Source organism: Salana multivorans (genome assembly GCF_003751805.1).
GTDB lineage: Bacteria > Actinomycetota > Actinomycetes > Actinomycetales > Beutenbergiaceae > Salana > Salana multivorans.
Map to the genome: position 1 here is coordinate 1,030,085 of NZ_RKHQ01000002.1, position 56,544 is coordinate 1,086,628.

At 73.2% G+C, this 56,544-nt stretch carries 48 protein-coding genes and 1 tRNA gene (1 of these 49 running past the window's edge); 22 read left to right on the forward strand and 27 right to left on the reverse strand.

Translation table 11 applies throughout. The annotated features are described in order from the left end of the window. Together EDD28_RS16790 and EDD28_RS16795 are read left to right on the forward strand one after the other, a co-directional pair. Positions 1-764: the 3' portion of a carbohydrate ABC transporter permease gene (locus EDD28_RS16790; protein ID WP_123740842.1), read on the forward strand. Its footprint begins 124 nt before the window's first position; only the last 764 of its 888 coding nucleotides appear in the window; its start codon lies beyond the left edge, outside the window; it ends in the stop codon at positions 762-764. A gap of 70 nt (positions 765-834) precedes the next feature. Continuing rightward, positions 835-1,761 (forward strand): ketose-bisphosphate aldolase, encoded by a 927-nt coding sequence (locus EDD28_RS16795; protein ID WP_123740843.1) that lies wholly within the window; start codon positions 835-837, stop codon positions 1,759-1,761. A gap of 185 nt (positions 1,762-1,946) precedes the next feature. Here EDD28_RS16795 and EDD28_RS16800 read toward each other — a convergent pair whose 3' ends face one another. Further along, a complete protein-coding gene (locus EDD28_RS16800; RefSeq protein WP_123740844.1) occupies positions 1,947-5,948 on the reverse strand; it encodes an SdrD B-like domain-containing protein in 4,002 nt (1,333 codons plus the stop codon). Positions 5,949-6,530: 582 nt separating this feature from the next. Here EDD28_RS16800 and EDD28_RS16805 point away from each other — a divergent pair. Next, positions 6,531-7,847 carry an MFS transporter gene (locus EDD28_RS16805; RefSeq protein ID WP_245968139.1) on the forward strand — a complete coding sequence of 439 codons (1,317 nt, stop codon included), beginning with the start codon at positions 6,531-6,533 and terminating at the stop codon, positions 7,845-7,847. Positions 7,848-7,869: 22 nt separating this feature from the next. Here the strand turns inward: EDD28_RS16805 and EDD28_RS16810 are convergent, their stop codons facing one another. Then, a complete protein-coding gene (locus EDD28_RS16810) occupies positions 7,870-9,354 on the reverse strand; it encodes a bifunctional folylpolyglutamate synthase/dihydrofolate synthase (protein ID WP_123740845.1) in 1,485 nt (494 codons plus the stop codon). Then, complete coding sequence (gene ileS, locus EDD28_RS16815; RefSeq protein ID WP_123740846.1) at positions 9,351-12,764, reverse strand: isoleucine--tRNA ligase; 3,414 nt, start codon at positions 12,762-12,764, stop codon at positions 9,351-9,353. The genes EDD28_RS16810 and ileS overlap by 4 nt, the downstream gene beginning before the upstream one ends. Positions 12,765-13,118: 354 nt before the next feature. Here ileS and EDD28_RS16820 point away from each other — a divergent pair, with 354 nt between their 5' ends. The 7 genes from EDD28_RS16820 to EDD28_RS16850 all read left to right on the forward strand — a co-directional run bounded on the left by EDD28_RS16820 (position 13,119) and on the right by EDD28_RS16850 (position 20,456). Further along, on the forward strand, positions 13,119-13,682 hold the full coding sequence (locus EDD28_RS16820) for a hypothetical protein (protein ID WP_148059655.1): 564 nt from the start codon (positions 13,119-13,121) through the stop codon (positions 13,680-13,682). Between the two features lie 3 nt (positions 13,683-13,685). After that, positions 13,686-14,363: an HAD hydrolase-like protein gene (locus tag EDD28_RS16825; RefSeq protein WP_123740848.1), complete on the forward strand. Its 678-nt coding sequence runs from the start codon at positions 13,686-13,688 to the stop codon at positions 14,361-14,363. Positions 14,364-14,435: 72 nt separating this feature from the next. After that, a complete protein-coding gene (locus EDD28_RS16830) occupies positions 14,436-16,409 on the forward strand; it encodes an ABC transporter ATP-binding protein (RefSeq protein WP_245968140.1) in 1,974 nt (657 codons plus the stop codon). Further along, a complete protein-coding gene (locus EDD28_RS16835; RefSeq protein WP_123740850.1) occupies positions 16,406-18,163 on the forward strand; it encodes an ABC transporter ATP-binding protein in 1,758 nt (585 codons plus the stop codon). The genes EDD28_RS16830 and EDD28_RS16835 overlap by 4 nt, the downstream gene beginning before the upstream one ends. 51 nt (positions 18,164-18,214) lie before the next feature. Further along, positions 18,215-18,769 carry a hypothetical protein gene (locus EDD28_RS16840; RefSeq protein ID WP_123740851.1) on the forward strand — a complete coding sequence of 185 codons (555 nt, stop codon included), beginning with the start codon at positions 18,215-18,217 and terminating at the stop codon, positions 18,767-18,769. Positions 18,770-18,822: 53 nt separating this feature from the next. After that, positions 18,823-19,461 (forward strand): RNA polymerase sigma factor, encoded by a 639-nt coding sequence (locus EDD28_RS16845; protein ID WP_123740852.1) that lies wholly within the window; start codon positions 18,823-18,825, stop codon positions 19,459-19,461. A 2-nt stretch (positions 19,462-19,463) separates the two neighbouring features. Then, positions 19,464-20,456, forward strand: coding sequence for a hypothetical protein (locus tag EDD28_RS16850; protein WP_123740853.1), 993 nt, complete (start codon positions 19,464-19,466; stop codon positions 20,454-20,456). Positions 20,457-20,516: 60 nt separating this feature from the next. On the opposite strand, the gene EDD28_RS16855 is transcribed toward EDD28_RS16850, so the two are convergent. From EDD28_RS16855 to pdxS, 4 genes are all read right to left on the reverse strand, one after another. After that, entirely contained in the window at positions 20,517-22,499 is a 1,983-nt protein-coding gene (locus EDD28_RS16855; protein ID WP_123740854.1) for a YhgE/Pip domain-containing protein, read from the reverse strand. Then, positions 22,496-23,353: an ABC transporter ATP-binding protein gene (locus tag EDD28_RS16860; protein ID WP_170169536.1), complete on the reverse strand. Its 858-nt coding sequence runs from the start codon at positions 23,351-23,353 to the stop codon at positions 22,496-22,498. Before EDD28_RS16860 ends, EDD28_RS16855 begins: the two co-directional genes overlap by 4 nt. 190 nt (positions 23,354-23,543) lie before the next feature. Then, positions 23,544-24,143: a pyridoxal 5'-phosphate synthase glutaminase subunit PdxT gene (gene pdxT, locus EDD28_RS16865; RefSeq protein WP_123740856.1), complete on the reverse strand. Its 600-nt coding sequence runs from the start codon at positions 24,141-24,143 to the stop codon at positions 23,544-23,546. Continuing rightward, complete coding sequence (pdxS, locus tag EDD28_RS16870) at positions 24,140-25,036, reverse strand: pyridoxal 5'-phosphate synthase lyase subunit PdxS (RefSeq protein WP_123740857.1); 897 nt, start codon at positions 25,034-25,036, stop codon at positions 24,140-24,142. Before pdxS ends, pdxT begins: the two co-directional genes overlap by 4 nt. Positions 25,037-25,117: 81 nt before the next feature. Between pdxS and pdxR the strand changes: the two genes are divergently transcribed. Then, a complete protein-coding gene (gene pdxR, locus EDD28_RS16875) occupies positions 25,118-26,521 on the forward strand; it encodes a MocR-like pyridoxine biosynthesis transcription factor PdxR (protein WP_211339259.1) in 1,404 nt (467 codons plus the stop codon). Between the two features lie 84 nt (positions 26,522-26,605). On the opposite strand, the gene EDD28_RS16880 is transcribed toward pdxR, so the two are convergent. Together EDD28_RS16880 and EDD28_RS16885 are read right to left on the reverse strand one after the other, a co-directional pair. Further along, on the reverse strand, positions 26,606-27,370 hold the full coding sequence (locus EDD28_RS16880) for an SDR family NAD(P)-dependent oxidoreductase (RefSeq protein ID WP_123740858.1): 765 nt from the start codon (positions 27,368-27,370) through the stop codon (positions 26,606-26,608). Next, positions 27,367-28,710, reverse strand: coding sequence for an aspartate aminotransferase family protein (locus EDD28_RS16885; RefSeq protein WP_123740859.1), 1,344 nt, complete (start codon positions 28,708-28,710; stop codon positions 27,367-27,369). Before EDD28_RS16885 ends, EDD28_RS16880 begins: the two co-directional genes overlap by 4 nt. A gap of 216 nt (positions 28,711-28,926) precedes the next feature. Between EDD28_RS16885 and EDD28_RS16890 the strand changes: the two genes are divergently transcribed. The 3 genes from EDD28_RS16890 to EDD28_RS16900 are packed head-to-tail and all read left to right on the forward strand — an operon-like array spanning position 28,927 to position 31,984. Next, a complete protein-coding gene (locus tag EDD28_RS16890; protein WP_123740860.1) occupies positions 28,927-30,093 on the forward strand; it encodes an ABC transporter substrate-binding protein in 1,167 nt (388 codons plus the stop codon). Further along, positions 30,090-31,196, forward strand: coding sequence for a putative F420-0 ABC transporter permease subunit (locus EDD28_RS16895; protein WP_123740861.1), 1,107 nt, complete (start codon positions 30,090-30,092; stop codon positions 31,194-31,196). The genes EDD28_RS16890 and EDD28_RS16895 overlap by 4 nt, the downstream gene beginning before the upstream one ends. Beyond that, complete coding sequence (locus EDD28_RS16900; protein ID WP_123740862.1) at positions 31,193-31,984, forward strand: ABC transporter ATP-binding protein; 792 nt, start codon at positions 31,193-31,195, stop codon at positions 31,982-31,984. Before EDD28_RS16895 ends, EDD28_RS16900 begins: the two co-directional genes overlap by 4 nt. 40 nt (positions 31,985-32,024) lie before the next feature. Here the strand turns inward: EDD28_RS16900 and EDD28_RS16905 are convergent, their stop codons facing one another. From EDD28_RS16905 to EDD28_RS16915, 3 genes are read right to left on the reverse strand one after another with little or no spacing between them, the layout of a single operon-like run. Beyond that, on the reverse strand, positions 32,025-32,885 hold the full coding sequence (locus EDD28_RS16905) for a metal ABC transporter permease (protein WP_123740863.1): 861 nt from the start codon (positions 32,883-32,885) through the stop codon (positions 32,025-32,027). After that, positions 32,885-33,697, reverse strand: coding sequence for a metal ABC transporter ATP-binding protein (locus EDD28_RS16910; RefSeq protein ID WP_211339260.1), 813 nt, complete (start codon positions 33,695-33,697; stop codon positions 32,885-32,887). Before EDD28_RS16910 ends, EDD28_RS16905 begins: the two co-directional genes overlap by 1 nt. Further along, complete coding sequence (locus EDD28_RS16915) at positions 33,694-34,680, reverse strand: metal ABC transporter solute-binding protein, Zn/Mn family (RefSeq protein ID WP_123740864.1); 987 nt, start codon at positions 34,678-34,680, stop codon at positions 33,694-33,696. The genes EDD28_RS16910 and EDD28_RS16915 overlap by 4 nt, the downstream gene beginning before the upstream one ends. Before the next feature lie 123 nt (positions 34,681-34,803). Between EDD28_RS16915 and EDD28_RS16920 the strand changes: the two genes are divergently transcribed. Both EDD28_RS16920 and EDD28_RS16925 read left to right on the forward strand, forming a co-directional pair. Then, on the forward strand, positions 34,804-36,144 hold the full coding sequence (locus tag EDD28_RS16920; protein ID WP_123740865.1) for a hypothetical protein: 1,341 nt from the start codon (positions 34,804-34,806) through the stop codon (positions 36,142-36,144). Beyond that, the gene (locus EDD28_RS16925; protein ID WP_123740866.1) at positions 36,141-36,560 is read left to right on the forward strand and encodes a hypothetical protein; all 420 of its coding nucleotides are present in this window, start codon (positions 36,141-36,143) and stop codon (positions 36,558-36,560) included. The genes EDD28_RS16920 and EDD28_RS16925 overlap by 4 nt, the downstream gene beginning before the upstream one ends. 86 nt (positions 36,561-36,646) lie before the next feature. On the opposite strand, the gene EDD28_RS16930 is transcribed toward EDD28_RS16925, so the two are convergent. Genes EDD28_RS16930 through EDD28_RS17555 form a run of 4 tightly spaced genes read right to left on the reverse strand, consistent with a single transcriptional unit; the run spans position 36,647 to position 39,311 of the window. Next, complete coding sequence (locus EDD28_RS16930) at positions 36,647-37,210, reverse strand: SMI1/KNR4 family protein (protein ID WP_123740867.1); 564 nt, start codon at positions 37,208-37,210, stop codon at positions 36,647-36,649. 59 nt (positions 37,211-37,269) lie between these two features. Then, entirely contained in the window at positions 37,270-38,079 is an 810-nt protein-coding gene (gene cofE / locus EDD28_RS16935; protein WP_123740868.1) for a coenzyme F420-0:L-glutamate ligase, read from the reverse strand. After that, on the reverse strand, positions 38,076-39,077 hold the full coding sequence (locus EDD28_RS16940) for a TIGR03557 family F420-dependent LLM class oxidoreductase (protein WP_123740869.1): 1,002 nt from the start codon (positions 39,075-39,077) through the stop codon (positions 38,076-38,078). The genes cofE and EDD28_RS16940 overlap by 4 nt, the downstream gene beginning before the upstream one ends. Positions 39,078-39,122: 45 nt before the next feature. Beyond that, the gene (locus EDD28_RS17555; RefSeq protein WP_170169538.1) at positions 39,123-39,311 is read right to left on the reverse strand and encodes a hypothetical protein; all 189 of its coding nucleotides are present in this window, start codon (positions 39,309-39,311) and stop codon (positions 39,123-39,125) included. Between the two features lie 307 nt (positions 39,312-39,618). Here EDD28_RS17555 and EDD28_RS17560 point away from each other — a divergent pair, with 307 nt between their 5' ends. From EDD28_RS17560 to EDD28_RS16960, 4 genes are all read left to right on the forward strand, one after another. Further along, positions 39,619-40,062, forward strand: coding sequence for a T6SS immunity protein Tdi1 domain-containing protein (locus EDD28_RS17560; protein WP_170169539.1), 444 nt, complete (start codon positions 39,619-39,621; stop codon positions 40,060-40,062). A 64-nt stretch (positions 40,063-40,126) separates the two neighbouring features. Next, positions 40,127-42,913 (forward strand): valine--tRNA ligase, encoded by a 2,787-nt coding sequence (valS, locus tag EDD28_RS16950; RefSeq protein ID WP_123740871.1) that lies wholly within the window; start codon positions 40,127-40,129, stop codon positions 42,911-42,913. 79 nt (positions 42,914-42,992) lie between these two features. Continuing rightward, a complete protein-coding gene (locus EDD28_RS16955) occupies positions 42,993-44,816 on the forward strand; it encodes an AMP-dependent synthetase/ligase (RefSeq protein ID WP_123740872.1) in 1,824 nt (607 codons plus the stop codon). A gap of 46 nt (positions 44,817-44,862) precedes the next feature. Continuing rightward, positions 44,863-45,273 carry a VOC family protein gene (locus tag EDD28_RS16960; RefSeq protein ID WP_211339262.1) on the forward strand — a complete coding sequence of 137 codons (411 nt, stop codon included), beginning with the start codon at positions 44,863-44,865 and terminating at the stop codon, positions 45,271-45,273. Between the two features lie 56 nt (positions 45,274-45,329). Here EDD28_RS16960 and EDD28_RS16965 read toward each other — a convergent pair whose 3' ends face one another. The 5 genes from EDD28_RS16965 to tig all read right to left on the reverse strand — a co-directional run bounded on the left by EDD28_RS16965 (position 45,330) and on the right by tig (position 50,164). Then, positions 45,330-45,626 (reverse strand): chorismate mutase, encoded by a 297-nt coding sequence (locus EDD28_RS16965; RefSeq protein WP_123740873.1) that lies wholly within the window; start codon positions 45,624-45,626, stop codon positions 45,330-45,332. Then, on the reverse strand, positions 45,623-46,933 hold the full coding sequence (clpX, locus tag EDD28_RS16970) for an ATP-dependent Clp protease ATP-binding subunit ClpX (protein WP_123740874.1): 1,311 nt from the start codon (positions 46,931-46,933) through the stop codon (positions 45,623-45,625). The genes EDD28_RS16965 and clpX overlap by 4 nt, the downstream gene beginning before the upstream one ends. Before the next feature lie 147 nt (positions 46,934-47,080). Beyond that, positions 47,081-47,773, reverse strand: coding sequence for an ATP-dependent Clp protease proteolytic subunit (locus EDD28_RS16975; protein WP_123740875.1), 693 nt, complete (start codon positions 47,771-47,773; stop codon positions 47,081-47,083). Between the two features lie 25 nt (positions 47,774-47,798). Beyond that, entirely contained in the window at positions 47,799-48,404 is a 606-nt protein-coding gene (locus EDD28_RS16980; protein ID WP_281272589.1) for an ATP-dependent Clp protease proteolytic subunit, read from the reverse strand. A 248-nt stretch (positions 48,405-48,652) separates the two neighbouring features. Continuing rightward, entirely contained in the window at positions 48,653-50,164 is a 1,512-nt protein-coding gene (gene tig / locus EDD28_RS16985) for a trigger factor (protein WP_123740876.1), read from the reverse strand. Between the two features lie 155 nt (positions 50,165-50,319). Here tig and EDD28_RS16990 point away from each other — a divergent pair, with 155 nt between their 5' ends. Beyond that, positions 50,320-50,931, forward strand: coding sequence for an HAD family hydrolase (locus tag EDD28_RS16990; RefSeq protein WP_123740877.1), 612 nt, complete (start codon positions 50,320-50,322; stop codon positions 50,929-50,931). On the opposite strand, the gene EDD28_RS16995 is transcribed toward EDD28_RS16990, so the two are convergent. From EDD28_RS16995 to EDD28_RS17565, 3 genes are all read right to left on the reverse strand, one after another. Then, the gene (locus tag EDD28_RS16995; protein ID WP_123740878.1) at positions 50,928-52,082 is read right to left on the reverse strand and encodes an FAD-dependent oxidoreductase; all 1,155 of its coding nucleotides are present in this window, start codon (positions 52,080-52,082) and stop codon (positions 50,928-50,930) included. The genes EDD28_RS16990 and EDD28_RS16995 overlap by 4 nt on opposite strands. Positions 52,083-52,251: 169 nt before the next feature. Then, entirely contained in the window at positions 52,252-52,953 is a 702-nt protein-coding gene (locus tag EDD28_RS17000; RefSeq protein WP_123740879.1) for a YdeI/OmpD-associated family protein, read from the reverse strand. 162 nt (positions 52,954-53,115) lie between these two features. Further along, positions 53,116-53,206: transfer RNA gene (locus EDD28_RS17565), tRNA-Gly, on the reverse strand. A 90-nt stretch (positions 53,207-53,296) separates the two neighbouring features. Here EDD28_RS17565 and EDD28_RS17005 point away from each other — a divergent pair. Then, on the forward strand, positions 53,297-54,625 hold the full coding sequence (locus EDD28_RS17005; protein ID WP_170169462.1) for a tyrosine-type recombinase/integrase: 1,329 nt from the start codon (positions 53,297-53,299) through the stop codon (positions 54,623-54,625). On the opposite strand, the gene EDD28_RS17010 is transcribed toward EDD28_RS17005, so the two are convergent. The 3 genes from EDD28_RS17010 to EDD28_RS17020 all read right to left on the reverse strand — a co-directional run bounded on the left by EDD28_RS17010 (position 54,608) and on the right by EDD28_RS17020 (position 56,450). Further along, positions 54,608-54,850: a DUF3263 domain-containing protein gene (locus EDD28_RS17010; RefSeq protein ID WP_123739826.1), complete on the reverse strand. Its 243-nt coding sequence runs from the start codon at positions 54,848-54,850 to the stop codon at positions 54,608-54,610. The genes EDD28_RS17005 and EDD28_RS17010 overlap by 18 nt on opposite strands. 53 nt (positions 54,851-54,903) lie before the next feature. Beyond that, the gene (locus EDD28_RS17015) at positions 54,904-55,218 is read right to left on the reverse strand and encodes an N-acetyltransferase (protein ID WP_123739825.1); all 315 of its coding nucleotides are present in this window, start codon (positions 55,216-55,218) and stop codon (positions 54,904-54,906) included. A 512-nt stretch (positions 55,219-55,730) separates the two neighbouring features. Continuing rightward, positions 55,731-56,450, reverse strand: coding sequence for an Ltp family lipoprotein (locus EDD28_RS17020; protein WP_123739824.1), 720 nt, complete (start codon positions 56,448-56,450; stop codon positions 55,731-55,733). Positions 56,451-56,544: the final 94 nt, after the last annotated feature.

Here is a 56,544-nt window from a genome sequence, read left to right on the forward strand (position 1 = left end):
GCGGCCCCGTCCTGTGGATGCTCACCAGCTCGGTCAAGCCGAACACGGAGATCTTCGCCTACCCGCCGACGTTCATCCCCGAGCGCTTCACCCTCGCCGCGTACGCCGAGATCCTCGGCAACCCGGAGAAGGTCCGGTTCTTCCTCAACAGCTACACGGTCGCCGCCGGCGTCGTGCTGCTCACGCTGTTCGCCGGCATCATGGCCGGCTACGCGCTCAGCCGGTTCGACTTCCGATTCAAGGGGCCGCTCGGCGCGATCATCATCTCGATCCAGGCGGTCCCGCCGATCACGCTGCTCATCCCGTACTTCGGGCTCGTCGTCTGGCTGCGGCTCTACGACACCCTGTGGGCGCTCATCCTCACCTACATGGTGGCGACGATCCCGTACGCGATCCTCATGATGACGGGGTACTTCAACACCATCCCCAAGGACCTCGACGAGGCCGTGAAGATCGACGGCGGCGGCACCTTCCGCACGCTGTGGCGGTTCCTCGTGCCGATCGCGCGGCCGGGCATCGTCTCGGTCGGCGCGTACACGTTCATGGTCGCCTGGAACGAGTACCTGTTCGCCCTGACGCTGACGCAGAACCGCTCCAACCGCACCGTCCCCGTCGGGATCCAGCTCCTCATGGGCGAGCACTCGTTCCAGTGGAGCGAGATGATGGCGATGAGCGTGCTCGGCTGCCTGCCGGTGCTCATCCTCTTCCTGTTCTTCCAGCGGCAGTTCGTCGGGGGAATGACCGCGGGGGCCGTCAAGACGTAGACCGCCCCGACCGCCCAGCGTCAGCCACCCAGCCCCACCCCCACCGCCTCACCAGAAGGACGACACCACCATGCTGCTCTCCGGCACCGACATCCTCGCTCCCGCGGCGGCGAACGGCTTCGCCGTCCCCGCCTACAACATCTCCGACTACGGGATGATGGTCGCCGCCATCGCCGCGTGCGAGGAGGTCGGCTCCCCGATGTTCATCGCGATCCACCCGTCGGAGTGGGAGCTGGTCGGCGACCCGTTCGTCGCCTCCGCGCTCGAGGTCGCTCGCACGTCGTCGGTCCCGGTGGCGATCCACCTCGACCACGGGGCGACGTTCGAGCAGGCCATGGCCGCCGTCCGGCTGGGCTTCACGTCCGTCATGATCGACGGCTCGCTCCTGCCGTACGAGCAGAACGTGGAGCTGACGCGGCGCGTCGTGGAGTCGGCGCACGCGGCCGGCGTCTCCGTCGAGGGCGAGATCGGCACGATCGGGCCGCGCGACCCGCGCAGCGCGGAGGAGATGAAGCGCTTCTCCTACACGACGCCGGAGGAGGCGAGCCAGTTCGTCGCCGACACCGGCGTGGACTCCCTCGCCGTCGCGATCGGGACGGCGCACGGCGTGTACCCGCCGGGCGTCAAGCCGGAGATCAACGTCGAGCTGGTCTCGCGGATCGCCGCGACGGTCGGGGTCCCGCTCGTCCTGCACGGCGGCTCGGGCGCCGTCGACGCGGAGGTCACCGAGGCGGTCTCCCGCGGCATCGCCAAGGTCAACGTGTCCGCCGACATGAAGCTCGCCTACTTCGCCCGGCTGCGCGAGGTGCTGAGCGACCCGGCCGTCCGTGAGCCGCACGACGCCTACCCGCCCGCGCTCGACGCGCTCAAGGCGGCCGTCCGGCACAAGGCGGAGGTGTTCGCGTCGGTCGGGGCCGCGCGGCACTACGACTACCGCCCGGTCGGTCTGCGCGCGCCCATCTGGACGGCGTCCGCCGCCCCCGTCCTGGAGCACTGACCACCTCCCGAGGGAACGACCCGCGTCCCGGCCGCCGATGTGGCCGGGACGCGGGTCGTTCTCCGTTCCGGGGTGGTCGGCGTCCCCGAGGCACTCGAGGCCCCGACGAGGGCAAGGGTGGGCCCCCGTTCCGAGGGGGAGTGGAACGGGGGCCCGTGCGGTGGCGTCCTAGAGGGAGTGGACGATCACCGCGTCGTGGCGCGGCGGCGCAGGAGCATCGTGGTGCCCCCTGCGAGCAGCAGTAGTCCTGCCGCCGCGACGAGTCCGAGGATCCCGGCACCGGTCGAGCCCAGCTCGGGTCCGGGTGTGGGCGAGGCGACCGGCGTCGAGGGAGACTCCGACGGCGAGTCGGGCGGCGTCGGGGTCGGCGTCGGGCCCGGGATCACCGGCGCGGGAGCGCAGGCCTCGGCCGTGCTGGAGTCCTCACCGGTGGTGAGGGTGGCCTCGTTGAGGAACCCGGTCCCCTCCTCGCCCTCGGTCAGCTCGCAGTCGGCCTGCTCCTGGGTGAGGCCGACGGGGACCCGGACGTCGACCTCGACGACGTACCGGTGCACCTCGCCCCCGGCGATCGGCACCTGGGTGGCGATGACGGGCTGGCCCGCGCCGTCGAAGCCCGGGGTGAGCTGGATCTCCTCGAGCTCGGGCGGGACCGTGACCCGGACCCCCTCCACGACGATGCCCTCACCCGGCCGCAGGGTGTCCGACAGGTCGTAGGTGCCCGACGCCGTGCCCTCGCTGGTGACGACCACGTCGTAGGTCAGGGTCGTGGTGTGCTCACCGGTCAGGGGCGTCTGCTTCGTGAGCTCCTTCGTGATCGCGATCGCGACGTTCCGGTCGATCACGATCCCGGCGTTGCGCGTGAGGTCACCGGTGTCCGCGGCGAGCGTGAACTCGGGCGTGAGACCCGTGGCGACGTCGACATCGGAGTAGACACCCTCGCTCGAGGCGTGCTGCTGGGTGAACGTGTGGTTCACGGGCAGCCCCTCCGGAGCGACCTGCACCTGGTAGGTGCCCGAGGCCAGCTCGGGGAAGGAGTACTCGCCGTTCCCGTCCGTCGTGGTCTCCAGCGAGACCGGGTTGCCGTCCTTGTCCGTCCCGGTCAGCACGACCCGGATCCCGGGCACGCCCGGCTCCCCCGCGTCCCACAGCCCGTTCTTGTCCAGGTCCTCCCAGACCAGGTGCCCGATGCTCGAGGCGACGACCTTGACGTCGCGCCGGGCCGGCCCGACGCCCTGCGTCACGCCGTCGGCGCGGCCGGAGGTGATGTTCCGGTAGACGTCACCCGAGTGGTTGCCGACCGGGGTCATGAGGATGTCGACCTGGAAGTCGTCGTCCGGGTCGAACTCCCCCGGACGCAGGAAGCGCAGCCCCGTGACCTCCTCGTTCGAGGCCGGGCAGTCCGCGGCCGGATCGGCCGGATCACTCGACTCGCCGCTGACCACGGCGCCGCCCGTCGGGGCGTCGCACCACACGGTCGAGCCGTCGGCGAGGTTGCTGGCGGCGGACGGGTTGGACTCCAGCTCGCCGGAGGGCCGCTTCGTGTACAGGATCGTCACGTCGGTCGTGCCGGCCGCCGGCGCGGCGGAGTCGAACCGCAGGCTGCCCTGGAAGTCGTTGCCCGCCAGACCGTTCGCCGGCAGCACGTCGATCACGTCGACGTTGCCCACGTTCGGCGGACCGTCGATGTTCGCGAAGAACACGCTCCACCTCAGCGTCCGCGGCGTCGCGACACCCTCCGGGTTCACCTCGATCACCCCGGGGTCGGCCGTCTTGGAGATCTTCAGCCCCGTCGGCACGACGAGCTGCATCTGGACGTCGTCCGACCGCACCCCCACCGGCGAGGTGTCGGCGGGCGACGCGATCACCGTCTCGTTGGTGAACGTGCCGTTGCGGGCCACGTCCAGGATCTCCACCGTCACCACGATCGGCTCGATCGGCGCCCCCACCGCCAGCTCACCCAGGTCCCACCTCAGGTACTGCTGGTTCGCCGGGCACGCGATCTCCGCCTCCGCGGGCGCGCCCATCTGCACGACGACCGGGTTCAGCGCCGCTGCGCCCTGGGCCGCGGAGTCGAAGACCTGGAACCGCGGCAGGCAGTCCTCGATCGTCACCTGCTGCTTCTGTCCGTCGACGGTGACGTCACCCGTCAGGGACGGGTCGAGCCGGTACCGGATCGTCGAGCCCGACGTGTACTGCGGCACGGCCGCGTCCGTGAACTCCCCCGACCCGGGAACCCGCTCCACCAGCTTGCGGATGCGTGCGCGCGCGTCGCCCTGCCAGAGCCGGTCGCCCTGGTTCTTGGTGTGGGTGACCGGGTCGTACGTCGGCATCTGCTCGCGGTGGGTGCCGGAGAACACCTCGTCCGTCGTCCTGGTGCCGTCCGCGAGGACCTGCGAGGCCCAGTTGCCGATCGGGGCGGCGTGGTCGCCGTCCAGCACGACCATCCCGACGGCGAGCCGGAAGATGGTCTCGCCGAACGTGGTGCCGGCCGGGAAGGTCGCGACCCAGGTGACGCGCACCCGGTTGATGCCGTCCCAGACCGTCCGACCCTGTGCGTCGACGGTCGGCGCCACGACATCGTCCGGGTTCTCCGACCACGTGCCGGTCGAGCAGTCGGCGTCAGCTCCCGGACCCGCGGGGCCGGAGCTGTACTCGACCTTGTAGCTGCCGATGCCGCTCTGGTCCTGCCCGATCGTCGAGGCCGGGAGGTTGTAGTACGGGTGTCGGACCAGCACCGGGAAGACCGGCCGGCCGTTGCCGGGGTAGGCCGACGCGCTGCTCCCGTTCCAGTCCGGGTGCGACGCGAGCGCGAGCCGGTCCCCGTCCCAGACGTCACAGGTGACGAGCGTCTGCGACGTGTTGGTGCCCGCGGCGCCCTGCGCCGAGGTCATCAGGAGGGAGTAGACCCCCTGCCCCTGCATGACCACCGTGTTGCCGTCCTTGATCCGGCCCGACCCGGGCGGGCCCGGCAGGTTGGTGGCGTCTCCCTGCATGAAGGTCCCGCTCGGGGTGTTGTCCTCGACGCCGGGGATGCCGGTGAAGGCCTTGTCGATCGTCCCGTTGAGCTGGATCCGGATCGTCTGGTTCCGCGCGTCGTTGTCCGGGTTGGCGTCAGTGATCGGCTGTCCGTCGATCGTCCTCGCCGTGAGGTCCGTGAACTCGTTGCGGGTGGCCAGCGTCATGGCGCCGCCCTCCGGCGTCGTGCCGAACTCGACGATGGCCGCCATCGGGACCGCGACCGAGAGCTCGAACGACGCGACGTACGCCTTGTTCGCCGGGAGCGCGTTGCCGCTGCCCGTCGTCGTCGGGACGGTGAACGCCGACGTGTCCGCGTCGGTGATGGTGATGGTCGACGGCTCTCCGCGCGGCGCCGTCGGGCAGGAGATCGTGCCCGAGTTGCGCGTGGCGTTGGCCTCCGTCGCATAGCTCGCCGACAGGTAGGAGTACGGCAGGCTCGACCGGAAGCCGGAGCCCTGGCCGATGCTGCCGCAGCTGCTGACCTGCGGCCCGTACGCCGCCTTCGCGTCCGCCTCGGATCCGGCCGACGCGACCATGGCCGCCCAGGTGCTCGCGCCGTAGAAGGCCTCGGGGTCGACGTCGTCGACGAACGTGATCGGGCTCTGCAGCGGCGTCGTCCCGCGACCGCCGGCCGGCACCGTGATCGTCACCGGGTAGGCGATCCGGAAGCATGCCTCCGTCTCGTGCGGAGGCGGACAGGCGGCCTGGCTCTGGAACAGCGGACCGGCGTTCGCGCTGGACGCGTCGTTGTTCTTCGACAGGTCGAACGTCGCCGCGGCCGACACGGTCACCGGGTCGGGGCCGATCGTGGCGGGCTCGGTCACCTGGTCCGAGGTCACCTCGAAGGTGAGCTGGTCCATGACGGTGCCGTTCGGCACCTCCGAGCGCACCTGCGCCAGGAACGAGTAGTTCAGGGCCGTGCCCATGGCCTCGTTCCTGAGCACGCACGTCACGCTCTGACGCGGCAGCGACTCCCACGACGTCGCCGTCAGCGGCGACGCCGGAGCCGGCAGCTCGACCGGATCGACGGAGCTGCCCGCGAGGCAGAACGGCGGGAGCTGCACGAGCTCCTGTCCCCGCGGCAGCTCGAACCGAATCGTCGGCGCCGTCTGGTCGTCGCCCTCGTACCGGATGCCGATGGAGTAGGTCAGGGTGTCGTTGGTCCGCACGACGTCGTTGTCGGGACCGGAGTCGTTCCCCGGGTCGTCGTTGTCCTGGAACGGTGCCGTGCCGCTCGTCTGGACGAAGGTGAGCGAGAGGCTCGCTAGATCATCGGCGAACGCAGGAGAGGCAAGGAATACCCCCCCCCCCAGCGCCAGGGCTGTCAGCCCGGCTACCAGCCGAGCACGAGCAGGTGAAGAACTACGCATGTGATGCCCCCATACATGTGAAACCGACCAGGCGCGCATCCTCGCCGGCGCAAGTCCCTGGCCCGGTGACCATAGCAGGCAACCCGACCCATCGCACCTCAACCCGATCCCACTCCGCCAGACCAGGCTCTAGTCGATCCCGTCCGATCCCGTCCGACCCGGCTCGACCCCGTTCGACCGGAGCCGCCCCAGGTTGAGCTGGACGGATCGGGACGGATGCGGACGCATCGTCTCGCTCCCGGACGGGTCACCAACATGCCGGACCGAGTCCGACCGGCGCCGCCTTCCTCGCCTTCCAGCGGCCGCCTCGGCCACCGCGCCCACCGCGGTGTCGACCCGTGCCGTCGGGCCAGCGCGCGCCCGCGGTGGCAGAGTTGTCCGGTGCCCGTGACCGACCCCTTCGGCTCCCCCGAGCCCGCCGGCTCCCCCGCCACCCTCGATCGCTCCCGCGTCGACGCGCTCCGCCGGCGCACGATCGTCCTGCTCTCCGTCGCCCAGGTGTTCAGCGGCCTCGCGGCCGGCTCGGTCGTGTCGATCGGTTCGCTGCTGGCCGTCGAGATCACCGGGAACGACGCGTTCGCGGGGTCGGTCACCACCGCGGCGACGCTCGGCGCCGCCTTCTCCGCGCTCTGGCTCGCCCGCCTCGCGCTGGCCCGCGGCCGCCGCGCGTCACTCAGCTCGGGCCTGCTGCTGGCCTCCGTCGGGGCCGTCGCGTTCGTCCTCGCGTCGGTGTGGCAGAGCTTCCCGCTGCTCCTGGCCGGCGGCGCACTCATGGGCGTCGGTTCGGCCGTCAACCTTCAGGCGCGGTTCGCGGCGACCGACCTGTCGACACCGGGCAGCCGCGCCCGCGACCTCTCGCTCGTCGTGTGGATGAGCACCGTCGGCGCCGTCACCGGCCCCAACCTGGTCGGGCTCGGCGGCCCGCTCGGCCGCCTCACCGGGCTGCCCGAGCTCGGGGCGGCGTTCCTCTTCTCGCTCGCCGGCATGCTCGCGGCGATGCTCGTGCTGTGGATCGGCCTGCGGCCGGACCCGCTCGCCGTCGCGCGCGAGGGCGAGCACGGGCACAGCGTCGTCACGGGGGTCCGCACCCGCGTGCCGATCACCGAGGCGCTGGCGACGCTGGCGCGCTTCCCCAGGGCCGTCGGGGCGCTGCTCGGGATCCTGGTGGCGCACGCCGTCATGGTCGCCGTCATGTCGATGACGCCGGTCCACATGGCGGGGCACGGTGCCAGCATCAGCCTGGTCGGTCTCACCGTGAGCCTGCACATCGCCGGGATGTACGCGCTCTCCCCCGTGATGGGCTGGCTCAGCGACCGGATCGGCGCCCCCGTCGTGCTCGTCCTCGGCCTGCTGACGCAGGTCGCCGCGGTCGCCGTCGCCGGCACGTCGGGGGCCAGCGCGGGCGCGACGACGATCGGTCTCGTCCTGCTCGGCGTCGGCTGGTCGGCGGCGACGGTCGCCGGGTCGAGCAGCATCGCCGGCGCCGTTCCCGGTGACGGCCGCGTGGCCATCCAGGGCCTCTCGGACTCCCTCATGTCGTTCGCCGGCGCCGGCGGCGGCGCGCTGGCCGGGGTCGCCCTGGCCCGCATCGGGTACGACGGCCTCAACCTGGCCGCCGGGGTGCTCGCCGCGGCCGGCGCCGTCGCCGCGTTCCTGGTCCAGCGGCGCGCGGCGACGCGGGACGCCCCCGTCGTCTGACCCCGCCGATGGCCGGGGCTCGTCAGCCGCGGCCGACGAGCGTGCGCACCTCCGCCGCGAGCACGACGGACCCGAGCGCGACGACCCCGGCACCGGCGCCAACGCCGTACGCCTCGGACTCGGCCAGCTCGACCGCGAGCGTCAGGGCCTCGTCGAGCCGCTCGGCGACGTGGACGCGGTCCTCCCCGAACACCTCGCGGGCCAGCTCGGCCAGGTCGTCGACCTCCATCGAGCGCATCGACGTCGAGCGGGAGACCACGAGCTCCGCGAGCACGGGCTCCAGCTCGACGAGCATCCCCTCGACGTCCTTGTCCGCCATCGCGCCGAACACGCCGACCAGCCGCTCGAACGCGAACGCCTCCTCGAGCGTGTCGATGGCCGCGCGGACCCCGGCGACGTTGTGCGCCGCGTCGACGAGGATGGTCGGCGAGCTGCGGACGATCTCCATCCGTCCCGGCGAGCTGACCGACGCGAACGCGGCCTCGACCACGTCGGCGGGCAGCGCGACACCACCGAGGAACGCCTCGACGGCCGCGAGCGCGACGAGCGCGTTATGGGCCTGGTGGCGCCCGTGCAGCGGCAGGAAGACGTCCTCGTAGACGGCGCCGATCCCGCGCATCGACACGAGCTGGCCGCCGACGGCGACGGCGCGGGACAGCAGCGCGATCGGGGTCGTGCCGTCCGGGAGCGCGGCGAGCACGGCCTCCGCGTCGAGCTCGGCGACACCCCCGTCGGCGTCGGCGTCGGCGTCGAACGTCTCGATCTCCACGACGAGCCGGGCGCCGACGGCGACGCACCGCGCGGCGATGACCTCGAGCACCTCGCTCTCCTGGTTCCCGACGACGGCGGTGGCCCCCGGCTTGATGATCCCCGACTTCACGGCGGCGATCTCCGGCAGCGTGTGGCCGAGCCAGCGCTCGTGGTCGTGGCTGATCGGCGTCAGCACGGCGACCTCCGCGTCCACGACGTTGGTCGAGTCCCACTCGCCGCCCATGCCGACCTCGAGGACCGCGACGTCGACCGGGGCGTCGGCGAAGGCGGCCAGCGCCATCGCCGTCAGCACCTCGAAGAACGACAGCTCGCCGCCCGCGCCGTACTTGCCGGACGCGACCAGCTCGGCGTCGATCATCTCGATGTAGGGCGCGACGTCGTCCCACGCGCGCACCCACTCCTGCGCGGTGAGCGGCTCGCCGTCGATCGCGATCCGCTCCCGGACGGTCGACAGGTGCGGGGAGGTGAACCGGCCCGTCCTGGTGCCCAGCTCGCGCAGCAGCGCGTCGATCATCCGGGCCGTCGACGTCTTGCCGTTCGTCCCCGTGAGGTGGATCGCGCGGAACATCTGCTGCGGCGACCCGAGCACGTCGACCACGCGGGCGACGCGCTCGATCGTCGGATCGAAGTCGTGCTCCGGCGTGCGGCGCAGGATCTCGCGGTAGATCTCCCGCGCGCGCTGCTCGGACTCGCCCGCCTCGCTCGCGCGCCGCGCGTCGGCCCCGTCCCGGCTCATGCCAGCTCCTCGCTCGTGCTCGCGTCCCGGCGCAGGTCGACGACCGCGACCGCTCCCCTGGCCAGCTCCCCCGCGTCGACCGGCCCGATCGCGAGCGACGTCGCGAGCGTCTCCCGCGCGATGTGGTCGCGCCAGGTCTCTGCGTCCGCGACGCGTTCGTCCGGGACCCCGAGACGCAGGTCGATCCGGTCGCTCACGTGCAGGTCGGCGGCCTTGCGCGCGTCCTGCACCTGGCGCACGACGTCGCGCGCGAAGCCCTCGGCCCGCAGGGCGTCGTCGAGCGCGAGATCGAGGACGACGAAGCCGCCGCCCGGGAGGACCTGGACGGCGAGCTGCCGCTCGTCGCCCTCGTCGGCGGCGCTCGCCTGGGTGACGAGCTCGTACTCCCCGTCGAGCAGCACGACGCCGCCGGCGACGACCGCGCCGTCCGGCCCCTGGGTCCAGTCGCCCTCGCGGGCGGCTCGGATGACGGTCTGGACGTCCTTGCCGAGGCGCGGTCCCGCGGCGCGCGCGTTGACCGAGAGCCGGGTCTCCACGCCGTAGCGGGCGGCGGCGTCGGAGGCGAGGTCCTCGAGCGCCACGGCCTTGAGGTTGACCTCGCTCGCGACCAGGTCGGCGAACGGCGCGAGCGCGGCCGCCTCGTCGGCGTCGCTCAGCACGACGACGAGCGAGCGCAGCGGCTGGCGCACGCGGACCTTGTTCGCCTTGCGCAGCGCGTGCGCCGTCGAGACGACCTCGCGGACGCGGTCCATCGCCGCGACGAGCCCGGGGTCGGCGACGAGCGCGGGCTCGACGTCGTAGGTCACGGTCCCCCCGTGCTCGCCGTCCTCGGTCTCCCGCGTCGTCACCGGCCAGTCCGTCAGGTGCACGGACTCCCCGCCGGTGAGCCCGCGCCAGATCTCCTCCGTGAGCAGCGGCGCGAACGGCGCCATGATCCGGGTGAGCGCCTCCAGCGCCGTGCAGAGCGTGTCGAAGGCCCGGGTGTCCTCCGCCCAGAACCGCTCCCGCTGGGTGCGGACGTACCAGTTCGTCAGGAGGTCGATGTGCTCGCGGATGAGCCCGCAGGCCGCGGCGACGTCGAACGCGTCGGCCGCGCGCGTCACCTGGACCGCGAGGTCGTGCGTGCGCGCGAGGAGGTAGCGGTCCATCACTGGCAGGTCCGCCACGGCCTCCGGCGCGACCGGCTGCGCGAGGTAGCCGGCGCCGCCGTTCAGCGTCCCGGCGTAGAGCGCGAAGAAGTAGTACGCGTTCCACAGCGGCAGCAGGACGCCGCGCACCTCGGCCCGGATGCCCTCCTCGGTCACGACGAGGTTGCCGCCGCGCAGGATCGGCGAGGACATGAGGAACCAGCGCATCGCGTCGGACCCGTCGCGGTCGAACACCTCGTTGACGTCCGGGTAGTTGCGCAGGCTCTTGGACATCTTGCGCCCGTCCGAGCCGAGCACGATCCCGTGGCTCACGCACGAGCGGAAGGCCGGCCGGTCGAACAGCGCCGTCGCGAGGACGTGCAGCGTGTAGAACCAGCCGCGCGTCTGCCCGATGTACTCGACGATGAAGTCGCCCGGGTAGTGATGCTCGAACCAGTCGGCGTTCTCGAACGGGTAGTGCACCTGGGCGAACGGCATCGAGCCGGAGTCGAACCACACGTCGAGCACGTCGGGGATGCGGCGCATCGTGCTCCGACCCGTCGGATCGTCGGGGTTCGGCCGGGTGAGCCGGTCGATCCACGGCCGGTGCAGGTCGGGCTGGCCGGCGTCGTTGCGCGGGACGTCGCCGAAGTCGCGGGCCAGCTCCTCGAAGGAGCCGTAGACGTCGATCCGCGGGTACGCCGGGTCGTCGCTCACCCACACCGGGATCGGCGTGCCCCAGTAGCGGTTGCGGCTGATCGACCAGTCCCGCGCGCCGGCGAGCCACTTGCCGAACTGCCCGTCCTTGATGTGCTCCGGCGTCCAGGAGATCTCCTGGTTCAGCTCCCCCATCCGGTCCCGGAAGTCGGTGACGCGGACGAACCAGCTCGACACGGCCTTGTAGATGAGCGGGTTCCGGCAGCGCCAGCAGTGCGGGTAGGAGTGGTCGTAGGTCTCGTGGCGCACGACGAGCGGCCGACGCTCGGCCGGCACCGCGGCCAGCGGACCCGAGCCGGCCTTGAGGTCGGCGATGATCCGCGGGTTCGCGTCGAAGACCTGCAGCCCCGCGTAGTCGGGGACGAGCGAGGTGAACTCCCCCGCGTCGCCCACCGTGACGATCGGCGTGATGCCGAGCGCGTCGCAGGCGAGCATGTCGTCCTCGCCGAACGCGGGCGCCATGTGGACGAGCCCCGTGCCGTCGTCGGTCGTGACGAAGTCCCCGGCGAGGATCTGGAAGCACGCGGGGTTGTCGGCCTCGGCGCGGCCCGCGTCGTCGGTGAAGTACGGGAACGGCGGGAAGTAGCGGCGGCCGACGAGGTCGGCCCCCGCGATCTCGGCGACGACGCGCGGCTCCTCGCCGAGCTCGCGGGCGTAGGCGGACAGGCGGGCGGCGGCGAGCAGCACCCGGGTGCCGGGAGCGGCGAGCGCCACCGGCGTCCCCTCCTCCGGCTCGACGACGACGTAGGTCACCCGCGGGTTGACGGCGACCGCCTGGTGGCTCGGCAGCGTCCAGGGCGTCGTGGTCCAGACCAGGAGGTCGGTGCCAGCCAGGACGGCGTCGAGCTGGTCGTGGTCGTTGGCGGGGGCGAGCGCCGGCGCGAACGGGAGCCCGACGGTGAGCGCCGGGTCCTGGCGCATCTGGTAGACGTCGTCGTCCATCCGCAGCTCGTGGTTGGACAGCGGCGTCTGGTCGCGCCAGCAGTAGGGAAGGACGCGGAAGCCCTCGTACGCGAGGCCCTTGTCGTAGAGCTGCTTGAACGCCCACAGGACCGACTCCATGAAGCCCGGGTCGAGCGTCTTGTAGTCGTTCTCGAAGTCGACCCAGCGCGCCTGGCGCGTGACGTACTCCTCCCACTCCTTGGTGTAGGCGAGCACCGACTCGCGGCACGCGGCGTTGAACGCCTCGATGCCCATCTCCTCGATCTGGGACTTGTCCGTGATCCCGAGGATGCGCTCGGCCTCGAGCTCGGCGGGCAGGCCGTGCGTGTCCCAGCCGAACCGCCGGTCGACGTGCCGCCCGCGCATCGTCTGGTAGCGCGGCACGACGTCCTTGACGTAGCCCGTCAGCAGGTGGCCGTAGTGGGGCAGGCCGTTGGCGAACGGGGGGCCGTCGTAGAAGACGAACTCGTTCTCGCCGTTCTCCCCCGTCGGACGCGCGGCGACGGACTTGCGGAACGTGTCGCCGATCAGCCAGGAGGCGAGCACCCGCTGCTCGATCGCGGGGAAGGAGGGGGAGGCCACGAGGCCGGCGTCGGTGTGGCGGGGGTAGCTGTCGCTCGTCAACTTCTGCTCCGGTGGTGCTGGCGATTCGCTGGTCGGTCCTGCGTCGTGCGTGCTGCGTCGCGAGGACGACCCGCCGGCTCGCGCCGGTGGACCGCGGTACCACCCCGTTTGCCGCGGGCCCCGGTCGAGGCGGGCCGCGCGGCCACTCGTTGACGGCTGTGACGGGCCTGCCCGTCCGGTTCTACTGAGCCCGCGCGCGACCCCGTCGAGGGGGTCGGGGCGGAGGGCCGTTCTTCCGGAGGCTCACCGGTGATGGCCGGGTCGACGCCTGTGCGTCCGATCCTACGCCCCCGTCCGGCCCGGCCGCACGGGCGCCGCCCCGCGCGGTCCGACGCGCCTGCGAGACTGGTCGGCATGTCCGACACCCCCTGGTCCCCTCCCCCCGGCACGACAGACGGCGGCGGTCGCGAGCGCATGCTCGCGTGTCTCGAGCGCGCGGTCGAGGGCACGCCCTACCGCCTCGACCCGGACGACCGCGGCGTCGTCCTCTCCCTCGACATCGCGGACGCAAGCTGGTGGGGAACCCTCTCGGCCGCGGGCGTGACGGCGCAGCAGCGCGAGATCGTCCGGTTCCCGTCCGAGACGACGGTCGCGATCACCGACGAGATCCGCGAGCTGCGGTGGAGCGCCGGCCGGCCCAGCCTCGTGACGGGGTCGCTCGTCCGGGGCCGGATCAGGACGCGGCGGCGCGAGGTCGTGTGGGGCTGGCGGGCCGACGGCTCGTTCGGCCGGGTCCTCGACCTGCGCCTCGACTCCGCCGAGGCGCGCGAGCTCGTCGAGGCGGCCGCGGCCGCCGCCGGGCTGACGGTCGTTCGCGGCGGCGCCGAGCGCGGCGCGATCATCGCCGCGTGGGTCGGCGGGGCCGTCGCCCTGCTGGGGATCGTCGTCGCCCTCGTGGTGACGCTGGCGGTCGCGTAGCCGATGGGGACGACGACGGCTGCTCCCCTCGTCCTGCTCGACCTCGACGGCACGCTGACCGATTCCGCACCCGGGATCATGGCATCGGCGGCCGCGGCGTTCGACGCCCTCGGTCTCGCACGACCCACGCCGGACGAGCTGCGCTCGTTCGTCGGTCCGCCCCTGCCGGTCTCGATGCGAGCGCTCGGCGTGCCGCCCGAGCGCCTCAGCGAAGCCGTGCGGGCATACCGCGCCTCGTTCGCCGCGGGCAACATGTGGGACAACCGGGTCTACGACGGCATCCCGGAGCAGCTCGGGCTCCTGCGCGCAGCAGGCTGCACGCTCGCCGTCGCCACGTCGAAGCCTGAGGTCTACGCCCGTCCGATCTGCGAGCGGTTCGGGCTGACCGCACGTGTCGACAGGGTCTACGGCGCGCCGCTCGACGACGTCCCGTCCTCGAAGGCGAGCGTCATCGCGCACTCGCTCGCAGACCTGCGCAGGCGCGAGCTCGTCCCCGACGCGGAGCGCATCCTCATGGTGGGCGACCGCCACCACGACGTCGAGGGTGCGCGCGAGCACGACATCGACTGCCTCGGCGTCGGCTGGGGCTATGCCGTCCTGGGCGAGCTCGCCGACGCGGTCGGCATCGTCCCGCGCGTCGACGACCTCGCGGCCGCCGTGCTCGCTCGCCTCACCGGCTGACCCGGCGCGGGTCGCCCTCGCGCCGCGAGCGGGTCGGACGCGCCGTCCGGGGGCGGGAGTAGAATCGATTCGATGCCTGTGTCACCCGGCCCCAAGAGACCAGCAGCCCCCCGCTCGACCCCAGCAACGATGCTTCGCCTGCTCGACTGGGTTCGTCCCGTGCTGCCCCGAATCGTCATGGGCGGCATCACCGCCCTCCTCGCCAGCCTCATGGCGCTCGCCATCCCCCAGGTCCTCCGCGTCGTCATCGAGGGCCCGCTGCTGAGCTCCGGGTCGGTCACCGGCCTGGTCTGGGCGACGGCGCTCGTGCTCGCCCTCGGTCTCATCGAGGCCTTCCTCGTGTGGTGCCGCCGCGTCTTCATCGCGACGGCGGCGACGGGCGCCGAGCACGACATGCGCGTCGAGCTCTACCACCGCCTGCTCGACCTGCCGATCGCGTTCCACAACCGGACCTCCGGCGGCCAGCTCATCCAGCGCTCGATGGGCGACCTGTCCGCCGTCCGGCGCTGGGTCGCGTTCGGCTTCGTCATGATGGTCGTCTCCAGCGCGACCATCGTCGTCGGCGTCGTCCTCATGATCGTCAACGCCTGGCAGCTCGGCCTGCTCTACCTCGTCGGCGCGATCGTCATGGTCGTGCTCACGTTCCGCCTGCGCCGCTCCTACGGAGCCGCGGCCCGGCGCGCCCGCGACCAGGCGGGCGACCTCGCGACCAACGTCGAGGAGTCCGTCCAGGGCATCCGCGTGCTCAAGGCGTTCGGCCGCGGCGAGGACGCGCACGAGGACTTCTTCTCCCAGGCCGACGAGCTGCGGCGAACGGAGCTGGTCAAGGCGGGCGCCCAGGCACGCATCACGGCCGTCCTGACGATCCTGCCGGAGTCGCTGCTGGCCGTCTCGCTCGGGCTGGGCGCCTACCTCGTGGTGCACGACCAGCTCACGATCGGCGCGCTCTCCGCGTTCTTCGTCACCGCGGCCGTCGTCAACCGCCCCGTCGAGATGCTCGGCAACCTGCTCGCGATGACGCTCGACGCGCGGGCGGCCCTCGACCGCTACCTCGACGTCATCGACCTGCCCAACCCGCTGACGGACCCAGCCGACCCTGCGCGCCTCCCGGCCCCGGCCACGCCCGAGGGCTCGACGGTCGAGCTGCGCGACGTGGTGGTCCAGTTCTCCCCCGACGAGGCGCCCGTGCTCGACGGCGTCGACCTCGTCCTCCCGCCGGGCCGGACGACGGCGCTGGTCGGGCTCACCGGCAGCGGGAAGTCGACGCTGCTGGCCCTGCTCCCGCGCCTGCTCGACACCACCTCCGGCTCGGTCCTGCTCGACGGCGTCGACGTCCGCGACCTGTCCCGGCGCGACGTCCGCTCGATCGTGGCGCCGGCGTTCGAGGACTCCGTCCTCTTCTCCACCAGCGTCCGCGACAACGTGCTCATGGGCGCCGCCGCGACCGCCCGGGCCGAGAGTACCGAGGGGACCGACGCCGACGGTGCGGCCGTGCTCACCCCGCAGGAGGAGGACACGCGGCTGGCCGAGGCGCTCGAGGCGGCGCAGGCGGACTTCGTCGCCGACCTCGAGGACGGCACCGACACGATCATCGGCGAGGAGGGGCTCAGCCTGTCCGGTGGACAGCGTCAACGTCTCTCCCTCGCCCGGGCCATCGCGGCCCGCCCGCGCGTGCTCGTGCTGGACGATCCGCTGTCCGCCGTCGACGTCGCGACCGAGACCGCCGCGACCGACGCGCTGCGGCGGCTGCTGCCCGGGACGACGACGCTGGTCGTCGCCCACCGGCCGTCGACGGTGGCCCTCGCCGACCACGTCGTGGTGCTGGAGGGCGGGCGCATCACCGGGGCCGGGACGCACACCGAGCTGCTCGCCGGCCACCCGCACTACCGGTACGTGCTCACGGCGATGGAGCAGGAGCACCCCGCCGACGAGGACGTCGCGGACGCCGAGCAGGCCGTCGACGAGGTCGAGCACGAGATCATCGACGAGGCCGAGCAGGAGGCCGAGCTGGACGCCCGGCTCCAGGACGAGGAGGTGGCGCGATGAGCCGGGGGGAGCGCAGCCCGTCCCTCGCGCTGCTGATGTCGCTGGCACGGCCCGTGCGCGGGCGCGTGGCGCTGCTCGCCGTCGTCGTCGTGCTCGCGCAGCTCGCCCTCGCGGCCGGGCCGCTCCTCATCGCGTGGGGGACCGACGCGGCGCTGGCCGCAGCTCAGGGCCGCGGCGAGCTGGGCCCCGCGCTCGTCTGCTCCGCGGTGTACCTCACGGCGGCGATCGTCGGCGGCGTGCTGTCGGCGGCGACGATCAAGATCGCGGCCGGCGTGAGCCAGTCGATGCTGCTCGACCTGCGCTCGCGACTGTTCCGGCACACCCAGCGGCTCGACCTGGAGTTCCACGAGCGCTACACCTCCGGCCGGGTGATCTCGCGGCAGACCTCGGACACCGAGGCGCTGCGCGAGCTGCTCGACGGCGGCGTCACGGCGCTGGCCGGCAGCGCGCTCTCGATGATCCTCACGGTCGTGTTCCTCGTGACGATGGACTGGCCGAGCGGCGTCGTGCTGCTCGTCGCCCTCGTCCCGGCCGTCCTCGTGACGCGCTGGTTCCAGCAGCGCTCCTCCGTGCAGTTCCGGCGCCAGCGCACGGCCTCGGCCCGGCTCATCGTCCACTTCGTCGAGGCCATGACCGGGATGCGCGCGCTCCAGGCGTTCCGCCGCGAGCGCCGCTCGTCCGAGGACTACACGGAGCTCGCGCTCGACTACCGCGAGGCGAACGTCGAGTCCATCCGGCAGTTCGGCGTGTTCGACACGAGCCTCACCGCCATCGGCAACGTGACGGTCGCGCTCGTGCTCCTCGTCTCGGGCCTGCGCGTCATCGACGGCTCGATGGCGATCGGCGTCGTGCTCGGCTCCGTCATGTACGCGCGGCGGTTCTTCGCCCCGCTCGCCCAGATCGGCACGTTCTACAACTCGCTGCAGTCGGCGATCGCCGCGCTGGAGAAGCTGTCGTCGCTACTGGCGGAGAGCCCGACCGTTCCCGAGCCGACCCGCCCGGTCGGCCTCGCCCGCGCGCGGGGCCGGGTCGACTTCGACCACGTGGAGTTCGGCTACGGAACGCTCCCCGCCGTCCTGCCCGACCTCGACCTGCACATCCCGGCCGGCCAGCAGGTCGCGCTCGTCGGGACGACCGGCGCCGGCAAGTCGACCATCGCCAAGCTCGTCGCGCGGTTCTACGATGTCCGGCGCGGCTCCGTCCGGCTCGACGGCGTCGACCTGCGCGACCTCGCGTCCGACGACCTGCGACGCGCCGTCGTCATGGTCACCCAGGAGGCGTACCTGTTCTCCGGCTCCGTCGCCGCGAACATCGCGATCGGGAACCCGCGCGCGACGCGCCAGCAGATCGAGGCGGCGGCTCGCGCGGTCGGCGTGCACGACGTCGTCATGGCGCTCCCCGAGGGCTACGACACGCCCGTCGACGGCCGCGGCGTCCGTCTCTCGGCCGGCCAGCGCCAGCTCGTCTCGTTCGCGCGGGCCTTCCTCGCCGACCCGGCCGTGCTCGTGCTGGACGAGGCGACCAGCTCGCTCGACGTCCCCGGCGAGCGGATCGTGCAGGAGGGCCTGGAGACGCTGCTCGCCGACCGGACGAGCATCGTCATCGCACACCGGCTCTCGACCGTCATGGCGGCGGACCGCGTGCTCGTCGTCGAGGGCGGGCGGATCGTCGAGGACGGCTCACCGGCCGAGCTGGTCGAAGCTGGCGGGCACTTCGCCAAGCTCCACGAGGGCTGGCAGGCGACGCTGGGCTGACGCCGGTCGGTCGCGCGGGGCCCGTCCGCGCGGTCGCCGTAGGCTTCCGGCATGCAGCCAGATCGCCCCCGGCGCCCGCGCGGTGCGCGCGCCGCCGTCATCGCCGGTCTCCTGACCGTCGCGCTCGCCGCGTGCGCCCCGACCGTGTGGGAGCCCGTGAACGTGACCGTCGGCGATCTCGAGCTGTCCCTCGAGGCGCCCCGGGACAGCACGGTCGAGGACGGCTCGCTCGGCGCCCCCGGTTGCGTCGACGCCCGGGCGTCGGTGTACGCGGGGAGCAAGGTCCGCAGCAACCTGACGATCGCGACCGCCTCGGCCGACGGCGCCTGCCCGGACGAGCGCCCGCTCAACGGTCGGTTCCCGTCCTGGGGCGCGGTCGACCAGCTTCCGCAGGACGCCGTCGCGGTGGACCTCGACGTCGCAGCCGGCGCGAGCGCGTACCAGTTCACCGTCGTCTACACCGAGTGCACCAACTTCTGCACCGACTACGACCGTCCCGTGACGTTCGTCGAGCTGGCCGACGGACGGACGTTCTTCACCACCGGCTACGAGCTCTCCGACGCGACGCTCACCCGGATGGTCGACAGCATCGCCCTCGTGTCCTAGCCGGCCGCGCGAGCGCGGTGTGAATCCGGCGGCCGACCCGGACACTCCCCGGTATGACCACCTCCTCCCCTGAGCCGGCCGCGCGCCGGTTCGAGCACCTCTGGGACGCCTTCGCGCGACGGGTCCACGCCTACGCGCTGCGCCACGTCGACCCCGACACGGCGTCCGAGGTGCTCTCGGAGACCTTCCTCGTCGCGTGGCGCCGGCTCGACGACGTGCCGGGCAACCCCCTGCCGTGGCTCCTCGTCGTCGCGCGCAACACGATCCGCAACCAGAGCCGCTCCCAGTACCGCCGCCGGCTGCTGGAGTCCGAGCTCGGCCGGATCGCCGAGGTCGCGGGCGGCACGGCGCCGGGCGCCGAGGCGGTCGCGCTGGAGCGCCAGACGCTGCTGCGCGGGCTCGCGACCCTCGCCCCGAAGGAGCGCGAGGCGCTGCTCCTGGTCACCTGGGACGGCCTCACGACGGCCGAGGCGGCCGACGTCGCCGGCTGCTCGACCAGCGCCTTCGCCATGCGGCTGCAACGCGCCAGGCGTCGGCTGGCCGCCGCGGTGGACGACGAGGGCGACGGGGCTACGGCTCCCGGCGTCCCCGCCGCCGGCACGACGCGGGTCGCGAGCACCCCGGGCGCACCCAGGGCTCCCAGCGGGAGGGACGTCGTCGTCCACCCCGCCCACCGGATCGAAGGAGCCTGACCATGTCCACCTCCCCCACCACCGTCCCGATCGAGGAGCGGCTGCGCGCCCTCGCCCCCGCCGTCGACGCGGCCGTCACCGAGCCCCTGGACCCCGCGGGCTTCGCCGCCGCACGCGCCCGCATCGACGCCGAGCTGGCCTCGTCCTCCCCCGCCGACGGACGCGACGTGCCCGACGTCGTGGCCCTCGACGGCGCCCGCGAGCGTCGCGAGGCCGCGCGGCGTCCGCACCGCACGGCGCGCCGGGTCGCCCTCGGCGCGGCGGCCGCGGTCGCCGCCGGTCTCACGTTCGCCGTGTGGCCGAGCCCGAGCCAGTCGGCGTACGCCACTTGGAGCCCGACGCCGGACCCGATCGGCGACGCCGAGCGCGCCGCCATCGTCGACGACTGCCTGGCCGAGCTCGACGGGCCCGGCGCACCCGAGAGCCTGTGGACGATCGACACCACCGAGCTCTCGGCCCTCGTCGCGGAGCGTCGCGGTGACTGGAGCTACGTCATGTTCGCCGGGCCACCGGACCCGACCACGGGCGACGCGACGCACGCCGACTGCATGCTCGGGTCGGGCGACCACGAGGACGACGTCGGCGTCAGCGTCGGGATCGGGCCGGCTCCCGCGTCCATCGACGCCACGCAGATCAGGTACACCGGCGGCGGCAGCAGCTACGCCTACCTCTACGACGGACCGGTGCCGTGGATCTCCTCCGGCGTCGACGGCACGCAGCACGTGTTCGGCGTGGCGGGCTCCGACGTCGCGCGGGTGACCGTGACGTTCTCGGGCGGTCTCGAGATCGAGGCGACGCTGTCGGAGGCCGGCCTCGCGACCCCGGGCGCGCCGGCCTACTGGGCCGCCTGGTGGCCGGTCACCAGCGACGCCGACGTCACCCTCACGGTCAGCGGGTACCTCGCCGACGGCACGCTCTCCTCGACCGAGGAGGTCGTCTGGACGAGCGCGCTGGAGGAGAACCCGACGGAGATCGAGGGCACCGACGCGCCCTGATCTCGCGGAGCGGGCCGCGGCCATCCTCGCGGTGGCCGCGGCTCGCTCCGCGTGGGCGCCTCAGTCCGCGAGCGGCGGGTGCACGTCCGCCATCGTCCAGGTCCGCTTCCGGGCGATCACGGCCCACGTCGCGCAGAACGCCGCGACCCCGACCAGCGCGAGCACGGTGACGGCACGCTGGAGCACGGCGGGCGAGCCGCCGGTGAACGTGACGCGCAGCGCCTCGATGAGGTAGGTCATCGGCAGGTAGGGGTGCAGCCACTCGAGGAACGGCGGCAGCGTCTCGGGTGGGTAGATGCCGCCCGATGCGGCGAGCTGGAGCATGAGCACGACCAGCAGCACCGCCGACCCGACCAGCCCCAGCCCGGCCCGGCACAGGTGCGCGAGGAGCGTGAAGACCGCCACCGCGAGCGTCACGACGCCGACCGACCCCCACCAGCTCACCGGGTCCAGCCCGAGCGCGAACGTCGCGACGCCGAGCAGCAGGTAGGCACCGGTCAGCCCCATGCCGAGGATCGGCAGCCAACCGACCAGCGCGACCCGCCAGGACGGCGCGCGCGAGACCAGCGCGCGCCCCGACGTCGGCCGGAGCACGAGGAACACGACGATCCCGAACACCCACAGCGAGATCGCGAAGAAGAACGGCGCGAGTCCCCGCCCGTAGACGCCGGCGTCGTTCGCCACCTCGAGCCGCACGTCGGTCGGGTTGCCGAGGATCGCGGCGTTCGCCTCGGCCTGGTCCGGGTCCATCGCCGGCACGGCCGCGACCAGCTCGTCCAGCCCGGTGACGAGCGCGTCGGTCCCGTCCACCGCGGTGTCGAGCCCCGTCGCGAGATCGGCCGAGCCCGTCGCGGCGTCCGCGAGCTTCGTCGCCAGCTCCTCGGCGCCGTCCCGCACCTGGCCGGCGCCCTCCGACACCTCGTGCGCGCCGTCGTTGAGCTCGTTGACCTTGCTCTGCCCGTCGCGCACCTTCGTCTGCAGGTCCGGCACCGCGTCCTGCAGTGCGTGCGCGTCGGTGGCGAGCCGGTCGGCGTCCGCGTGGATGTCGCCGAGCGCCTGGTCGACCTCGCCGACGCGGGTGTCGACCGCGCCGACCGCGTCCCGCACCGTGGCGAACGCCGGGTCCGAGGCCAGCTCGGGGTGGGCGGCGACCAGGTCGGCCAGGGCCGTGTCGACCGCGTCGACCCGCCCGGTCAGCGCGTCGGCGCCGCCGGACACCGTTCCGGCGACGTCGGCGACCGCGTCCGTCACGGCGACGGCCCCGTCCGCGACGCCGGGGATGGCCGGCACGAGGTCGTCGGCGATCGGGTTGATGAGGTCGGCGATCTGCTGCGTCCCGTCCGCGACCTGGTCCGCGCCGTCGGCGACCCTGGTGGCCCCGTCGGCGAGGTCGCGGGCACCGGGGGCGCCGTCGGCCAGCCCGTCCGCGAGCGTGTGCGCGCCGTCCTTGGCGTCACCGAGCCCGTCCCGCAGCTCGCGGGCGCCCTCGTCGGCCCGGCCCAGCCCCGCGCGGAGCTTGCCCAGGTCGCCGTAGACCGACTCGAAGTAGGCCTGCGTCGCGGCGGCGTTGATCTGCTCCTGCAGCTTCGCCTGCACCGTCTCCGCCATGACGCCGATGACGTAGCCGTTGGCGTCGTTGCGGTGGATGACGATCTCGGCCCGCTCGGGCGTCAGCTCGGCGCCCGAGGCCAGCCGCGCGGAGAAGTCGCGCGGGATCGTGATCGTCAGGTAGTACCGGCCGGACTCCAGCCCGTCGGCCGCGTCGTCCGCGTCCGTGACGACCCACAGGAAGCTCGGGTCCGCCTCGAACTTCTCGACGACGAGGTCGCCGCCGGCCACCTCGCGGCCGTCGACCGTGACCGCCTCGTCCTCGTTCACGACGGCCACCGGCACCCGGTCGAGCTTCCCGTACGGGTCCCAGTTCGACCACAGGTAGATGGCGCCGTACAGCGTCGGGACGACCAGCAGGAACACGAGCGCGATCCGGTGGAGCGTGCTGCGGTTGCGGGCGATCTCCGCCCAGGCGAGACGCACGGTCCTCATCGGTCCTCCTCCTCGGTGTCGTCCGACGGGTCGACGGACCTGTCCGGCGGTTCGGTCTCGCCGCTCGGCCCGGCGGCGGGCTCGGCTGCTGCGGGCTCCTCGGCCGCGGCGGGCTCCTCGGCTGCTGCGGGCTCCTCGAGCACGGCGTGCCGGCCGTGGGCGGCCCCGGCGACGTCGTCGTCCCCGAGCGCGACCACGACGTCCGCCTCCTCGGGCCCGACGTCGAGCGTCGAGGCAACGACGACGACACCGGAGCCGGCGATCTCGCGGACGATCTCCCAGGCCCGCGCACGCTGCGGGAGCTGGAGCTGGTGCGGCAGGTCGTCGTGCACGACGACGACCGGGTCGCCCAGCACGGCGAGCACGAGGTGCAGCGCCGTCGCCTCCAGCGCCGGCAGCTTCCCGACGAGGGTCCGGTCGGGCAGGACGAGCCCGAGCCGGTCAGCCCACGCGCGCACGTGCGCGACGGCGCGCTCGTGCGGCACCCCGATCCAGTCGGCCGCGTCGCGGACGCTCTCGTGGACCGTGAGCTGCGGGTCGAGCCCGACGAGGTCAGCGATCCGCGACACCGCGACGCGCGAGCGCACGGCCCGGCGGGCCGCCCCCGGTCCGGCCTGCGCACCGATGACGCGCCCGACGACGTGCACCTCCCCCGCGCTCAGCCGCATCCGCGCGGCGATGGCGAGCAGGAGGCTGGTCTTCCCGCTGCCGGCCGGACCGACGACGGCGACGACGCTCTCCGGCGGAGCCGTGAACGAGACGTCCGAGAACACGGGGCGGCGCAGGAAGGTGAGGCTCGCCCCCGAGACGGCGAGCGCGGTCCGCGCGGGCGGGCTGGTGCGTTGGCTGGTCACGAACAGCGAGCCTACGTCCGCTCCCGCGACGACCGTCCCCGCCGCCTCGCCCCAGGAGGATGCGGCCGTTGCGACGGCGAGACGCCGCCGTCAAGGGACGACGGAGGTCGTCATCGCCTCGTTCGGTCTCGCCGATGGCCACCGACCGGGACTGCCGGTCGCCCCTCTCGAGACACCCCTTCGTCGCTCCTCAAGGACCGTCATCCCCTCCGAGGCCGAGGAGGCGGCGGTGGAAGAGCGTCTCGCCGGTCAGCTCCGGGTGGAAGGACAGCCCCGCGATCGAGCCCTGGCGCACGCCGACGACGTGTCCCGCGTGTCGGGCGACCACCTCAACCCCTGGGCCGACCTCGGTGACCCGCGGGGCGCGGATGAACGCGACCCGGGCTGGGCCGAGGGTCGTGTCCAGGTCGGCCTCGGCGGAGTCGACCTGCGGGCCGAAGGCGTTGCGCTGGACGGTGACGTCGAGCACGTCGAGCGTCTGCTGGCCCGGTGCCGGGTCGAGGATCCGCCGAGCCAGCAGGATCAGTCCGGCGCAGGTGCCGAGGGTGGGCAGGCCGCCGCGGATCGCGGCGGCCAGCGGCTCCCGCAGGCCGACGAGCCGCAGCAGCCGGTCGATCGTCGACGACTCACCGCCGGGCAGGACCAGGGCGTCGACCCGGAGCCCGTCCGCGCCGGTCAGGTCGGCGGGTACCCGAAGCGGCGTGACCCGGACACCAAGGCCCTCCAGCAGGCGGATGTGCTCGCGCACGCCGCCCTGGAGCGCGAGCACACCGACCGTCGGCCGGTTCACCAGCCCCGCTCGGCCAGGCGATGGGGGGCCGGCAGGTCGGCGACGCTGATCCCGACCATCGCCTCGCCGAGACCCCGGGAGGCCTCGGCGATGGCGGCCGGGTCGTCGTAGAGCGCAGTGGCCTTGACGATGGCCGCCGCGCGCGCGGCCGGGTCACCCGACTTGAAGATGCCCGAGCCGACGAACACCCCGTCGGCGCCGAGCTGCATCATCAGCGCGGCGTCCGCCGGGGTCGCGACGCCGCCAGCGGTGAACAGCACGACGGGCAGCGCGCCCGTCCGGGCGACCTCGAGCACGAGGTCGTAGGGGGCCCGCAGCTCCTTCGCCGCGACGTACAGCGCGTCCGGGTTGGCCTCGTGGCTGGCCTTGAGGACCGCGATCTCGTGTCGGATGGTGCGGATGTGCTTGGTGGCCTCCGACACGTCGCCCGTGCCGGCCTCACCCTTCGAGCGGATCATCGCCGCACCCTCGGTGATGCGGCGCAGAGCCTCGCCCAGGTTGGTGGCGCCGCACACGAACGGCACGGTGAAGGCGCGCTTGTCGATGTGGTTGACGTAGTCGGCGGGAGAGAGCACCTCCGACTCGTCGATGTAGTCCACCTCGAGGTGCTGCAGCACCTGGGCCTCGACGACGTGCCCGATCCGGGCCTTGGCCATCACGGGGATGGAGACGGTGTCGATGATGGCGCTGATGAGGTCGGGATCGCTCATCCGGGCCACTCCGCCCTGCGCGCGGATGTCAGCGGGAACCCTCTCCAGCGCCATCACCGCGACGGCGCCCGCGTCCTCGGCGATCCGGGCCTGCTCGGGGGTGACCACGTCCATGATCACGCCGCCCTTGAGCATGTCGGCCAAGCCGCGCTTGACCAGAGGAGAACCAATGAGATCTGTCATGCGACCCATCGTCGAGCGCCATAGTGGTCCATGAACAGGGCCAGAAATGGCCCACTGTTCTTGGGCCAGTAAGGTGTGCGCGTGCGGACCGCCCCCGAGATCACGCTCCCCCTCAGCCTCGAGGACGAAGAGACGGGGAGCTCCATCCCCGGACGGCTCGCGGCGCAGCTCCGTCGTCTGATCGCCGGAGCCGTGCTCTCTCCGGGAGACCCGGTGCCGTCCAGCCGCGCCCTTGCCGCTCACCTCGGCGTCTCGCGCGGATCGGTGGTCGCCGCCTACGACCAGCTGCTGGCGGAGGGCTATCTCAGCGCCGCCGTCGGCCGCTCGACGGTGGTGAACCCGCAGCTACGCGGTGTGCATCCGCGACCGCAACGCCACGTGCCGTCGGTCCAGGTGGAGGCGCGGGCAGGCCTGGATCTGCGTCCGGGCCGACCCTGGGCGCTGGACGTCGTGGGACCCGCCTGGAAGGCGGCGTGGCGGCGGGCCTCCGTCGCGCCGGTGGACATCGCCGTCCCGACCCTTGGCCTGCCCCAGCTGCGAGACGCGTGGGTCGAGCATCTGCGCCGGATGCGTGCGGTGGTGCGCGCACCCGACCAGATCGCGGTGACCGGTGGCGGCCGGGAGGGCTTCGCGCTCCTGCTCCTCGCGCTCGCCGACGGTCGTCCCTCTCGGCTCAGGGTGGGAGTGGAGGAACCGGGATACCCATCGCTGAGGCGGGTGCCCGCCCGTCTCGGCGCGACGGTGGTGCCCGTCCCCGTGGACCGGCACGGGCTGCGGGTGACGGACCTGCCGACCGGCGCAGACGCGCCCGACCTGCTCATCGTCACCCCCAGTCATCAGTACCCGCTGGGCGGCTCGATGCCCGTCGAGCGCCGCCAGGCGCTGCTGGAGTGGGCCCGGCGGCACGAGGTCGTCGTCGTCGAGGACGACTATGACTCCGAGCTGCGCTACACCTCTGAGCCGTTGCCCGCGTTGGCCGCGCTCGACGATCCCGCCGAGGGAAGGGTGGTGCTGCTGGGGACCCTGTCGAAGACCCTGACGCCGGCGCTGGCCACCGGGTTCCTGGTGCTTCCCGGTTGGCTCGTGCCAACGGTGTCGCAGGCGCGCCGCGACCTGGGACAGCCCGTCGGGCTCGTGGCGCAGCTGGCCGTCGCGAACTATCTGGACAGCGGGGCGCTGCGTCTGCACACCCAGCGGATGCGGAACCGCTACCGGCGTCGCCGGGCCCAGGTGGTGGAGGCCCTGTCCGGGGTTCCCGGTGTGCGCGTCCACCCGATGGACGGCGGCCTGCACGCCGTCGTGGAGACCGACCGTCCGGAGGGCGATGTGGTGGGAGAGCTGGCGGCCCGCGGGGTGAGGGTCAGTCCGTTGTCCGAGTACTGGTCGGGGGCTGGGAGCTCGGGGATCGTCTTCGGTTTCGGCGCGGTCAGCGAGACGGAGCTTGCCCGCGGACTGGATCTGATCACCGCGATCGCGACGCCGTGACGGTCCGCCGGGATGCTCCGTGAGGTCGAAGCGTCCGACGGGCTCTGGCCTCGCCGCCCGGTCGGTCCTCCCCCGGGCGAGGCGCTACCGCTGGTCGCGGGCGACGTGCGTGTGCGAGCTCTGCGCCACGGGCCGCAGCACCATGAGGTCCACGTTGACGTGGCGCGGCCGGGTGAGCGCCCAGACGATCCCGTCGGCGACGTCCTCGGCCACGAGCGGCCCGCCCAGCGCGACGTTCGCGTAGACCGCCGCGGCCCGCTCGGCGTCGCCGCCGAACCGGTTGAGCGAGAACTCCTCCGTCGCCACGAGCCCCGGCGCCACCTCGAGCACGCGCACCGGCCGGCCGGCGAGCTCGAGCCGCAGGGTGCTCGCGATCTCCCGCTCGGCGTGCTTGGCCGCCGTGTAGCCCGCACCGCCCGGGTAGGAGCCGTGCGCGGCCGTCGACGTGACGAAGACGAGGTCGCCGCCGCCGTCCGCCTCGATCGCCGGCAGGAGGGCCTGGGTGAGGCGCAGCGTGGCGAGCACGTTGACGTCGAACATCGCCGCCCAGTCCGCGATCGGGGAGGACTCGACCGGGTCGAGCCCCACGGCCCCGCCCGCGTTGTTGACGAGCGCGTCGAGCCGGCCGTCCGCGAGCACCGTCGAGGCGAGCCGGTCGACGTCGGCGTCATCGGTGAGGTCGGCGACCAGCCACGCGCAGCCGGTCTCCGCGGCGAGCGCCTCGAGCCGGTCGGCGCGGCGCGCCGTCGCGACGACGTCCCAACCGACCGTGCGCAGCGCGCGGACCGTGGCCGCGCCGATCCCCGAGGAAGCGCCCGTGACGAGCGCGCGGGGCGTCGCGCGGCTCATGCCCCGGCCCCCACGACCGCGAGCGCCTCGTCGATCGCGGCGACACCGCGGCGGGCCTCGTCGGGCGTGATGACGCAGGGGGGCACGACGTGCAGCCGGTTCTCCGCGACGAACGGGAGGACCCCGCGCTCCAGCAGCTCCGTCCTGAGCCGCGCCATGACCGAGGCGTCGACCGGCTCCCTCGTCCCGCGGTCGGCGACGAGCTCGACCGCCCAGAACACGCCGAGCCCGCGGACCTCGCCGACGACCTCGTGCCGGTCGGCGAGCTCCGCCAGTCCCGGCCCGAGCACGTCCGCGCCGATCGACGCGGCGTTCTCCACGACGCCCTCGTCCTCCATCGCGCCGATCGTCGCCACGATCGAGGCCATGGCGAGCGGGTGGCCGGAGTAGGTGAGACCGCCGGGGAAGACGCGCTCGTCGAACGTCGCGGCGATGTCGTCGGAGATGACGACGCCGCCCGCCGGGACGTAGCCCGAGTTCGACCCCTTGGCGAAGGTGACGAGGTCGGGGACGACACCGTCGCGGTCGTGCGCCATCCAGTGGCCGGTGCGACCGAAGCCGGTCATCACCTCGTCGACGATCATGACGATGCCGTACCGGTCGCACAGCTCGCGGACCCCGGCGAGGTACCCGTCCGGCGGGACGAGGACGCCGACGGTCCCGGGGATCGCCTCCAGCAGCACGGCCGCGACACTGGAGGGCCCCTCCGACTGGACGACCCGCTCGAGGTGGTGCAGCGCGCGCTCGCACTCCTGCTCGGGCGACATCGCCCAGAACTCGCTGCGGTACAGGTAGGGGCCGAAGACGTGGACGTGGCCCGTCGCGTACTCGTTGTGCAGGCGGCGCCAGTCGCCGGTGGCGTTGATCGCGACGCCCGTGTTGCCGTGGTAGCTGCGGTAGCGCGAGATCACCTTGGCCCGGCCGGTGTGCAGCCGCGCCATCCGGATGGCGTTCTCGATCGCGTCGGCGCCGCCGTTGGTGAAGAACACCTTGGAGAACGGGCCCCTCACGTGCCGCAGCACGGCCTCGGCCGCGCGACCGCGGGCGAGGTTGGCGGTCGCCGGGTTGATCGTCGTGAGCGTGTCGGCCTGCTCCTTGATCGCGGCGACGACGACCGGGTGCTGGTGCCCGATGTTCGTGTTGACGAGCTGGCTCGACAGGTCGAGGTACCGGCGCCCGTCGTAGTCCCACAGCGTGCTCCCGGACCCGCCGGCGATGACGAGCGGGTCGAGGCCGGCCTGGGCCGACCAGGAGTGGAACACGTGCGCGCGGTCGAGGCGGTAGGTCTCCTCGCCGAGCGCCGGGTCGAGATCGGCTGGGACGGGGACGGTGTCGGACACGTCGAGCTCCTTCGGTGCGGTGGGTCCATCGTGCCCCACCCGCGAGGCCGAGCGGGCGGGAACCGGCGGCCGGGAGCGATCGGCGGCGCGACTACGATCGAGGGGCGGGACAGGTCATCGTCCCGGAGCACGCCGCGCGCGTGCCGCACGCGGGTCCCGGCTGCGCTGGCCCGGTCCGCGGGCACGTCCCGCCCGACCCGTCCCCCCGGAGTCCCCGTGCGCCAGCGCCCCCGTCCCCTGTCCACCGCCGTCGGCTCGCTCGCGCTGGCGGGCCTGCTCGGTCTCGCCGCCTGCGCCGGCCCCGCCGGGTCAGCGGCCGATCCCGCCGGCTCGCCCGCCTCGTCCGCGTCGCCGTCGGGCGGGTCACCGACGGACGCCCCGGCGACGGACGCGTCGCCGACGGAGGCGCCCGACGCCGGCTACTCCTTCACCGCGGACAACTGCGGCGTCGAGGTGTCCCGGACGACGCCGCCCGAGCGGATCGTCACGGTGAAGTCCGCGATGACCGAGCTCGTCTCGGCGCTCGGCGCGGCCGACCGGATCGTCGGCGTCGCCTACCAGGACGGCGAGCTCGCCGTCGAGGACCCGCTCGTCTCGGGCGAGGTCGCGCTCGGCGCCGAGCAGGACCTCGCCGGCACGCTCGCCGACGTGCCCGAGCTGTCGGACCGGATGCCGAGCAACGAGGCGGTGCTCTCCGTCGAGCCCGACCTCGTGCTCGCCGGCTGGGAGTCGGTGTTCGCGGCCGACGCGGCCGGCGAGCGGTCGGCGCTCGAGGCCCTCGGCGTCACGACCTTCGTCGCGCCCGCCGCCTGCACGCAGCCGCCCTACGTCCCCGACCCGCTGACGTTCGACGACGTCTTCGACGGCATCACCCAGGTCGGCGCCCTGCTCGGCACGAGCGACGCGGCCGAGCGCGTCGTGGCGGAGCTGCGGGACCACCTGGCCGGCGCCACGGAGCTGGTGGCCGAGGTGGCCCGGGCCGAGGCCGCCACGGCCGAGGCACCGACCGTGCTGTGGTGGTCGTCGGGCACGGACACCCCGTACGTCGGCGCCGGCACGGGCGCGCCGCAGATGATCCTCGACGCGGCGGGGCTGGGCAACGTCGCCGGCGACCTCGCGGGGGGCTGGGCGCCGTTCTCGTGGGAGGCGGCGGCCGCCGCCGACCCCGACTACATCGTCCTGGTCGACTCGACGTGGAACTCGGCCGAGAAGAAGAAGGACGTCCTCGCGGGCAACCCGGTGACGGCCGCGATGTCGGCCGTGCGGGACGAGCGCTACCTCGTCCTCCCGTTCGTCGCGACCGAGGCGGGGATCGGGAACGTGGAGGCCGTCTGGCTGCTGACCGAGCAGCGCGCCCGGCTCGAGGGGCTCGACGTCCGGTGACCGACGGCGAGGGGCTCGGCGGCCGGCCCGGGCGCGGGGCGGCGACCCGGCGGACCGGCTGGGTCCTCGCGCTGGCCCTCGTCCTGCTCGTCGTCTCCGCCGCCGTCGCGCTCGCCGTCGGGCCGGCCGACGTCACGCCGCTCGACATCGTGGCGTCGGCCCGGCACCACGTGCTGGACGGGTTGCACGCCCTCACCGGCGGCGCGTGGCCCACGACCGTCCCGCCGACGCCGCTCACGACGATCCAGGAGGCGATCGTCTGGCAGGGCCGGGCGCCGCGGCTGGTGTCGGCCGCCGGTGTCGGTGCCGGGCTGGCGATCGCCGGCGCCGTCATGCAGGCCCTCCTGCGCAACCCGCTGGCCGACCCCTACCTCCTCGGGCTGTCCGCCGGCGCGAGCCTCGGCGCCGTCGCGGTGCTCGTGCTCGGCGTCGCGCTGCTCCTGCCGGTCGCGGCGTTCGCCGGCAGCCTGCTCGCGCTCGCCGCGACGCTCGCGCTGGCCGGTGCCGTCTCGCGCGGCCGGCTGACGCCCGGCCGCACGGTCCTGGCCGGCGTCGCCGTCGCGCAGGGCTGCGCGGCGATCACGAGCTTCGTCATCTTCACCTCCGTCCAGGGCGACTCCTACCGCGAGGTGCTCGGCTGGCTGCTCGGCACGCTCGGCGGGACGACGTGGACCAGCGCGGCGATCGCGTGGGGGGCGCTGGCCGTCGTCGGCTCGGTGCTGCTCGCGTCGGGCCGCACGCTGGACGCCTTCGCGTTCGGCGACACCGCCGCCCGCGCGCTCGGCGTCGACGTGACGCGCACCCGCTGGCTGCTGCTCGGCGCGACGGCCCTCCTCACGGGCGCGCTCGTGAGCGTGAGCGGCGCGATCGGGTTCGTCGGGCTCGTCGTGCCGCACGCCGTCCGCACGGTCGTCGGCGGCCGGCACGTGCGCGTGCTGCCGCTGTCGCTGTGCGCCGGGGCGATGGTGCTGCTGTGGGCCGACACCGCGGCGCGCGTCGTCATCGAGCCCCGCGAGCTGCCGGTCGGCATCCTCACCGCCGCGATCGGCGCCCCGGTCTTCGCGCTCCTGCTGGCGCGGCGCGGTCGCGGGGAGGCCGGATGAGCCGGGAGACGCCCGCGGCGTTCGTCGTCCGCGACGCGCGCTGGGACGCCGGCGGGCGGGCGATCCTCGACGGCGTCCACCTCGCGGCCCCCGGCGGAGTCACGGCCGTCGTCGGCCCGAACGGGTCGGGCAAGTCGAGCCTGCTGCGCGCCGTCGTCGGGGCGTTGCCCGGCGCGCGCGGGGCCTGGGAGCTGGACGGCGCGGACCTGCGCGCCCTCTCGGCGCGCGACCGTGCGCGACGGCTCGCGCTGGTCGAGCAGGACGCCACGGCGGAGGGCGAGCACCGCGTCCTCGACGTCGTGCTGCTCGGCCGCACCCCGCACCGGCCGCGGTGGGGCGGGGACTCCGCCGACGACGTCGCGCTCGCGCTGGCCTGCCTCGACCGCGCGGGCGCTGCCCACCTGGCGTCGCGGGACCTGGCGACGCTCTCGGGCGGCGAGCGCCAGCGGGTCCACCTCGCGCGGGCGCTCGCCCAGCAGCCGCGGCTCCTGCTGCTCGACGAGCCGACGAACCACCTCGACGTCGCCGCCCAGCTGGAGCTGCTCGACCTGGTCCGCCGGATCGCCGACGACGACGGGGTGGCCGCCGTCGTCGTCCTGCACGACCTCACCTCGGCGCTGCGGTGGTGCGACCACGCCGTCGTGCTCGACGCGGGACGCGTCGTCGCCGCCGGCAGGCCGAGCGACGTCCTGACGCCGCGGCTGCTGGCGGCCGTGTGGGGCGTGCGGGCCGAGATCCTGCGGGCCTCGGACGGCTCCCCCGTCCTCGCGTTCACCGGGCCGGTCTGACGTCTGGCCAGCGCGCGGCCTCGGCCGAGGCGGCGCGGCCTCAGCCGAGGCGGCGCCGCCGGATCGACGCGACCGCCCAGCAGCCGAGGTAGATGAGGAACGACAGCGTCGTGATGTAGGGGCTGATCGGCACCGAGCCGCCGAGCGCGAGCAGGATGCCGCCGACCATCGAGACGGTCGCGAACGTCACGCTGAGGATCGGGACGACGACGGGCGAGGCGGACACGCGCATCGCAGCCGCGGCCGGCGTGACGAGCACCGAGAGCACGAGCAGCGCGCCGACGATCTGCACCGACACGGCGATCGTGAGGCCGAGCAGGAACATGAACACGATCGACAGCACCCGCGTCGGGACTCCCCGGGCGGCCGCGACGTCCGGGTCGACGCTCGCGAAGAACAGCGGCCGCCAGACGATCGCGAGCCCGATCGCCACCAGGACGCAGATGGCGGCGAGCGCCCCGACCTGCGGGTCGTCGATGGCGACGATCTGGCCGGTGAGCAGGCCGAACTTGTTTCCCGCGCGACCCGGGTAGAGCGAGAGGCACAGGATGCCGAGCCCGAGCCCGAACGGCATGAGGACGGCCGTGATCGAGTTGCGGTCGCGGGCGCGGGAGCCGAGCGCCCCGATGAGCAGGGCGGCCAGCAGCGAGCCGACGATCGAGCCCGGCACCACCCCGATGCCGAGCAGCAGCCCGGCCGCCGCGCCGGAGAACGAGAGCTCGCTGATCCCGTGCACGGCGAACGGCATGTCCCGGGCGACGACGAAGACGCCGATCAGCCCGCCCACGACGCCGAGAAGCAGGCCGGCGACGACGCTGTTGTGCAGGAGCCCGAGGAGCCGCCCGTAGTCGGTGAAGTCGAACAGCTTCTGCCACCAGACCTCCAGGAGGACGGCGCCCATCAGGGCCTCCCCTCGTCGCCGTGGTCGTGCCCGGCGGCGTCGCCCCCGCCGACGACGACGAGGCGTCCCTGCGCCCGGACGACCTCGACCGGCGAGCCGTACAGGTCGGTCAGGACGTCGGACCGGAGCACCTCGTCCGGCGTGCCGACGCGGAACCGCCCACCGGCGAGGTAGAGCACACGGTCGACGATCCCGAGCAGCGGGTTGACGTCGTGCGTGACGAACAGGACGCCGAGGTCGCGCGCGCGTCGGCTCTCGTCGACCAGCTCGCACACCACGCGCTGGTGGGCGAGGTCGAGCGAGAGCAGCGGCTCGTCGCACAGGAGCAGGCGCGGGTCGCCCGCGAGCGCCTGGGCCATCCGCATCCGCTGCTGCTCGCCGCCGGAGAGCAGCCCGAGCCGACGGTCCGCCTCGCCGCCGGCATGGACCGACGCGAGCAGGTCGTCGACGACTCGCCGCCGCCGGCGGCTCGGCAGGCCGATCCCCCATCGGTCGCCGTCGAGCCCGAGCCCGACGAGGTCCCGTCCGCGCAGGGGCAGCGCGTCGGTCGCGAGGGTCTGCTGCGGGACGTAGCCGACGCGGCGGCTGCCGCCGTCCACGGGCCGGCCGAGGACGCGGACGCTGCCGCTGGTGAGCCGGACCTGCCCGAGGATCACCTTGAGCAGGCTCGACTTCCCGGTGCCGTTCCCGCCGAGCACGGCGACCACCTCCCCGGCGCGCACGTCGAGGTCGAGGTGGTCCCACAGGGTCCGCTGGCCGAAGCGCAGCCCGGCGTCCGCCAGGCTCAGCACGACCTCGCCCGGGGCGCTCACCCGCCGAGCGCCGCGGCGATCGCGTCGAGGTTGTCGCTCATCCAGCCGACGTAGTCCGTGCCGCTCGGCAGCGTCTCGGTCACGGGCACGACGGGGATGCCGTTCTCGTTCGCCGCGGCGAGGACGGCCTCGGTCTGCGGGCCGGTGGTCTGCTCGTTGTAGGCGAGCAGGCTCACGGCCTTGCTGCTGAACAGGGCGAGGGTCTCCTGGAGCACGGCCGGCGCGACGTCGGTGTCCTCCTCGATCGCCTCGCTGAACGCGTCCGGCGTCGCGTTCACCAGCCCGATCGCCTCGAGCAGGTAGAGCGGGACGGGCTCGGTGATCGCCACGGACTCCCCCGCGTAGGTCCGCTCGAGCTCGCCCTCGCGCGTGATGAGCGCGTCGATCCGGCTCCTGAGGTCCTCGGCGTTGGCGCTGAACGTCGAGGCCGCGTCCGGGTCGAGCTGCGCGTAGGAGCTCTCGATGTCGTCGATCACGGCCTGGACGGTCGGGAAGTCGTACCAGACGTGCTCGTTGAGCTCCTCGCCGCCCTCGGCCTCCTTCCCGGAGACCTCGACCGCGTTGATGACGACGGCGCCAGCATTGTCCGACGCGCTCAGCATGGTGTCCATGAAGTCGTCGTAGCCGCCGCCGTTCTCGATGACGACGTCGGCGTCCGAGAGCGCGAGCTGGTTGCGCGCGTCGGCCTCGTACTCGTGCGGGTCCCGGTCCGGGTCGTCGATGATCGACGTCACGGTGACGGCGTCGCCGCCGACGGCGGCGGCCAGGTCGCCCCAGACGTTCGTCGAGGCCACGACGCGGATCGGGTCGGAGGAGGAGGACGCGGAGCCGTCGCTCGAGGCGGCGCCCGGACCGGCCGATGTCGCGTCGGTGGAGGCATCGGTGGCGGACGACGAGGAGTCCCCCGGGGTGCCGGAGCACCCGGCGAGCGCGGCGGCCGCGACGGCGGCGCAACTGAGAATGGTGATCGCTCTCGACTTCATGTCACGATCCTACCTGAGAACGATTCTCAATCTGGTCGTCGTCGCCGCCCGTCCGCCTGCCCGTCCGGGCAGTCATCTCGCGCGCACCTGGTCCCGCGACCGCACGCGTCCTACCCTCGCTGCATGTCCGGCGCAGCGATCGCCCGTGAGTCCGGCCCGGAGGCGAGCCGGCCCCGGCCGACCACCGGCCGAGCGGCGCTCGCGCGGATCACGCGGGGCGAGCGGTCCGGGCCGGGCACGACGACGTCCCCCCGGTCGTCGGCGGGCGGGTCGGGCTCGTCGGCGCAGCTCCCGCGACTCGCCCTGGCGGGCAACCGGGCCGTCACCGCGCTGCTCACCGTCTCGCGCCAGGAGGAGACGACCGAGGCGACGGGCACGGCGCCCGACACGACCGTGACGCCCGAGCCGGCCGCGACACCCCTGCTCGATGCGGCGGGCATCGCTCGGGCCCGCCAGTACTACACGGCGCAGCCCGACCGGTACCCGCCCGCGATCCTCACCCAGCTCCGATCCGCCGTCGGCCTGGCCCCGGAGGGCGGCGTCGACGACGCGCTGGTCCTGGCCGTCGCCCGGTGGCAGTCGATCGAGGGGGCGGCCTCGCCAGCCCTCGTCGTCGACGGCATGGCCGGTCCGCGGACGCTGCCACGGATCTTCGCCTCGGGCCTCAACACGGCCGGCGAGGGCGAGTCGTTCGGCGGCGACGTGCAGAGCGAGGTCGTCGACGAGTGGGCGACGCTCGCGACGCCGGCCGCCCGGCGCGACCGGCTCGTCGAGCTGGTCAACCAGCGGCTCACGGCGGCCGGGGTGCCGCCCATGACCGCGGCCGCCGACCCCAACCCGGTCAACTCGGGCAGCTTCGACTTCACCGTCTGGGTCATGCTCGTCGGGGACGGCGCGCTCGGCGGGGGCGAGATCACGCAGGAGGCAGCGGCCGACGTCGCCGACACCGTCTACCACGAGGCCCGACACACCGAGCAGTGGTTCCGGATGGCCCAGTATCGGGCCTCGCAGGGGCTGTCAGCGGCCGGGATCGCCGCCGAGCTCGGCATTCCCGTGGCGATCGCGCGGCTCGCCCGCGCCGCCCCGCTCGCCGCCGGCTCACCCCTCGCGCTGATCGCCCGGGGCTGGTGGGACAGCGTGTACGGCGGCGGGGCCGAGCACCGCGAGCGCGTGCTGGCCGAGGTGGATGCGGCGGCGCGGGCGCGCGACGCCGCCCGCGCCGCCCACGCGGGCGACCCCACCCCGGCGAACCAGGCGGCCCTCGACGCGGCGACCGAGCGGTTCGAGCGCGCGCACGACGCGTACCAGAACCTCCCCGAGGAGAATGACGCGTGGGCCACCGGGCCTGCGGCGGCTGCCGGCATCACGAGCGGGTCTCCCCCGCCGACGGACGCACCGGCCGGCTCCCCGCCCGCGAGCGGTGGCCCGGCCCACGACGCCCTGCCCGAGGAGAACCTGCCATGAGCACGCACGACGCCGCATCGTCCGACCTGCCGGCCGGCCTGCTCGCGGACCTGGCGGCGTTCCGGGCCGTCGTCGCCGGGGAGCCCGACGCGGGCGACGGTGCCGACGCCGGTGCCGAGCGCCCCGCCGTCGGCGCCGGGCACGCGTTCACGGACGCCGACGAGGACGGGGCCGACGGAACCGTCCGGACGATCCGCCTCACGCTCGCCGACCCCCGCCCGCTCGCGGCGTTCGAGGCCGAGCTCGGCGCGGCGCGACGGCTGCCCCGCCAAGGCCCGGGCCGGCCAGTCCGCTGGATCTTCCCCGACACGCTCCCGTCCGAGGGCGAGACGGGCGCGACTGTGCTCGCCGAGACCGACGGCGACGGCGGGGCCGACGCCCCCCTCGTCGCCCGCCTCCTCCTGCGCCGCGACTGAGCGGTCCCCGGCGGCCGTTCCTCGCACGAAGACGGTCGACGCAGCGGCCGGCCGATGCCTCGCCCCACTCCCGCACGACCGGGCGATCAGGGCTCCAGCCAGATCCCTATGGTCTCGTCGACCGTGAAGGCCCCCGCGTCGAGGCGTTCCGCGAGGTGGGTGAGCCAGGCGGAGTAGGAGGCGAACTCGGGTGCTGGGGTCGGGCCGTCGATCGGGAGCCAGATGACCTGGCCGACCTCGCCGGCCGGCAGCGGGTCGAGGTCGAGCGCGTAGCCCCGGCCCTCGGACTCGGTGAACTGCAGCCAGCCGCGGCAGTTCATGACGGGCCGCACCCGGTCGGGCGTCATCCACTCGATCACGTCGTCGACGTCGTCGCCGAGGGCGGAGACCCGCAGGTCGGAGCCCTCGATCATCGCCGACGCACTCATGAGCGTGAGGTGGTCGTAGAGGTCGAGCAGGAAGGTCGGGTTGTCCTGGCCGTCGTGGACCCGCAGGCTGGCCACGAGATCGGCCGGCAGGTCACGGCCGACCGTCCGGGCGAGGCGGTCGAGGTCCGCATCGGTCGCTGGCCCACGGAGCGTCGCCGCGACCGCGGGAGCCCTCAGCGCCAGGACGCGGTCGATGATGTCCCAGGCCTGCTCGATCTCCATCGGCACGGCGCGCCTCCCCGTCTCGGTCGTTCCAGTGTCGGTCGGTGGTCGGTCGTGGGTCAGGGCAGCGGCCGGCCGGCGCGGCCGAGCTCCCACGCCTCGCGCGTCCCGAGCGCGAACATGTCCTCGGGCCCGGTGCGGTTGAGCCCGCGGGCACCCGGCCCGTCGTCGTGCGTCACGAGGTGACCGACGCCGCGCACGACGGCGACCGGGCGACCGCCCGTCGGACCCTTGACGAGGTCGGCGGCAGCCGCGATCTCGTCGGCCGCCGCGACGACGGTCGACTCGAGCGGGCGCCCCGCGTCGTCGGCCTCGCCGCGGTGGTCGTCCAGCGCGCGGACGCCGGCCGCGCCGAGCGCGAAGTCCGTGATCCCCGCGCGCCACGGCTTGCCGGCCGAGTCGGTCAGCACGACCCCCGGCCGTACGCCGCCGAGCCGCGCCGCGAGGCCCCGCCGGATGGCGCGGGCCGAGGCGTCCGGGTCCTCGGGCAGCAGCAGGATCGTTCCGGGGTAGGTGTTCGACGCGTCGACGCCGGCGGCCGCCATGACGACGCCCTGCCGGTTCTCGACGATCCGCAGCGCCGGGCGGGCGTCGTCCTCGTAGGTCCGGGTCGCGACGACGCGCACGCTCTCGCCGTCGATGACGGCCTCGCGCTCGTCGGCGCGGGCGAGGCGACCCTCGGCCTTCGAGACGATCTTGGAGGAGATGACGACGACGTCGCCGGCGTCCACCCCGACGCTCCCGTCCGGCCAGCGAAGGTTCGCGAGGAACGGCACGAGGACGGCCGCGACGTCGCTGCCTCGGGTCAGGACCGGCACCCCGTCCGGGGCCACCACCTGCAGCCCGGCGGACCCGCCCGGCACCGTCACCGGGCGAGCTTCGGCAGCACGTCGGCGCCGAAGACGCGGACCCACTCGGCCTGGTTGCGCCCGACGTTGTGCAGGTAGACCCGGTCGAACCCGAGATCGACGTACCGCTGGATCTCGGCGCGGTGGACGTCCGGGTCCTCCGAGATCACCATCCGGCCGGCGAAGTCCTCCTCGCGCACCGACTTGGCCATCGCCGCGAAGTCGAAGGGCGAGCGGATGTCGCCCTTGGGGAACTTCATCCCGCCGTTGGGCCACTGGTCGATGGCGCCCGCGAGCGCCTCCTCGTAGGTCGGCGCCCACGACAGGTGGAGCTGGAGGACCTTCGGCATCGTCTCGGGGTCGCGGCCGACCTCGCGCGCGCCGGCGTCGAACTTCTCGAACAGGCCGCCGATCTTCTCCAGCGGCGCGCCAACGGTGATGAGGCCGTCGACGGTGCGCCCCGCGCGCTTGGCGGTGATCGGGCCAGCGGTGGCGATGAGGATCTCGGGGGCGCGCTCGGGCATCGTCCACAGGCGCATCGACTCGAGCTGGAAGAACTCGCCGCGGTGCTTGTAGTCCTTGCCGGCGAGCGAGCTGGAGAACAGCTTCTGGATGATCTCGACGGCCTCGAACATCCGGTTGATCCGCTCGGGCGCCTCGGGCCAGTACCGCGCGACGACGTGCTCGTTGAGCGCCTCGCCGCTGCCGAGGCCGAGCCAGTGCCGCCCGGGGTACATCGCCGCGAGCGTCGCGCTCGCCTGCGCGACCATCGCGGGGTGGAACCGGAACGAGGGGCAGGTGACGCCGGGGCCGATGTCGCCCGTCGTGCGCTCGCCGAGCGCCGCCAGCACGTTCCAGACGAACGCCGCCTCGCCCTGCGCCGGCACCCAGGGCGCGACGTGGTCGGCGGCCATGACGCCGGAGAACCCGTGCTGCTCGGCGTCGACCGCCGTCTGGACGATCTCGGTCGGGTGGAACTGCTCGAGCGCGGCCGCGAGGCCGACCGTGAGAGATGCCATGTCCCGATCCTGCCACCAGCGGCGCCCCGGACCGCCGCGCGGCGCTCAGACCCGGACGACGGCGAGGTCCTCCGCGTCGAGGTGCTCGGCCATCTCGTCGTCCAGCCCGGCGTCCGTGATGAGCAGGTCGACATCGGCTGGCGGCGCACCGGGTCTGACCGCGCGCGGGGCGCCGTGTCGTCGACGGACGCGCGGCGCCCCCATCCCCCGACGCGCCGGGGTCGAGGAGGGCATGGAAGAACCCGCGGGCTGCCGAGTGGCTGCGACGCTGGACGAGTGCGCCGCTCCCGCGGGTTCCGGTGATCGCCGTGGTCTCGCCTGGAGAGCCGGGCGGCGAGCCGTCCGTGGCTCCCGACTAGCGGGCGACCACCTCACGAGTCCGAACGAGCTTCATGTCGTGGACCACCTCCCTTCACGTGTGACCCCAACGCTAGGCGGGCGGCCGGGAGGTGTCACGGCATTTTCCCGACCGGGTCGTGCTCGCGGGCGGGAGCGTCCCGAACGCGTTGACGCCGCCCGGCACTCGTGCCAGCGTGTCGTCATGGCGAGCCCGTACGCGTTCCTGCCCGAGTTCCTGCCGCTGTCCGAGCTGGACGTCTGGGAGGGCAACCTGGGCGTCTTCACGCACGTGTTCGGCCACTCCTACGTCGGCCACCTGTTCGTCTGGTCGCCCGAGCACCACTACGGCATCGCCTACCCCTACCTCGGCCGGTTCAAGGACTACGGCCGCTACGAGTCGCCCGCCGACTTCCAGGACGCCGTCCTCGAGGACTCCTACGTGCGCACGGCCATCTTCCAGGAGAGCCTGCTGCCGCGGCTGGTCGAGCGGCTCGGCGAGATCGGCCCGGGCGAGGTCTACTACCCGGTGCCGTACGAGATCCTCGGCGGCTCGGGCGAGGCCGAGACCTACGACAAGGGCCAGCTCACCGTGTGGGCCAGCATCGTCGGCCAGGTGCACGGGCTGACCGCCCGGCCGTCCGCCTGAGCACCGCCCGCCGGCTCGCCCTCGGCGGCCGAACCGACCCCGCCCGCTAGGGGATAATCTCCGCATGACCGATCTCTCCCCGGGCGCCGCCGTGCCCGCCGCCGCTCCCCGACACGACCACGCGATCCTCGGACACGTCGTCGTACCGGACCGCGTCGGCGTCGAGGGCCTCGAGGGCAAGTGGGCGCCGGACTGGGAGGAGCGCCGGCTGCACGCGTTCGACCGGACGGCGACGCGCGAGCAGGTCTTCTCGATCGACACGCCGCCCCCGACCGCGTCGGGCAGCCTGCACATCGGGCACGTCTTCTCCTACACGCACACCGACGTCCTCGCGCGGTTCCACCGGATGCGCGGCGCCAAGGTGTTCTACCCGATGGGGTGGGACGACAACGGCCTGCCGACCGAGCGGCGCGTGCAGAACTACTACGGCGTCCGCTGCGACCCGACGCTCCCCTACGAGGGCGACGACTTCGTCCCGCCGCACGCCGGCGATGCCGGCAGCGTCCGGGCGGCCGACCAGGTGCCGGTCTCGCGCCGCACCTTCGTGCGCCTGTGCGAGCAGCTCACCGCCGAGGACGAGAAGCAGTTCGAGGCGCTGTGGCGCCACCTCGGCCTCTCGGTCGACTGGAGCCACCAGTACCAGACCATCGGCCGGCGGGCGCAGAAGGTCGCGCAGACCGCGTTCCTGCGCAACCTCGCCCGCGGCGAGGCCTACCCGGCCGAGGCACCCGGGCTGTGGGACGTCACGTTCCAGACCGCGGTCGCGCAGGCCGAGCTCGAGGCCCGCGACTACCCGGGCCACTACCACTCGCTCGCGTTCCACCCGGTCGCGGCGCAGGACGCGGCTGCTGGCGCGGCCGACGTCGTCATCGAGACGACGCGACCCGAGCTCCTCGCGGCGTGCGTCGCCCTCGTCGCGCACCCCGACGACGAGCGCTACCAGCACTTGTTCGGCACGACCGTGCGCACACCGGTGTTCGGCGTCGAGGTCCCCGTCCTGCCGCACGAGGCCGCCGAGGCCGACAAGGGCTCCGGGATCGCGATGTGCTGCACGTTCGGCGACCTCACCGACGTGCAGTGGTGGCGCGAGCTCGACCTGCCGACGCGCTCGATCATCCGCCGGGACGGCCGGATCGTCGACGACGTCCCGGCGTGGATCACCACCCCCGGCGGCGTCGCGGCGTTCACCGAGATCGCGGGGAAGACGACGTTCTCGGCCCGGGCCGCCGTCGTCGACCTGCTGCGCGAGAGCGGCGAGCTGCTCGCCGAGCCGACCCCGACGCAGCGCAAGGCCAACTTCTTCGAGAAGGGCGACAAGCCGCTCGAGATCGTCACCTCGCGTCAGTGGTACATCCGCAACGGCGGCCGGGTCTGGGAGCAGCCGGACGGCCTGGTGCGCGACCTGCGCAAGGAGCTGCTGGACCGCGGCGACGAGCTGGACTTCCACCCCGACTTCATGCGCGTGCGCTACGCCAACTGGGTCGGCGGCCTCAACGGCGACTGGCTGGTCTCGCGGCAGCGGTTCTTCGGGGTGCCGATCCCCGTCTGGTACCCGGTCAAGGAGGACGGCGAGGTCGACTGGGACACGGTCATCGTGCCCGAGGAGTCGGCCCTGCCCGTCGACCCGAGCGCCGACGTCGCACCCGGCTACACGGCCGAGCAGCGGGGCGTGCCCGGCGGCTTCGTCGGCGACGCGGACATCATGGACACCTGGGCGACCAGCTCGCTGACGCCGCAGATCGCCGGCGGCTGGCTCGAGGACGAGGACCTGTTCGCGCGCGTCTTCCCGATGGACGTGCGGCCGCAGGGCCAGGACATCATCCGGACCTGGCTGTTCTCGACGGTGGTCCGCAGCCACCTCGAGCACGGCACCCTGCCGTGGGCGAACGCCGCGATCTCCGGCTGGATCCTCGACCCCGACCGCAAGAAGATGAGCAAGTCCAAGGGGAACGTCGTGACCCCGATGGACCTGCTGGTCGAGCACGGCTCGGACGCGGTGCGCTACTGGGCCGCCTCGGCGCGCCTCGGCACCGACGCGGCGTTCGAGGTCGGCCAGATGAAGATCGGCCGCCGGCTCGCGATCAAGGTGCTCAACGCAAGCAAGTTCGTGCTCCAGTCCTCGGGCGACCCGGCCGGGGCGGCGCCGGCGCTCGACCCGTCGGCGGTCACCGCGCCGCTGGACCGGGCGCTGCTCGCGGAGCTGGCCGACGTCGTCGACGGCGCGACCGCCGCGTTCGAGGCGTACGACCACGCCCGCGCGCTGGAGCTGGCCGAGTCGTTCTTCTGGACGTTCTGCGACGACTACGTCGAGCTGGTCAAGGACCGGGCGTACGGCCGCGGCGCGCTCACGGCCGACGGCGAGCCGGCGGAGCTGAGCGAGGCCGAGATCGCCTCCGCCCGCGCGGCGCTCTGGCTCGCGCTCGACGTGCTCCTGCGCCTGTTCGCGCCGTTCCTGCCGTTCGCGACCGCCGAGGTGTGGTCGTGGTGGCGCTCCGGCTCCGTGCACGAGGCCGCCTGGCCGACGAGCGACGCGCTGCGCGCCGCCGCCGGCGACGCCGACGCCGCCGGCCTCGTCGGGCTGCTCGCGACCGCCGGCGAGGCCCTCTCGACGCTGCGCAAGGTCAAGAGCGAGGCGAAGGTCGCGCAGCGCACGCCGCTGCTGGACGTCGAGCTCGTCGCCCGCGAGGGCGCCGTCGACCAGGTCGTGCTCGCCGACGGCGACCTGCGCGCCGCCGGCAAGGTGACCGGCCCGTTCACGATCGTCGTGGGCGAGCCCGTGGGCGCCGACGGCGAGCCGGTGGCCGTGGCCGTCGTCTCCTCGACGCTCGGCGAGGCCCCCGCCAAGGGCTGACCGACCCCGCGGCCCGGCGCGGGACCGCGCCGGGCCGCGTTCGACCTCGCCCCGGCGTCCGCGCTGGCAGGATGGAGCCATGTCGAACACCTCCTCCTCCCCCGCGGTCGTGCCCTTCCAGGAGGAGGTCTCGATCCCCGGCGCCCTGCGCGACCGGGCGAGCGCGAAGCCCGACCTCACGATCATCGAGCGGCGCGTGGCCGGCGTCTGGCAGGAGGTCACGGCGTCGCAGTTCCAGCAGCAGGTGACCCGGCTCGCCCGGGGCCTCGTCGCGTGGGGGCTCGAGCCGGGTGACGTCGTCGCGATCATGGGACGCACGTCCTACGAGTGGACGCTCGTCGACTTCGCGGTGTGGGCGGCCGGCGGCATCCCGGTGCCGATCTACGAGACGTCCTCGGCCGAGCAGATCGCCTGGATCGCCAGCGACTCCGGCGCCGTCCTCGCCTTCGTCGAGACGGACGAGCACGCGGCGCGGCTCGCCGAGGCCGCCGTCGCCTCGGTCCGCGAGACCGTGACGTTCGCCGCGCTCGACGCGCTCGCCGACCGCGGGGCCGACGTCGACCCGTCCGTCGTCGCCAACCGGACGGCGGCGCTGCGCGGCTCCGACCTCGCCACCGTCATCTACACCTCGGGCACCACCGGGCGGCCCAAGGGCGTCGAGCTGACCCACGGCAACTTCGTCTACCTCGCCCGCAACGGCGCCCGCTCTGATCTCTACGAGGTCGTCTCCGTCCCGGGCGCCCGGACGCTGCTGTTCATGCCGCTCGCGCACGTGTTCGCGCGGTTCATCGAGGTGCTCTGCGTCGTGGAGGCCGGCACGCTCGGCCACTCCGCCGACACGCGCAACCTCGTCGCCGACCTGCAGTCCTACCGGCCGACGTTCCTGCTCGCCGTCCCCCGCGTGTTCGAGAAGGTCTACAACTCCGCGGCCCAGAAGGCCGCCGGTGGCGTCAAGAAGCGCATCTTCTCCTGGGCCACGAAGGTCGCCATCGCGTTCTCGCGCGCGCAGAACGACGGGGGGACGCCCAGCGCGTCGCTGCGTGCGGCGCACCGCATCGCCATGCGGCTCGTGCTCGGCAAGCTGCGCGAGGCGATGGGCGGCCGGCTGCGCTACGCCGTCTCCGGCGGCGCCCCGCTCGGCCAGCGGCTCGGCCACTTCTACCGCGGGCTCGACGTCACCGTGCTCGAGGGCTACGGGATGACGGAGACGACTGCGCCGACGACCGTCAACCGGCCCAAGGACATCCGCATCGGCACGGTCGGACCCGCCTACCCCGGCACGTCCGTCCGGGTCACGGACGACGCCGAGATCCAGGTCTTCGGCCCGCACGTGTTCCGCGGCTACCGCGGCAACCCGGAGGCGACGGCCGAGGCGTTCACCGAGGACGGCTGGCTGCGCACCGGCGACCTCGGCTCGCTCGACGACGCCGGCTACCTCACGATCACCGGCCGCTCCAAGGAGATCATCATCACGGCCGGCGGCAAGAACGTCGCACCCGCGATCCTCGAGGACCGGCTGCGCGGCCACCCGCTCGTCTCCCAGGTCGTCGTCGTGGGCGACCAGCGTCCGTTCATCGGGGCGCTCGTCACGATCGACACCGAGATGCTGCCGGGCTGGCTGGCCGGCAAGGGTCTGCCGCCGATGTCGGTGGCCGAGGCGATCCAGGACCCGCAGGTGCGGGCGTCGCTCGTCAAGGCGACCCAGCGCGCCAACCGGGCGGTCTCCCGCGCCGAGTCGATCCGCCGGATCCGGCTGCTCGACGTCGACTTCACCGAGGCCAACGGCTACCTCACGCCGTCGCTCAAGGTGAAGCGCGCGCTGGTGCACCGCGACTTCACCGCACCGACCGAGGAGATCTACGCCACGGGCGGTCCGGCGATCGACGTCCCCGACCCGGCCTGACCGGGCGGCGACCGTGGTGTCGAGCGGGCGGGAGACGCCGGAGGGCGTGCGGATCCGGAGCGTCGAGGTGATCCTCTACGTCGCGGACCAGGCGCGCAGCGCGCGGTTCTACCGGGAGGTGCTCGGCCGCGAGCCCGTCCTCGACGTGCCGGGGATGACCGAGTTCGCGCTCGGCGGCGGCACGAAGCTCGGGCTCATGCCGGACGACGGGATCGCCGCCCTGCTCGGTCCCCGGCTCCCCCACCCGTCCGATGGCACGGGGATCCCGCGGTGCGAGCTCTACCTGGTCGTGGCCGACGCGCGCGCGGCCCACGCCGGCGCGGTGGCCGCTGGCGCGCTCGCCGTGAGCGAGGTGGCCGCGCGGTCGTGGGGCGACGAGGCCGGCTACGTCGCGGACCCGGACGGGCACGTCGTCGCGTTCGCCCAGGAGCCGCCGACCGTTCCGATACCGGGGTAGATCGAGTCGCGATTGGCGATCGGGCCCACCCCGATGTCGGAGTAGGGGTGGCTCGACTAGTCCGCCGACGAGGCCGCGATCGCCTCGTGGTGCTGGATGACCTCGGCGACGATGAACGCGAAGAACTTCTCGGCGAACACGGGGTCGAGCCCGCACGACTCGGCGAGCGTCCGCAGCCGCGCCACCTGCTCGGCCTCGCGCGCGGGGTCGGAGGCCGGCAGCTCGAGCCGCGCCTTGAGAACGCCGACCTGCTGCGTCGCCTTGAACCGCTCGGCCATGAGCGCGACGAGCGCGGTGTCGACGTTGTCGATCGAGTGGCGCAGCCGCGCGAGCTCCGGCGGGACCTCGCTCACGCCGGGGTCTTCTCGCGGCTGGAGGCGCCCTGGGCGCGGGGGCGGCGCGCGGACCCGCTGGGGGCGCGCAGCACGAGCGTCGCGCCGTTGCCCTCGGTCACGCACTCCTTGGTGACGACGACGCGCTCGACGTCGTCGCGGCCCGGGACGTCGAACATGACGTCCATGAGGACCTCCTCGAGGATCGCCCGCAGACCGCGTGCGCCCGTCCCGCGGGCGAGCGCCTTGTCCGCGACCGCCGCGAGGGCGTCGTCGGTGAACTCCAGCTCGACCCCGTCGAGCTCGAACATCTTCTGGTACTGCTTGACCAGGGCGTTCTTCGGCGTCGTGAGGATCGAGCACAGCGCGTCGCGGTCGAGCTTGCCGACGGTCGCGACGACGGGCAGGCGCCCGATGAACTCGGGGATGAGGCCGAACTTGTGCAGGTCCTCGGGCTGGACCTTCGCGAACAGGTCCTCCTTGTCCCGCTCGTTGAGCGGGGCGTTGAACCCGACGCCGCGGCGGTGGGTGCGCGCCGCGATGATGTCCTCGAGGCCGGCGAACGCGCCCGCGACGATGAACAGCACGTTCGACGTGTCGATCTGCAGGAACTCCTGGTGCGGGTGCTTGCGCCCGCCCTGCGGCGGGACGGAGGCGACCGTGCCCTCGATGATCTTGAGCAGGGCCTGCTGGACGCCCTCGCCGGAGACGTCGCGCGTGATGGAGGGGTTCTCCGCCTTGCGCGCGATCTTGTCGACCTCGTCGATGTAGATGATCCCGGTCTCGGCCTTCTTCGTGTCGAAGTCGGCGGCCTGGATGAGCTTGAGGAGGATGTTCTCCACGTCCTCGCCCACGTAGCCCGCCTCGGTGAGGGCCGTGGCGTCCGCGAGCGCGAACGGGACGTCGAGCATCCGGGCGAGGGTCTGCGCGAGGTAGGTCTTGCCCGTGCCGGTCGGGCCGACGAGCAGCACGTTCGACTTGGCGACCTCGACGTCCTCGCCGTGCAGCGGCTGCGCCGCCGGGTTGCCCTGCACCCGCTTGTAGTGGTTGTAGACCGCGACCGCGAGGGACTTCTTCGCCCGCTCCTGGCCGACGATGTACTCCTCGAGGTGCGCGAAGATCTCCTTCGGCGTCGGCAGGTTCGAGAAGTCGGGGGCGTCGTCACCGGAGGCGTCGGCGAGCTCCTCCTCGACGATCTCGTTGCACAGCTCGATGCACTCGGTGCAGATGTACACCCCGTGGCCGGCGATGAGCCGCCGGACCTGCTTCTGGCTCTTTCCACAGAACGAGCACTTGAGGAGCTCGGCTCCGTCGGAGGGATGCGACATTCCTGCTCCCCGTCCTCGGGCGGCGCGGTGGCCGCGGTGACTGCTGCCTGACCGGTCCAGACTACGTGGCGGTCCCCGCGTCGGCGCGCGTCACCTCGCAGGTGTGTCGCGCGCCGACGCCGGGGGCACGTCGCTGGGCGCCGCGCGTCAGCGCGGCGCGACCTCCTTCTTGCGGCTCTCGAGGACCTGGTCGACCAGGCCGTACTCGAGCGCCTGGCGGGCCGAGAGGATCTTGTCCCGCTCGATGTCGTTGCGGACCTTCTCGATCGGCTGGTTCGAGTGGTGGGAGAGCGTCTCCTCGAGCCACTCCCGCATCCGGATGATCTCGTTCGCCTGGATCTCGATGTCGGACGCCTGGCCGTAGCCGCCACCGGACATCGCCGGCTGGTGGATGAGGACGCGGGCGTTCGGGAGGGCGAGGCGCTTGCCGGCGGAGCCGGCGGCGAGCAGCACGGCGGCGGCCGACGCGGCCTGGCCGAGGCACACGGTCTGCACCTGGGGGGAGATGTACTGCATGGTGTCGTAGATCGCCGTCATGGCCGTGAACGAGCCACCGGGCGAGTTGATGTACATCGTGATCAGCCCGTCCGGGTCCTGGCTCTCCAGCACGAGCAGCTGGGCCATGACGTCGTCGGCCGACGCGTCGTCGACCTGGACGCCGAGGAAGATGATCCGGTCCTCGAACAGCTTGGTGTACGGGTCCTGGTGCTTGACGCCGTAGGCGGTGCGCTCCTCGACCTGCGGAAGGATGTACCGCGCCTGCGGGGAGCCGACGACCGAGCCGATCGACCCGGGCTCGCCGGCCGAGTGCCCGAGCGCGCGCGTTGGGATGAGGTTCATGGGGTTTCTCCTGAGGGCGCCGGGGTCACATGCCAGCGCCGCCGGCGGCGGCGGAGGTGGCGACGACGTGGTCGATGAAGCCGTACTCGAGGGCCTGGTCGGCCGTGAACCAGCGGTCGCGGTCGGCGTCGGCGTTGATCTGCTCGACGCTCTTGCCCGTCTGCTCGGCCGTCAGCTCGGCCATGACCCGCTTCATGTGGAGGATGAGCTCGGCGTTGATCCGGATGTCGGTCGCCGTCCCGCCGATGCCGCCCGACGGCTGGTGCATCATGATCCGCGCGTGCGGCGTCGCGAAGCGCTTGCCCTTCGTGCCGGAGGCCAGGAGGAACTGGCCCATCGACGCGGCGAGGCCCATCGCGACGGTCGCGACGTCCGGCTTGACGAACTGCATCGTGTCGTAGATCGCCATGCCGGCCGTGACGGAGCCGCCCGGGGAGTTGATGTAGAGCCAGATGTCCCGGTCCGGGTCCTCGGCCGCGAGCAGGAGCATCTGCGCGCAGATCTGGTTGGCGTTGTCGTCACGCACCTCGGACCCGAGCCAGATGATGCGCTCCTTGAGGAGTCGGTTGTAGACGTGGTCGCCCAGGCCGAACCCCTGGGGCTCGGCCATGGCCTGCGGCATGTCGCTCACGTGGCGCTCCTGTTCGTTCTCGGCGCCGCCGTCGCGGCTGCGCCTCTCGTGTGACCCTAACCCGCTCCAGCGCGGGGATATTGCCCGTCGCGCGCGCGTTTCGCTGACGGCGCACATCCGGGACGACGCGCTCGCGCGCACCCGTCGGGACGACCGCCGTGGACGGGTCGGGGACGGCGAAGGGGCCGCTCCCCGGGTGGGAGAGCGGCCCCTTCGCTGCGGTCGGGACCCGACGCCGTGGCCGGACCTCAGTCCTCGGTCGGCGCGGGCGCCTTGGCGGCCTTCGCCTTCGTCGCCTTCTTCGGCTTCTCGACGACGACCTCGGCCTGCTCGGCCACGCTGGCCTCGACGTCGCCCGCCTCGTCGACGGTCTCCTCGTGCGGGACCGCGGCGGCGTCGACCGCGACCTCGGTCGCGAGGCCGCCCGCGTCCTCGGCATCGGCGGCCTCCTGCGCGGCCGCGACGGCGGCGGCCTGGACGGCGTCGAGCTCGTCGGAGCCGATGAACGGCGTGAGGTCGACGCTGGCGCCGGTGGTGTCGACGACCTCGACCTTGCGCAGCGCGAGCGCGAGCGCCTTGTTGCGCGCGAGCTCGGCGACGAAGACCGGGACCTGACCGGTGCGGTCGGCGTTCATGACGAACTCGTTCGGGTCGACCCGGTACTGCTGGGCCATCCGGACGAGGAAGTCGATGAGCTCCTCCTGGGAGACCTTGACCTCGAGCTGCTCGGCGAGGACGTCGAGGAGGAACTGGCGACGCAGGGCGTCGGTGATCTCCGGGACGATCTCCTCGCGGTGCTCGGTGTCCTCGAGGCGGTCCTCGCCCTCGAGGTGGCGCACGACCTCGGCCTCGACGACGCTCGCCGGGACGGGGAAGTCGGCGGACTCGACCAGCTTCGTCATGAGCTGCTCGCGGGCCTCGACGGCCTGCTGCTCGACCTTGCCGCCGGCGGCGGAGGTGCGCAGGTCGTCCTTCAGCTCCTCGAGCGTGTCGAACTCGGAGGCGAGCTGGGCGAACTCGTCGTCGAGCTCCGGGAGCTCGAGCTCCTTGACGCCCGTGACAGTGACCGTGACCTCGGCCTCCTCGCCCGCGCGCTCGCCGCCGGCCAGCGACGTCGCGAACGTCGCCGTGCCACCCTCGCCGAGACCGACGACGGCCTCGTCGAGGCCGTCGAGCATCGTGCCGGAGCCGATCTCGTAGGAGATGCCGGAGACCGAGTCGACCTCCTCCTCACCGATCTTCGCCACGAGGTCCAGCACGACGTAGTCGCCCTGGGCCGCCTCGCGCTCGACGCCCTGGAGGGAGCCGAACCGGTGACGCAGCGCCTCGATGCGGGCGTCCAGCTCCTCGTCGGTCACGTCGACCGGCGCGACCTCGACCCGCAGACCGTCGATCTCCGGGACGGTGATCTCGGGGCGGACGTCGACCTCGGCGGTGAAGACCAGGTCGCCCGTGCGCTCGACCGGCGCCTCGGTGACGTCGACCTCGGGCTGACCGAGCGGGATGATCTCGTTCGCGACCAGCGCCTCGCGGTAGAACTGCGGCAGCGCGTCGTTGATGGCGTGCTCGAGGACCGCGCCGAAGCCGATCCGCTGGTCGATGATGCGCGCCGGCACCTTGCCCTTGCGGAAGCCGGGGATCGAGACGTCCTTGCCGATGTGCTGGTAGGCGTGCTCGATGTTCGGCAGGAGCTCGGAGTAGGGGACCTCGACGGTCAGTCGGACTCGAGTCGGCTCGAGGGTCTCGACGGCACTCTTCACAGTGGTTCTCTCTTGTCTACGTCGCAGGGCGTGCCGGACCAGCCTGAGCGGGTTCCGGCGGTCCGGAAGGCGCGCGGGCATGCGGCTGACGCGCCACGCACTAAGGGTCCATCCTAGTGGCCCCCGGCCGCGCCGGCTGTGCCAGACTGACGCCGATGTCCCCGACCTCAGCGACACCGCCCGTCCGTGCCGTCCTGTTCGACGCCGACGGCGTCCTCCAGATGCCGCGGGAGGGCTGGCTCGACCGGCTCACGACGCTCGGCGGGCCCGGGTTCGTCGAGGCGGCCTTCGCCGCCGAGGCCGAGTGCCTGGACGGCAGCATCGACTTCGGCGAGCGGCTCGAGACGCTGCTCGCCGAGCGCGAGGCGACCGTCCGCGACGCGCTGGCCGTGTGGGAGGACATCGTGCCCGACCCCGACGCGTTCGCCGTCGTCGAGCGGGTGCGGGCCGGCGGCCTCCTGTGCGGGCTCGCCACCAACCAGCAGAGCCGGCGCGGCCGGTACATGCGGGAGCGGACCGCGATCGACCGGATCTTCGACCGGCACTACTACTCGTTCGAGGTCGGGCACGCGAAGCCGACGCGCGCCTACTTCGAGGCGATCGTCGAGGACCTCGGGATCCCGGCCGGGCAGGTCGCGTTCGTCGACGACGTCCCCGGCAACGTCGAGGGCGCGCGATCGGTCGGGCTGCGGGCGGCGTGGCACGACCCGGCGAGCGGCGCGGCCGGTCTGGCCGCCGACCTGCGCGGGCTCGGCGTCCCCGTCTAGGACGGCTCGTCCGCCCGGGCCTCGTCCGCCCGAGCCAGCTCTCCCGCGACGGACCGTCGCGCGACCCGGAACGGCTCGGCCGCCAGCGCACCGGCGTCCAGCGCGAGGTCGGCCAGGACCGCGCCGATCCCGGGGGCGAACTTGAAGCCGTGGCCGGAGAACCCGGCCCCCACGACGAGCGACCCGATCCGGTCGAGCACGAACGCCCCGTCCGGCGTCGAGGTGTAGGTGCACGAGATCGGCTCGGCCGTCGTCGGGTCGAGCCCCGGCAGCCACTCCCTGACGTACGCGGCGAGCTCGGCCTGCAACGTGGGCCGGTGCGGTCGCGCGTCCGGGTCGACCTCCGGGCCGACGCCGTGGAAGCCGACCTTGACCCCCTCGCCCGGCGTCGGCATCCCGTAGATCGCCGCCGGGTAGGTGTCGGGGTCCACGACGTGGTTGAACGAGGGCCACCCGGCCGTCGTCGGGCGGAAGTGGGCCGGGCTCTCCTCGGTCACGGTGAGCCGAGGCAGCCGGACGTCTCCGAGGAGCGGGCGCGTCCACGCCCCGGCGGTCACGACGACGACGTCGGCGTCGACCGTCTCCCCCGAGCGGAGGTGCACGGTCGCGCCGTCGTCGCGGCGCTCGATCCGCTCGACCGGCTCGGCCCACCGGACGCTCCCGCCGCCGGCGACGACGAGGGCCTCGAGCCGCTCGATGGCGGCGGCGGCACGGACGACCCCGGCGTCCGGGGAGAACAGGACGGTCTCCTCGAACCGCATCCCCGGCCAGCGCCGGGCCGCCTCCACGCCGTCGAGGAGGTCCGCCGGGATGCCGCGCGCGGTGAGCGCCGCGTGCACGGAGGAGAGGTCGCCGCCGCCGAGGTCGTTCGATGTCCCGTGCGTCACGAGGCCGTGCAGCCGCAGCAGCTGCTCGCCGTCGGGGTCGGACAGCGCGTCCCAGCCCTCCCGCGCCCGGACCAGGAGGTCGAGGTAGTGCTCCTGCGCGTAGGCGTTGTTGAAGTTGCGCGTCGCCCCGTGCGACGCGCCCTCGTGGTGGCCGCGGCCGAACCGCTCGAGGACGACCGGCCTCGCGCCGCGGCGCACGAGCGCCCAGGCGGTCGCCAGCCCCATCACCCCGCCACCGACGACGGCGACCCGCGGTTCGCTCATGCCGGCCATCGTCCCGGCCGCGCGCGGTCGGGGGCGAGCGCCGAGCCGCGCGAGCCCGTCCGCCCCGCGTCCGTCCGCTCCGTGCGGATCGGCGCGCGTCGCGCGAGCGACGGCCGGGCGCCGCAGGGCCTCGACCTGGGCCGATGCCGGCCGTCGCCGAGTGGCGGCGTCACTGATCCGCGGAGAGCGGACGGGCCTCGCGGGCCGCGGCCGCGGCCCGCTCGACCCAGCGGGGCTGCTCGCCGTATCGCTGGGTCGGGATGAGGACGCCGTCCCGGCAGCACGCGACGAGCGTGTCGAGGCGCTGCTCGCGGGTCACCTCGCGCTTGGCCCCCGTCACCCAGCCGACGGCGACGCGGCGGTAGCTGGCCGTCGCCGCCTCCCAGAAGGCCAGGGCGGCCGGGTCGGCGGAGAGCATGGCGAGCTGCTCGGGCGAGAGCTCGCTCGGGCGTTCGTAGGAGTAGACGCCGGTGCGCTCGGGCGTGCGGAGCCGGTACGCGGCGAGCCCGGCCGGGTGCATCCGGCCCTGCGCCGTGAGCCGCTCGACGTGCTCCACGTTGACCGCGCTCCACATCGAGCCCCGCCGGCGCGGGGTCCAGCGCTGACGGCGCGCGTCGGCGTCGATGCGCTGGCTGATGGAGTCGATCCAGCCGAAGCAGAGCGCCTCGATCACGGCGTCCTCCCAGGTGAGCCCGCGGGGCTCGACGTGCTTGGCGTACAGACCCATCCAGAGCTCGGGCGCCACGTCGTGGTTGAGCTCGAGCCAGGCGCGGAACTCCTGCGCGCCGGAGAAGAAGACCGCGGGACGCTCGTCGGTGCCGCCCGGGGTGCCGGGTGCGCGCCCGCCGTCGGCGCTGCTCGAAGGGCTCATGCCGTCATTGTGCCCGCGGCGACGGGGGCGCGTGGCCCTCGGGACGCCGTGGCCACGCCACGGCCGCCCCGGCGGCGGCACCCGGTCGACGGGTGGCCACGGCGCGCGCGAGAGCGCCGGTGACGGATCGACGAGGGGAGGGTAGGGCCGGTCCAGCCGGCGTGGAGCGGATGACGGGAATCGAACCCGCACCATCTGCTTGGAAGGCAGAGGTCGGAGGGTAGACTGGTGCTCAGAAACGTTGGAAATCCGCCAGTCTGCATCGTCGTGATACCGTCGCGATACCGCCCCAATGTGTAGACCAATGTGTAGACCGGGCGCCGAGGCAGAGGATGTGGTGACCATGGTCGAGAGGAAGCCGAAGCGCGGACACGTCACCCGCTACGGCGAAGGCTCCTTCAAGTGGGTGCCCTCGCGCGGACTGTGGGTCGGCCGCTACGACACCGGACGGATCACGCCCGCCGGCACCAGGATCGTCATCACCGCCAGCGGTCGCGACGAGGACGCCGCCTGGCAGGCGTTCGTCGCCAAGAAGAAGGACTACATGCTCCACGGGCCCCGCGTGCCCGAGGCGCGGGCGAGCGAGACCGTGCGCACCTGGGCCGAGAAGTGGCTCCGGCACCGCGACGGGGAGGTCCGCGCCACCACCTACGCCCAGGACAAGACCAATGTCGTCCGGTGGATCGTCCCCGCGATCGGGACCATCCGCCTCGAGGCGCTCACCGCGGCGCACATGCGAGCCGTGGGCGACGGCGCGCTCAAGGCCGGGCGATCTGGCTCCACCGCCAACTCGGCCCAGCGCACCCTCACGAAGATGCTCAACGCTGCGAAGTCCGACGGGCACCGGGTACCAGACCGGATCTTCGCGGCCACCAAGGCCAGCCGAGGGAAGTCGGCCCGCACGAGGATGAGTAAGGACGAGGTCCGCGCAGTGTTCCAGCACGCCTACGCGACCCAGTCCGACGCGATCCGCTACGTCATCGCTGTGCTGTACGGCGCGCGACAGGGCGAGGTGCTCGGACTCACGTGGGACCGGGTACGCATCGACCCCACCCCCGAGCCGGACGCCGTGGTCGTCGGCGAGATCGACCTGACCTGGCAGGTGCAGCAGCTCCCGTACCGCGACCGTGCGGCAGGCACCTATCGGACCAAGCGGGGTGACGAGGTCGAGCAGCTAGTGGACTCCTGGCATCTCACTCGCCCGAAGACAGCGAGTGGGGCGCGGGCCCTACCGATCATCACCCCGGTGGCGAAGGAGCTCGCGGCGTGGCGCGAGAAGTGCCCGACCGGGAAGGCGAACCCGCACAACCTCGTGTTCCCACGCATCGACGGCGCGCCGCGCTATCGCGGCCACCCCCGCAACGACAAGGCCGACCTCGCCACATGGAAGGAGCTCCAGCGCGCGGCCGGGGTCTACAAGCGCGCGCCAGACCCCGCCGTCGAGGGTGACGAGGGCGAGTTCTACGTGCTCCACGAGGCCCGGCACTCGATGATCTCGATGCTCGCCGACGCGGGGACGCCGCGCCACATCATCGAGATGCTCGTAGGGCAGACCGAGCTGGTCGAGGGGTACGTCCACGGGGAGCTGGAGGCCGCCGGTCGAGCCGTGAGCGACGCCCTGGCTGACCTGCTCCCTGCGCTTGATCCGCCCACATCAGCCTCTCCGGCTTGATCGGCGCTCGCTGCGGGCGTCCCGGAGTCGTCGGAGCCGGCCCACGGTCACGGCGTCGTGCTCCCACGCTTCGGGCCGTTCGATGAGCGCGTTGAGCGCCTGGTTGTAGCGCGTCTCCGACATGTCGAGCTCGCCCCGGATCGCGTCCGCCTTCACCGCGCCGTGCCGCCACGGCCGGCGCTCCAGATCCAGCATCGCCCGGTCACGGTCCGAGAGGGTCGTCATGCCGCGACGGTAGCGGCGGGGTGCGACAAGTACGGCCCGGGGCCGGGTCGGGGTCAGTCGAGATCGTGGACCCACCCCTCATAGCCGTCATAGAGGCCGAGGAGCACGAAGTCTCTCGACGCGAACAGCGCACGGCTGGCCGCGTTGCTTGGATGCACGTAGGCGAACACTCCGCAGTCAAGGTCGTTCTCGTCTCGCGTGCGACGGAGTACCTCGAGCGACACGTCGAGGGCGTCGCCGCCGAGCCCAAGCCCTCGATGTCGAAGGGACGTGGCGATGGCGAGGATGCGTAGGTCCCCCTGGTCTGGGTCGAACGCGAGGTAGGAGGCCACGGCGACATCAGCCACATCCATGCCGAGGATGAGCATCTCGTCCGATGGTCTCGGGAGCCTCAGGCCGCGTAGTCGTGACTGGACCTCTAGCTCGTATGGTCGAGGATGGTGCCGTCCGCGATGGGGTTCATACAGCAACCCAGGGGGATCCGTGCAGACGAACTTCTGGAGCGCGTACTCGTGAACTCCCGACGGGTTAACCCACGAGATCGCCACGCCGACCAGCGAGCCAGGCCCGCATGTCGGCACCCTCTCGCTCCCCCATCGGCCTGCCTGCGCCCGTGGTGGAGTGACGCCACGCGTACTCCTCGCGCTCCACATCCGTCAGGCCGTCGTTGCCAACAGCCCGGTCCATCTCCACGCGAGGGCGGGGGTGTGCCTGCGGCTTGAGTGCTGCGAGCGGGGCCATGACAGGACTGTAGCGTGCCGCAGCGGGACGTAGCGCCGCATAGCGGGTCGTGAGTCGTGAAGGTGTTGTACGCGCCCCGCTAACCCCTACGCGATGTCCTCCATCCGCAGCGTCCGGCCCCGGCGGTCGTGGTGAGCCGTCAGTAGCCGACAGCCGTGACGCCGTGCTCAGCCTCGTCCTGACTGAAGCCCTCGAACACCAGCTGGTCGATGAGTCCCTGTCGCGAGAACGACATCAGATCGAGGTAGTTCTGGGCGGACTTGGCTGCCTGCTCGTACCAGTCGGGGGCGATGTGGTCCACGGCGAAGGTGGCGTCCTCGGTGGAGTAGCCCTCGTACTCCAGTTGGTCGATCAAGCCGCTCCGGGAGAACGGCATGAAGCTGAGGTAGTTCCGAGCGGAGTCGACCGCGTTCTTCTGTCCGATCGTCAGGTCGGGTGCCGGGGCTGCGGCCGGTGCCTCGTTGGTGGCTTCCGTGGCCTCAACGGGGGCCGCCGTAGGCGTCGAGTCGCTGGACTTCTCGGCGCCCAGGACCACGGTGGATCCCTGCTTCTCCTGGCTCGTCACGACCCAGTTCGCGCGGTTGATGATCGTGCGATCCTCGCGGGAGTCGTGCGTGACGACGTCGAAGCCCTGACCTTCGAGCTCGTCGACCGCGACGCGGAGATTCCATCCCATGACATCCGTGGGCTCGACGTCCACCTCGACGGTGATCGGCGTCGCCTCCTCGGTTGCGGCGGGGATGGGCGCGCTCTCCGCCTCGGTTGACGTGGCGCTCGTCGCAACGTCAGGGGCACCAACTGAACACGCCACGAGAAGGGCCAGCACCGGGACGATAGCGAGGGGTCGAATGAATCTCATAGCCAGACCGTAGCGGCTCGGCTAACTCCGCGCCTGCCGATCGCCGGGCCGAACGTACAGACGGATCATTCGCAAGGCAGTAGGCTCGCGAGAA

Coding starts and splice junctions, on each gene's coding strand:
- EDD28_RS16880 (WP_123740858.1), bottom strand. CDS start 27,370: ATGAGCCGCGCGACGCCCCGCGCGCTCGTCACGGGCGCTTCCTCGGGG.
- EDD28_RS17000 (WP_123740879.1), bottom strand. CDS start 52,953: ATGAGCCCTTCGAGCAGCGCCGACGGCGGGCGCGCACCCGGCACCCCG.
- EDD28_RS16855 (WP_123740854.1), bottom strand. CDS start 22,499: ATGAGGACCGTGCGTCTCGCCTGGGCGGAGATCGCCCGCAACCGCAGC.
- EDD28_RS16920 (WP_123740865.1), top strand. CDS start 34,804: ATGTCCGGCGCAGCGATCGCCCGTGAGTCCGGCCCGGAGGCGAGCCGG.
- pdxS (WP_123740857.1), bottom strand. CDS start 25,036: ATGACAGATCTCATTGGTTCTCCTCTGGTCAAGCGCGGCTTGGCCGAC.
- EDD28_RS17555 (WP_170169538.1), bottom strand. CDS start 39,311: ATGCCCTCCTCGACCCCGGCGCGTCGGGGGATGGGGGCGCCGCGCGTC.
- EDD28_RS16835 (WP_123740850.1), top strand. CDS start 16,406: ATGAGCCGGGGGGAGCGCAGCCCGTCCCTCGCGCTGCTGATGTCGCTG.
- EDD28_RS16820 (WP_148059655.1), top strand. CDS start 13,119: ATGTCCGACACCCCCTGGTCCCCTCCCCCCGGCACGACAGACGGCGGC.
- EDD28_RS16905 (WP_123740863.1), bottom strand. CDS start 32,885: ATGGGCGCCGTCCTCCTGGAGGTCTGGTGGCAGAAGCTGTTCGACTTC.
- EDD28_RS17010 (WP_123739826.1), bottom strand. CDS start 54,850: ATGACGACCCTCTCGGACCGTGACCGGGCGATGCTGGATCTGGAGCGC.
- EDD28_RS16915 (WP_123740864.1), bottom strand. CDS start 34,680: ATGAAGTCGAGAGCGATCACCATTCTCAGTTGCGCCGCCGTCGCGGCC.
- EDD28_RS16975 (WP_123740875.1), bottom strand. CDS start 47,773: ATGAACCTCATCCCAACGCGCGCGCTCGGGCACTCGGCCGGCGAGCCC.
- EDD28_RS16810 (WP_123740845.1), bottom strand. CDS start 9,354: ATGAGCCGGGACGGGGCCGACGCGCGGCGCGCGAGCGAGGCGGGCGAG.
- EDD28_RS16930 (WP_123740867.1), bottom strand. CDS start 37,210: ATGGAGATCGAGCAGGCCTGGGACATCATCGACCGCGTCCTGGCGCTG.
- valS (WP_123740871.1), top strand. CDS start 40,127: ATGACCGATCTCTCCCCGGGCGCCGCCGTGCCCGCCGCCGCTCCCCGA.
- EDD28_RS16925 (WP_123740866.1), top strand. CDS start 36,141: ATGAGCACGCACGACGCCGCATCGTCCGACCTGCCGGCCGGCCTGCTC.
- EDD28_RS17020 (WP_123739824.1), bottom strand. CDS start 56,450: ATGAGATTCATTCGACCCCTCGCTATCGTCCCGGTGCTGGCCCTTCTC.
- EDD28_RS17560 (WP_170169539.1), top strand. CDS start 39,619: ATGGCGAGCCCGTACGCGTTCCTGCCCGAGTTCCTGCCGCTGTCCGAG.
- EDD28_RS16995 (WP_123740878.1), bottom strand. CDS start 52,082: ATGAGCGAACCGCGGGTCGCCGTCGTCGGTGGCGGGGTGATGGGGCTG.
- EDD28_RS17005 (WP_170169462.1), top strand. CDS start 53,297: ATGGTCGAGAGGAAGCCGAAGCGCGGACACGTCACCCGCTACGGCGAA.
- EDD28_RS16845 (WP_123740852.1), top strand. CDS start 18,823: ATGACCACCTCCTCCCCTGAGCCGGCCGCGCGCCGGTTCGAGCACCTC.
- EDD28_RS16840 (WP_123740851.1), top strand. CDS start 18,215: ATGCAGCCAGATCGCCCCCGGCGCCCGCGCGGTGCGCGCGCCGCCGTC.
- EDD28_RS16795 (WP_123740843.1), top strand. CDS start 835: ATGCTGCTCTCCGGCACCGACATCCTCGCTCCCGCGGCGGCGAACGGC.
- EDD28_RS16955 (WP_123740872.1), top strand. CDS start 42,993: ATGTCGAACACCTCCTCCTCCCCCGCGGTCGTGCCCTTCCAGGAGGAG.
- EDD28_RS16830 (WP_245968140.1), top strand. CDS start 14,436: ATGCCTGTGTCACCCGGCCCCAAGAGACCAGCAGCCCCCCGCTCGACC.
- EDD28_RS17015 (WP_123739825.1), bottom strand. CDS start 55,218: ATGCTCATCCTCGGCATGGATGTGGCTGATGTCGCCGTGGCCTCCTAC.
- clpX (WP_123740874.1), bottom strand. CDS start 46,933: ATGTCGCATCCCTCCGACGGAGCCGAGCTCCTCAAGTGCTCGTTCTGT.
- EDD28_RS16990 (WP_123740877.1), top strand. CDS start 50,320: ATGTCCCCGACCTCAGCGACACCGCCCGTCCGTGCCGTCCTGTTCGAC.
- EDD28_RS16940 (WP_123740869.1), bottom strand. CDS start 39,077: ATGGCATCTCTCACGGTCGGCCTCGCGGCCGCGCTCGAGCAGTTCCAC.
- EDD28_RS16825 (WP_123740848.1), top strand. CDS start 13,686: ATGGGGACGACGACGGCTGCTCCCCTCGTCCTGCTCGACCTCGACGGC.
- EDD28_RS16850 (WP_123740853.1), top strand. CDS start 19,464: ATGTCCACCTCCCCCACCACCGTCCCGATCGAGGAGCGGCTGCGCGCC.
- EDD28_RS16900 (WP_123740862.1), top strand. CDS start 31,193: ATGAGCCGGGAGACGCCCGCGGCGTTCGTCGTCCGCGACGCGCGCTGG.